Source organism: Xanthomonas sp. DAR 34887 (genome assembly GCF_041245805.1).
GTDB lineage: Bacteria > Pseudomonadota > Gammaproteobacteria > Xanthomonadales > Xanthomonadaceae > Xanthomonas_A > Xanthomonas_A tesorieronis.
Genome location: NZ_CP162490.1, coordinates 2483268 through 2540402 on the forward strand (window position 1 = coordinate 2483268; position 57135 = coordinate 2540402).

The 57135-nt window shown below is 68.3% G+C and carries 49 protein-coding genes (2 of these 49 running past the window's edge); 36 read left to right on the forward strand and 13 right to left on the reverse strand.

Annotation, left to right across the window (positions count from 1 at the left end; translation table 11 throughout):
• The 3 genes from AB3X08_RS10565 to AB3X08_RS10575 all read right to left on the reverse strand — a co-directional run.
• Positions 1–1050: the 5' portion of an acetyl-CoA C-acyltransferase gene (locus tag AB3X08_RS10565; protein ID WP_369938123.1), read on the reverse strand. It extends 156 nt beyond the left edge of the window; 1050 of the gene's 1206 nt are visible here — the first part of the coding sequence; the start codon lies at positions 1048–1050; its stop codon lies off the left edge, out of view.
• Between the two features lie 164 nt (positions 1051–1214).
• The gene (locus tag AB3X08_RS10570) at positions 1215–3602 is read right to left on the reverse strand and encodes a 3-hydroxyacyl-CoA dehydrogenase/enoyl-CoA hydratase family protein (RefSeq protein ID WP_369938125.1); all 2388 of its coding nucleotides are present in this window, start codon (positions 3600–3602) and stop codon (positions 1215–1217) included.
• 59 nt (positions 3603–3661) lie between these two features.
• Positions 3662–4294 carry a TetR/AcrR family transcriptional regulator gene (locus AB3X08_RS10575; RefSeq protein WP_369938126.1) on the reverse strand — a complete coding sequence of 211 codons (633 nt, stop codon included), beginning with the start codon at positions 4292–4294 and terminating at the stop codon, positions 3662–3664.
• 222 nt (positions 4295–4516) lie between these two features.
• On the opposite strand from AB3X08_RS10575, the gene ndk reads away from it, so the two are divergent.
• The 11 genes from ndk to AB3X08_RS10630 all read left to right on the forward strand — a co-directional run bounded on the left by ndk (position 4517) and on the right by AB3X08_RS10630 (position 16682).
• Positions 4517–4942 carry a nucleoside-diphosphate kinase gene (gene ndk, locus AB3X08_RS10580; protein WP_002812972.1) on the forward strand — a complete coding sequence of 142 codons (426 nt, stop codon included), beginning with the start codon at positions 4517–4519 and terminating at the stop codon, positions 4940–4942.
• A gap of 9 nt (positions 4943–4951) precedes the next feature.
• Positions 4952–6157, forward strand: a complete 1206-nt coding sequence (rlmN, locus tag AB3X08_RS10585; protein WP_369938128.1) for a 23S rRNA (adenine(2503)-C(2))-methyltransferase RlmN — start codon at positions 4952–4954, stop codon at positions 6155–6157.
• Between the two features lie 31 nt (positions 6158–6188).
• Positions 6189–6959, forward strand: a complete 771-nt coding sequence (locus AB3X08_RS10590; protein ID WP_369938130.1) for a type IV pilus biogenesis/stability protein PilW — start codon at positions 6189–6191, stop codon at positions 6957–6959.
• Positions 6956–7822, forward strand: a complete 867-nt coding sequence (locus tag AB3X08_RS10595) for a helix-turn-helix domain-containing protein (RefSeq protein WP_369938132.1) — start codon at positions 6956–6958, stop codon at positions 7820–7822. Before AB3X08_RS10590 ends, AB3X08_RS10595 begins: the two co-directional genes overlap by 4 nt.
• Before the next feature lie 64 nt (positions 7823–7886).
• Positions 7887–8525 carry a YfgM family protein gene (locus tag AB3X08_RS10600; RefSeq protein WP_369938133.1) on the forward strand — a complete coding sequence of 213 codons (639 nt, stop codon included), beginning with the start codon at positions 7887–7889 and terminating at the stop codon, positions 8523–8525.
• Positions 8525–9880, forward strand: a complete 1356-nt coding sequence (gene bamB / locus AB3X08_RS10605) for an outer membrane protein assembly factor BamB (RefSeq protein WP_369938135.1) — start codon at positions 8525–8527, stop codon at positions 9878–9880. Before AB3X08_RS10600 ends, bamB begins: the two co-directional genes overlap by 1 nt.
• 15 nt (positions 9881–9895) lie before the next feature.
• Positions 9896–11293, forward strand: coding sequence for a ribosome biogenesis GTPase Der (gene der, locus AB3X08_RS10610; protein ID WP_369938136.1), 1398 nt, complete (start codon positions 9896–9898; stop codon positions 11291–11293).
• A 3-nt stretch (positions 11294–11296) separates the two neighbouring features.
• Positions 11297–11902: a molybdenum cofactor guanylyltransferase gene (gene mobA, locus AB3X08_RS10615; protein ID WP_369938137.1), complete on the forward strand. Its 606-nt coding sequence runs from the start codon at positions 11297–11299 to the stop codon at positions 11900–11902.
• Entirely contained in the window at positions 11899–13116 is a 1218-nt protein-coding gene (gene glp / locus AB3X08_RS10620) for a gephyrin-like molybdotransferase Glp (RefSeq protein ID WP_369938139.1), read from the forward strand. The genes mobA and glp overlap by 4 nt, the downstream gene beginning before the upstream one ends.
• 62 nt (positions 13117–13178) lie before the next feature.
• A complete protein-coding gene (gene moeB / locus AB3X08_RS10625; RefSeq protein ID WP_369938141.1) occupies positions 13179–14318 on the forward strand; it encodes a molybdopterin-synthase adenylyltransferase MoeB in 1140 nt (379 codons plus the stop codon).
• Between the two features lie 513 nt (positions 14319–14831).
• Positions 14832–16682: a monovalent cation:proton antiporter-2 (CPA2) family protein gene (locus AB3X08_RS10630; protein ID WP_369938143.1), complete on the forward strand. Its 1851-nt coding sequence runs from the start codon at positions 14832–14834 to the stop codon at positions 16680–16682.
• A gap of 107 nt (positions 16683–16789) precedes the next feature.
• On the opposite strand, the gene AB3X08_RS10635 is transcribed toward AB3X08_RS10630, so the two are convergent.
• Both AB3X08_RS10635 and AB3X08_RS10640 read right to left on the reverse strand, forming a co-directional pair.
• Positions 16790–17563, reverse strand: a complete 774-nt coding sequence (locus AB3X08_RS10635) for an alpha/beta hydrolase (RefSeq protein ID WP_369938145.1) — start codon at positions 17561–17563, stop codon at positions 16790–16792.
• Positions 17564–17860, reverse strand: a complete 297-nt coding sequence (locus tag AB3X08_RS10640; RefSeq protein ID WP_369938147.1) for a DUF1244 domain-containing protein — start codon at positions 17858–17860, stop codon at positions 17564–17566.
• Positions 17861–17911: 51 nt separating this feature from the next.
• On the opposite strand from AB3X08_RS10640, the gene folD reads away from it, so the two are divergent.
• The 3 genes from folD to guaA all read left to right on the forward strand — a co-directional run bounded on the left by folD (position 17912) and on the right by guaA (position 22212).
• Positions 17912–18823, forward strand: a complete 912-nt coding sequence (folD, locus tag AB3X08_RS10645) for a bifunctional methylenetetrahydrofolate dehydrogenase/methenyltetrahydrofolate cyclohydrolase FolD (protein ID WP_369938150.1) — start codon at positions 17912–17914, stop codon at positions 18821–18823.
• Positions 18824–19058: 235 nt separating this feature from the next.
• Positions 19059–20516 (forward strand): IMP dehydrogenase, encoded by a 1458-nt coding sequence (gene guaB / locus AB3X08_RS10650; protein WP_369938151.1) that lies wholly within the window; start codon positions 19059–19061, stop codon positions 20514–20516.
• A 130-nt stretch (positions 20517–20646) separates the two neighbouring features.
• Positions 20647–22212 carry a glutamine-hydrolyzing GMP synthase gene (gene guaA / locus AB3X08_RS10655; RefSeq protein WP_369938152.1) on the forward strand — a complete coding sequence of 522 codons (1566 nt, stop codon included), beginning with the start codon at positions 20647–20649 and terminating at the stop codon, positions 22210–22212.
• A gap of 382 nt (positions 22213–22594) precedes the next feature.
• Here guaA and AB3X08_RS10660 read toward each other — a convergent pair whose 3' ends face one another.
• Together AB3X08_RS10660 and AB3X08_RS10665 are read right to left on the reverse strand one after the other, a co-directional pair.
• Positions 22595–25030, reverse strand: a complete 2436-nt coding sequence (locus tag AB3X08_RS10660; protein WP_369938153.1) for a YbcC family protein — start codon at positions 25028–25030, stop codon at positions 22595–22597.
• Between the two features lie 23 nt (positions 25031–25053).
• Entirely contained in the window at positions 25054–26625 is a 1572-nt protein-coding gene (locus AB3X08_RS10665; RefSeq protein ID WP_369938155.1) for a proton-conducting transporter membrane subunit, read from the reverse strand.
• Positions 26626–26734: 109 nt separating this feature from the next.
• On the opposite strand from AB3X08_RS10665, the gene AB3X08_RS10670 reads away from it, so the two are divergent.
• From AB3X08_RS10670 to AB3X08_RS10680, 3 genes are all read left to right on the forward strand, one after another.
• Positions 26735–27625 carry a LysR family transcriptional regulator gene (locus tag AB3X08_RS10670; RefSeq protein WP_369938156.1) on the forward strand — a complete coding sequence of 297 codons (891 nt, stop codon included), beginning with the start codon at positions 26735–26737 and terminating at the stop codon, positions 27623–27625.
• 187 nt (positions 27626–27812) lie between these two features.
• Positions 27813–28268 carry a MarR family winged helix-turn-helix transcriptional regulator gene (locus tag AB3X08_RS10675; protein WP_369938157.1) on the forward strand — a complete coding sequence of 152 codons (456 nt, stop codon included), beginning with the start codon at positions 27813–27815 and terminating at the stop codon, positions 28266–28268.
• Between the two features lie 46 nt (positions 28269–28314).
• Entirely contained in the window at positions 28315–30000 is a 1686-nt protein-coding gene (locus AB3X08_RS10680; RefSeq protein WP_369938158.1) for an FAD-dependent monooxygenase, read from the forward strand.
• Positions 30001–30087: 87 nt separating this feature from the next.
• On the opposite strand, the gene AB3X08_RS10685 is transcribed toward AB3X08_RS10680, so the two are convergent.
• Complete coding sequence (locus tag AB3X08_RS10685; protein WP_369938160.1) at positions 30088–30528, reverse strand: LysR substrate-binding domain-containing protein; 441 nt, start codon at positions 30526–30528, stop codon at positions 30088–30090.
• Between the two features lie 117 nt (positions 30529–30645).
• On the opposite strand from AB3X08_RS10685, the gene AB3X08_RS10690 reads away from it, so the two are divergent.
• The 4 genes from AB3X08_RS10690 (at position 30646) to AB3X08_RS10705 (ending at position 35730) form a co-directional block, all read left to right on the forward strand.
• Complete coding sequence (locus AB3X08_RS10690) at positions 30646–31767, forward strand: PAS domain-containing sensor histidine kinase (RefSeq protein WP_369938162.1); 1122 nt, start codon at positions 30646–30648, stop codon at positions 31765–31767.
• Positions 31764–32123 (forward strand): response regulator, encoded by a 360-nt coding sequence (locus tag AB3X08_RS10695; RefSeq protein ID WP_369938163.1) that lies wholly within the window; start codon positions 31764–31766, stop codon positions 32121–32123. Before AB3X08_RS10690 ends, AB3X08_RS10695 begins: the two co-directional genes overlap by 4 nt.
• A gap of 380 nt (positions 32124–32503) precedes the next feature.
• Complete coding sequence (locus tag AB3X08_RS10700; RefSeq protein WP_369938165.1) at positions 32504–34018, forward strand: ATPase domain-containing protein; 1515 nt, start codon at positions 32504–32506, stop codon at positions 34016–34018.
• Positions 34015–35730 carry a response regulator gene (locus AB3X08_RS10705; protein WP_369938166.1) on the forward strand — a complete coding sequence of 572 codons (1716 nt, stop codon included), beginning with the start codon at positions 34015–34017 and terminating at the stop codon, positions 35728–35730. The genes AB3X08_RS10700 and AB3X08_RS10705 overlap by 4 nt, the downstream gene beginning before the upstream one ends.
• Before the next feature lie 86 nt (positions 35731–35816).
• On the opposite strand, the gene AB3X08_RS10710 is transcribed toward AB3X08_RS10705, so the two are convergent.
• Positions 35817–37169, reverse strand: coding sequence for an Nramp family divalent metal transporter (locus AB3X08_RS10710; RefSeq protein WP_369938167.1), 1353 nt, complete (start codon positions 37167–37169; stop codon positions 35817–35819).
• A 147-nt stretch (positions 37170–37316) separates the two neighbouring features.
• Here AB3X08_RS10710 and mntR point away from each other — a divergent pair, with 147 nt between their 5' ends.
• The 3 genes from mntR (at position 37317) to orn (ending at position 38968) form a co-directional block, all read left to right on the forward strand.
• Complete coding sequence (mntR, locus tag AB3X08_RS10715) at positions 37317–37781, forward strand: manganese-binding transcriptional regulator MntR (RefSeq protein WP_184409984.1); 465 nt, start codon at positions 37317–37319, stop codon at positions 37779–37781.
• The gene (gene tadA, locus AB3X08_RS10720) at positions 37778–38275 is read left to right on the forward strand and encodes a tRNA adenosine(34) deaminase TadA (protein WP_369938168.1); all 498 of its coding nucleotides are present in this window, start codon (positions 37778–37780) and stop codon (positions 38273–38275) included. Before mntR ends, tadA begins: the two co-directional genes overlap by 4 nt.
• Positions 38276–38389: 114 nt before the next feature.
• Positions 38390–38968 carry an oligoribonuclease gene (orn, locus tag AB3X08_RS10725; RefSeq protein ID WP_369938170.1) on the forward strand — a complete coding sequence of 193 codons (579 nt, stop codon included), beginning with the start codon at positions 38390–38392 and terminating at the stop codon, positions 38966–38968.
• Positions 38969–39026: 58 nt separating this feature from the next.
• Here orn and AB3X08_RS10730 read toward each other — a convergent pair whose 3' ends face one another.
• Both AB3X08_RS10730 and ppsA read right to left on the reverse strand, forming a co-directional pair.
• A complete protein-coding gene (locus AB3X08_RS10730; protein WP_369938172.1) occupies positions 39027–39986 on the reverse strand; it encodes a mechanosensitive ion channel family protein in 960 nt (319 codons plus the stop codon).
• Complete coding sequence (gene ppsA, locus AB3X08_RS10735) at positions 39986–42361, reverse strand: phosphoenolpyruvate synthase (RefSeq protein WP_369938174.1); 2376 nt, start codon at positions 42359–42361, stop codon at positions 39986–39988. Before ppsA ends, AB3X08_RS10730 begins: the two co-directional genes overlap by 1 nt.
• Positions 42362–42507: 146 nt before the next feature.
• Here ppsA and AB3X08_RS10740 point away from each other — a divergent pair, with 146 nt between their 5' ends.
• The 3 genes from AB3X08_RS10740 (at position 42508) to AB3X08_RS10750 (ending at position 44527) form a co-directional block, all read left to right on the forward strand.
• Complete coding sequence (locus AB3X08_RS10740; protein WP_039009881.1) at positions 42508–43329, forward strand: pyruvate, water dikinase regulatory protein; 822 nt, start codon at positions 42508–42510, stop codon at positions 43327–43329.
• Between the two features lie 145 nt (positions 43330–43474).
• A complete protein-coding gene (locus tag AB3X08_RS10745) occupies positions 43475–43981 on the forward strand; it encodes a DUF1249 domain-containing protein (RefSeq protein WP_369938177.1) in 507 nt (168 codons plus the stop codon).
• A 57-nt stretch (positions 43982–44038) separates the two neighbouring features.
• Positions 44039–44527 (forward strand): NUDIX hydrolase, encoded by a 489-nt coding sequence (locus AB3X08_RS10750; protein WP_369938179.1) that lies wholly within the window; start codon positions 44039–44041, stop codon positions 44525–44527.
• Between the two features lie 465 nt (positions 44528–44992).
• Here AB3X08_RS10750 and AB3X08_RS10755 read toward each other — a convergent pair whose 3' ends face one another.
• On the reverse strand, positions 44993–45751 hold the full coding sequence (locus tag AB3X08_RS10755) for a 3-hydroxybutyrate dehydrogenase (protein WP_369938180.1): 759 nt from the start codon (positions 45749–45751) through the stop codon (positions 44993–44995).
• Between the two features lie 144 nt (positions 45752–45895).
• Here AB3X08_RS10755 and AB3X08_RS10760 point away from each other — a divergent pair, with 144 nt between their 5' ends.
• From AB3X08_RS10760 to AB3X08_RS10800, 9 genes are all read left to right on the forward strand, one after another.
• On the forward strand, positions 45896–46510 hold the full coding sequence (locus AB3X08_RS10760) for a CDP-alcohol phosphatidyltransferase family protein (RefSeq protein WP_369938182.1): 615 nt from the start codon (positions 45896–45898) through the stop codon (positions 46508–46510).
• A 46-nt stretch (positions 46511–46556) separates the two neighbouring features.
• A complete protein-coding gene (gene phaE, locus AB3X08_RS10765) occupies positions 46557–47759 on the forward strand; it encodes a class III poly(R)-hydroxyalkanoic acid synthase subunit PhaE (protein WP_369938183.1) in 1203 nt (400 codons plus the stop codon).
• On the forward strand, positions 47756–48832 hold the full coding sequence (locus tag AB3X08_RS10770; RefSeq protein WP_369938184.1) for a class III poly(R)-hydroxyalkanoic acid synthase subunit PhaC: 1077 nt from the start codon (positions 47756–47758) through the stop codon (positions 48830–48832). Before phaE ends, AB3X08_RS10770 begins: the two co-directional genes overlap by 4 nt.
• Positions 48833–48881: 49 nt before the next feature.
• Positions 48882–49259, forward strand: a complete 378-nt coding sequence (locus AB3X08_RS10775) for a DUF5329 family protein (RefSeq protein WP_369938185.1) — start codon at positions 48882–48884, stop codon at positions 49257–49259.
• A 28-nt stretch (positions 49260–49287) separates the two neighbouring features.
• Positions 49288–49494, forward strand: a complete 207-nt coding sequence (locus AB3X08_RS10780) for a PspC domain-containing protein (protein WP_369938187.1) — start codon at positions 49288–49290, stop codon at positions 49492–49494.
• Positions 49491–49946 carry a hypothetical protein gene (locus AB3X08_RS10785; RefSeq protein WP_369938514.1) on the forward strand — a complete coding sequence of 152 codons (456 nt, stop codon included), beginning with the start codon at positions 49491–49493 and terminating at the stop codon, positions 49944–49946. The genes AB3X08_RS10780 and AB3X08_RS10785 overlap by 4 nt, the downstream gene beginning before the upstream one ends.
• A gap of 230 nt (positions 49947–50176) precedes the next feature.
• Positions 50177–50392, forward strand: coding sequence for a hypothetical protein (locus AB3X08_RS10790; protein WP_369938189.1), 216 nt, complete (start codon positions 50177–50179; stop codon positions 50390–50392).
• Positions 50393–50467: 75 nt separating this feature from the next.
• Positions 50468–52096 carry a hybrid sensor histidine kinase/response regulator gene (locus tag AB3X08_RS10795; RefSeq protein WP_369938192.1) on the forward strand — a complete coding sequence of 543 codons (1629 nt, stop codon included), beginning with the start codon at positions 50468–50470 and terminating at the stop codon, positions 52094–52096.
• A gap of 95 nt (positions 52097–52191) precedes the next feature.
• Positions 52192–54570, forward strand: coding sequence for a Tex family protein (locus tag AB3X08_RS10800; protein WP_369938193.1), 2379 nt, complete (start codon positions 52192–52194; stop codon positions 54568–54570).
• Positions 54571–54622: 52 nt separating this feature from the next.
• On the opposite strand, the gene AB3X08_RS10805 is transcribed toward AB3X08_RS10800, so the two are convergent.
• Positions 54623–57135 carry the 3' portion of a PAS domain-containing protein gene (locus AB3X08_RS10805; RefSeq protein ID WP_369938195.1) on the reverse strand. It continues 1291 nt past the right edge of the window, so 2513 of the gene's 3804 nt are visible here — the last part of the coding sequence; its start codon lies beyond the right edge, outside the window; it ends in the stop codon at positions 54623–54625.

Sequence of the window (57135 nt, forward strand, 5' to 3'; positions counted from 1 at the left end):
GCCGAGCGGATTGACCTTGGACGGATCCAGGCCGCTGTCGCGAATCACCGCCAGCGACTGCGCGGCGAAGGCTTCGTTGAGCTCGATCCAGTCGATCTGGTCCTTGCTCAGCCCGGCCTGCTTGAGCGCCTTCGGGATCGCCGCGATCGGGCCGATGCCCATCACTTCCGGGCGCACGCCGGCGACCGAGAAGCTGACGAAGCGGGCGAGGGGAGTCAAGCCGTAGTCCTTGATCGCCTGCTCGGAGGCCAGCAGCACCGCGCCGGCGCCGTCGCTCATCTGCGAGGAATTGCCGGCGGTGACGCTGCCGCCGAACTGGCCGTTGCGGAACACCGGGCGCAGTTTGGCCAGGCCTTCGATCGAGCTGTCCGGGCGCGGGCCTTCGTCGGTATCGACCAGGCGCTTGCGCAGCGCGATGACGTTGCCGGCCAGGTCGGGCTGATGCGACAGGATTTCGTAGGGGGTGATCTCGTCGCGGAACTCGCCGGCGGCGATCGCGGCGATCGCCTTCTGGTGCGAGGCGAGCGCGAACGCGTCCTGGTCCTCGCGCGACACCTTCCACTCTTCGGCCACCTTCTCGGCGGTGATGCCCATGCCGTAGGCGATGGCGACGTGGTCGTCGGCGAACACGCTCGGCGACAGCGCGACCTTGTTGCCCATCATCGGCACCATCGACATCGACTCGGTGCCGCCGGCCAGCATCAGGTCGGCGTTGCCCAGGCGGATCTGGTCCGCGGCCAGCGCCACGGCCTGGATGCCGGAGGAGCAGAAGCGGTTGATGGTCTGGCCGGCGACCGAATTCGGCAGTCCGGCCAGCAGCACGCCGATGCGCGCCACGTTCATTCCTTGCTCGCCCTCGGGCATCGCGCAGCCGATGATCGCATCGTCGATGCGCGAGGTGTCGATGCCCGGCGCCTGCGCAACCACCGCGCGCAGCACGTGCGCCAGCATGTCGTCCGGACGGGTATTGCGGAACACGCCCTTGGGCGCCTTGCCGACCGGGGTACGGGTGGCTGCGACGATGTAGGCTTCCTGGATCTGTTTGCTCATTTGGCTATCTCCGATAGCCGGGATTGGAGATTCGGGATTCGGGATTCGTCAGAGCGGATCCCGGTGCCCAAATGTTTCCTGCCCGGCGGATGAATTTGTGGGAGGCGAGAATCGTTGGCAGTGGGGATCCGCTGTTGCGAATCCCCAATCCCGAATCCCGAATCTCAGTTCCTCAACGGCTTGCCCGTCTTGAGCATGTGCCCAATCCGCGCCTGGGTCTTTTCCTGCTGGGCCAGCTCGACGAAGTGCTTGCGCTCGAGCTTGAGCAGCCATTCCTCGTCCACCAGCGCGCCGCGATCGACTTCGCCGCCGCACAGCACAGTGGCGATGCGGGTGGCGATCTCGTAGTCGTACTCGCTGATGAAACGGCCTTCCAGCATGTTGACCAGCAGCATCTTGAAGGTGGCGATGCCGACGTCGCCGGCGACCTGGATGCGGCGTGCCGGCAACGGCGGACGGTAGCCGCTCTCGGCCAGCGCGCGCGCTTCGGCCTTGGCGATGTACAGCGCCTCGTAGCTGTTGAACACCACCTTGTCGGTGCCGCGCAGCAGGCCCAGTTCCTTGGCGTTGACCGCCGAGGTGGACACCTTGGCCATCGCCACGGTCTCGAAGGTCTTCTTCAGCTCGGCGAACACGTCGCCGCCGGGACCGGCCGCCTGCGAGGCGCGCACCGCGATCTCCTTCAAGCCGCCACCGGCCGGCAGCAGGCCGACGCCGGCCTCGACCAGCCCGATGTAGCTCTCCAGCGCGGCAACGGTCTTGGCGCTGTGCATCTGGAATTCGCAGCCGCCGCCCAGGGCCAGGCCGCGCACTGCCGCGACCACCGGCACCAGCGAGTACTTGATGCGCTGGCTGGTGGCCTGGAAGTTGGCCACCATCGCCTCGAACGCGTCGACCTTGCCGGCCTGCAGCAGGCCCAGCGCACCGGCCAGGTCGGCACCGGCGGAGAAGGGTTCCTTGTGCTGCCAGATCACCAGGCCCTTGAAGTCCTTCTCGGCGCGGCCGACCGCTTCCTGCAGACCGTCGAGCACCTGGTCGGAGACGGTGTTCATCTTGGTCTTGAAGCTGACCACGGCGATGTCGTCGCCGTCGTGCCACAGGCGCAGGCCGTCGTTCTCGAACACGGTCTCGCCCGGTGCGAACTTCTCGCCCAGCAGCGGATCCGGGAAGCGCTGGCGCTGGTACACCGGCAGCGCCGAGCGCGGCAGCTTGGCGTTGCGCGCCGGGCTGTAGCTGCCCTCGGCGGCATGCACGCCGTCGCGGCCGTCGAACACCCAGTCCGGCAGCGGCGCGCTGGACATGGCCTTGCCGGCCACGATGTCGTTGGCGATCCACTGCGCCACCTGCTTCCAGCCGGCCGCCTGCCAAGTCTCGAACGGGCCCAGCGACCAGCCGTAGCCCCAGCGGATCGCCAGATCCACGTCGCGCGCGGTTTCGGCGATGTCGGCCAGATGGTAGGCGCTGTAGTGGAACAGGTCGCGGAACGTCGCCCACAGGAACTGCGCCTGCGGATGCTGGCTTTCGCGCAGCTTGGCGAACTTCTCCGCCGGATTCTTGATCTTCAGGATCTCGACCACTTCCGGCGCCGCGCTGCGGTCGGCCGGGCGGTAGTCCTGCTTCTCCAGGTCCAGCACCACGATGTCCTTGCCGACCTTGCGGAAGATGCCGGCGCCGACCTTCTGCCCGAGCGCGCCCTTGGCGATCAGCGCGTCCAGCCACTTCGGCGAGGCGAAGTACTGGTGCCACGGATCGTTGGGCAGGGTGTCGGCCATGGTCTTGATGACGTGGGCCATGGTGTCCAGGCCGACCACGTCGGAGGTGCGGTAGGTCGCCGACTTCGGCCGTCCGACCAGCGGGCCGGTCAGCGCGTCCACTTCGTCGAAGCCCAGGCCGGACTGCGCGGTGTGGTGGATGGTGGACAGAATCGAGAATACGCCGATGCGGTTGCCGATGAAGTTCGGGGTGTCCTTGGCGTAGACCACGCCCTTGCCCAGGGTGGTGACCAGGAACGCCTCCAGGCCTTCCAGCACCGCCGCATCGGTCCCCTTGGCCGGGATCAGCTCGGCCAGGTGCATGTAGCGCGGCGGGTTGAAGAAATGCACGCCGCAGAAGCGGTGGCGCAGCTGCTCGGGCAGCACGTCGGACAGCGCATTGATGCCCAGGCCGGAGGTGTTGGAGGCCAGGACCGCGTGATCGGCCACGAACGGGGCGATCTTCTTGTACAGGTCCTGTTTCCAGTCCATGCGCTCGGCGATGGCTTCGATGATCAGGTCGCAGCCGCGCAGCTGCTCCAGGCCGCTGCTGTCATCGGGCGTGCCGTAGTTGGCCGGGGTGATCGCCTCGGCCAGCGTGGCGCTGGCGAGCGGGGCGGGGCTGAGCTTGGTCAGGTTGGCGATGGCCTTGAGCACGATGCCGTCGGGATGGCCATCCTTGGCGGGAAGGTCGAACAGGACGGTGTCGACGCCGGCGTTGGTCAGGTGCGCAGCGATCTGCGCGCCCATCACGCCCGCGCCCAGGACGGCGGCACGGCGGACTAGCAGGGGGTTGGACATAGCGATCAGCCTCTGTGGGTCAACGATTGCGGGATGTGGGAAAAAGGGGTGTTGCGGAATTACGGCGCGGCGCGGGCCAGAAAGCCCGCCTCGGCGAAACGGATGAGTTCGCGCGCGGCGTGGGCGCGATGCGCGCCTTCGCTGACGCCGGCGGGGCGCTTGATCAGGCCGAAGTCGGCCATGGCATAGGTCAGGGCGCCGGCCAGGAAGTCCAGGCGCCAGTAGAGTTCTTCCTTGCTCAGGTCGGGCACGCAGACGGCGATGGCCTTGCCGAACTCGCGCAGCACGTGGCCATAGTGGTCGGACAGGAACTGACGCAGGCTGTCGTTCTTCTCCGCATAGGCGCGGGCGATCACGCGCACGAAGGCACCGCCGCTCTGGCGGTCCTGGGCCATCGCCAGCGCCGGCTCCACGAATGCGGCCAGCACCGGTCCGAGCTGGCCCGGATGCTGGCGCTGCGCGGCTTCCAGTTGTGCCAGGCGCGCGGCGGTCATCTCGTCCATGCGCCGCCGAAATACCTCGTTGACGAGGTTTTCCTTGGAACCGAAGTGGTAGTTCACCGCGGCGATGTTGACGTCGGCCTGGCTGGTGACCTGGCGCAGCGACGTGCCGGAAAAGCCATGCTGGGCGAACAGTTCCTCGGCCGCGCTGAGGATGCGGTCCTTGGTCGAGAAGTGCGCTTGCTTTGCCATGCGGCCGCCAGAATCAATCAAACGATTGTTTGAGTCTAGGCCTGGCGTCCGGGCGCGTCATGTTGCGATGCAGCACGATTCAGCCGGCGGCCGTGCAAAGCCCGCTGCGATTGGATAGAATTGTCCATCGCAATTCTGGCTAAGCCCGCGTTTTGACGCGGGTTTTTTTCATGCTAACCTCGGGCCGTCTCGTCTAGTGGCCCGCCCAACGGAGAAATCCCCATGGCGCTGGAGCGCACCCTGTCCATCATCAAGCCCGATGCCGTCGCCAAGAACGTCATCGGCGAGATCTATTCCCGTTTCGAGAAGGCCGGCCTGAAGGTCGTGGCCGCCAAGTACAAGCAGCTGTCGCGCCGCGAGGCCGAGGGCTTCTACGCCGTGCACCGCGAGCGTCCGTTCTTCAACGCGCTGGTCGAGTTCATGATCTCCGGCCCGGTGATGATCCAGGCGCTGGAAGGCGAGAACGCCGTGGCGGCGCACCGCGACCTGCTCGGCGCCACCAATCCGAAGGACGCCGCGCCGGGCACCATCCGCGCCGATTTCGCCGACTCGATCGACGCCAACGCCGCGCACGGTTCCGACTCGGTCGAGAACGCCGCCAACGAAGTGGCGTATTTCTTCGCCGCCACCGAAGTGGTTTCGCGCTAAGAGGTCATCGTGAACGAGGTCGTCCACACTCCGTTGGCGCTTGCCGATCCGGTCCGGACCGGCGGCGCGACCAAACAGAATCTGCTCGACCTCGATCGCGAGGGTCTGGAGCGTTTCTTCGCCGACACGCTCGGCGAAGCACGCTACCGCGCCCACCAGGTGATGAAGTGGATCCACCATCGCTACGTCACCGACTTCGACCAGATGACCGACCTCGGCAAGGCGCTGCGCGCCAAGCTGCAGCAGCATGCCGAGGTCGTCGTCCCCAACATCGTGTTCGACAAGCCTTCCGCCGACGGCACCCACAAGTGGCTGCTGGCCATGGGCAGCGACGGCAAGAACGCGATCGAGGCCGTCTACATTCCCGACAAGGGCCGCGGCACGCTGTGCGTGTCCTCGCAGGTCGGCTGCGGGTTGAACTGCACGTTCTGTTCGACCGCCACCCAGGGCTTCAACCGCAACCTGTCCACCGCCGAGATCGTCGGCCAGGTATGGGTCGCGGCGCGGCATCTGGGCAACGTGCCGCACCAGCAGCGCCGTCTCACCAACGTGGTGATGATGGGCATGGGCGAGCCGCTGATGAATTTCGACAACGTCGTGCGCGCGATGAGCGTGATGCGCGACGACCTGGGCTACGGACTGGCCAACAAGCGGGTCACGCTGTCGACCTCCGGCCTGGTGCCGATGATCGATCGCCTATCCACCGAGAGCGACGTGTCGCTCGCGGTCTCCTTGCATGCGGCCGACGATGCGCTGCGCGAGACGCTGGTGCCGCTGAACAAGAAATACCCGGTCGCCGAGCTGATGGCCGCATGCGCGCGCTATCTGCGTGCCAACAAGCGGCGCGAATCGGTGACCTTCGAATACACGCTGATGAAGGGCATCAACGACCAGCCCGAACATGCGCGGCAGCTGGCGCGGCTGATGCGCCAGTTCGACAACGCGGTGCAGGCCTCGAACGCCGGCAAGGTCAATCTGATCCCGTTCAATCCGTTCCCGGGCACGCGCTACGAGCGTTCCGGCGAGACGGAGATCCGCGCTTTCCAGAAGATCCTGCTCGATGCGCAGGTGCTGACCATGGTGCGGCGCACGCGCGGCGACGACATCGACGCGGCCTGCGGCCAGCTCAAGGGGCAGGTGCTGGATCGCACCCGGCGCCAGGCCGATTTCCAGCGCCAGCTGCAGACCCGGGCGGATCGGGATGCGGCCGCCTAAGCATCCTCTGGCCATCGTTGCGTTGGCCGCGATGCTGCTGGTGTTGGCGGCGTGCGCCGGCCACGGCACCAAGGTGGGCAAGCTGCGCAACGTCGAGCAGGTGGCGCCGGATTACGATTTCCGCGACAGCGGCGAGGTCAAGGCGCGCTACGCGTTGCAGGAGCAGCTCGGCCTGGCCGGCAACCGGCTCAACGGCGGCGATCTTGCCGGCGCCGAGGAACATGCGCGCAAGGCGCTGGCGATGGCCCCGGATTCGGTGCAGGCGCACACGCTGCTGGCGGTGGCCGCTGGCCGCCGCGGCGATACGGCCACTGCCGGCGAGCATTACCGCAAGGCCGCGGAGCTGGCACCGACCCGCGGCGATGTCTTGAACAACTACGGCGCCTGGCTGTGCGCGAACGGCGCTGGTAGCGAATCGTTGCAGTGGTTCGATCGCGCGCTGGCGGCGCCGGGTTATGCCACGCCGGCGTCGGCCTTGGCCAATGCCGGCGGTTGCGCATTGCAGGTCGGTCAGCGCGAGCGCGGCGAACGCGATCTGCGCAAGGCGCTGGCGCTGGAGCCGGGCAATGCCTACGCGCTGGAAGCGATGGCGCGCAACGAAGCGGCGCATGCGCGCTTTTTCGAGGCGCGGGCCTTCTCGGAACGGCGTCTGGCGGCTGCGCCGGCCACTGTATCCGTGTTACAACTTGCTATTCAGATTGAACAAGGGCTGGGCGACATGGCTGCTGCCGGCCGTTACCAACAGCGGTTGCGCAAGGAGTTTCCCGATGCGACCACGACTCCCGGGGCTAGTGCATTGTGAGCAGTGATTCCAATCCGAACGCTTTCGACGGCGCCAAAGGTTGCGGGCAACAACTCCGCGAAGCGCGCGAAGCGGCGGGCCTGAGCATCGACGAAGTCGGCAGTCGCTTGCGCATGCCGGTGCACGTGATCGCTGCGCTGGAAGCGGAAGAGTGGCAGCGCCTGGGCGCGCCGGTGTTCGTGCGCGGTCAGCTGCGCAGCTATGCGCGCCTGCTTGGAGTGGACCTGGAACCGCTGCTGGCCAGTGCGCAGATCGCGCCGGTGCAACCGGTGGAGCTGATCAGCCATACGCATACACCGCCGCTGCGGCGCATGCTCGAGAGCGCGACCCGGCGCATGGTGTACGTGGTGATCACGGCCGGCCTAGCGGTCCCGGTCTGGTACGCGACCCGCACCCATTTCGCCGACGACGGCCCGAACACCGCGTCGCTGGACGTGGTGCCGGCGTCTCCTGGCGATGCCGCGCAGTCCGCGCCCGCCGGCGGTGGCGGCACCCCGGCACCGGCCGCCGCGTCGGGCAATCGCCCGGCGCCGCCCGCGGCGCCGTACATCGCTTCGCTGACGCCGCTGCCGCGCACCGCCTCCAGCGAGCCGGAAAAGCCTAGCCTGAGCCTGTCGTTCCAGGGCGACAGCTGGGTCCAGATCATCGCCCCGGACGGCACCCCGCTGGAAAAAGCGTTGCTGAAAGCCGGCGAAAAGCGCGACTACGCGCCGGGTCAGGTGGGCCGCATCGTGCTCGGCAATGCGTCGGCGGTCCAGGTTCAGCAATCCGGTAGTACCGTGGATCTGACACCGTACAAGCGCGCGAACGTGGCCCGCTTTGCGGTATCCTCTGACGGTTCCGTGGTGCCAGCGTCCGAGTGACGGCGGCGCGGTTCCTCAATCTCAACATTCCATGTCCCGTCGTTGCGGCGGGGCGAGAGTACGCATGGCGATCGACGACCTGCTCGACGAGCACGAACAAAGCGAACGCGTCCGCACTTGGCTCAGGAAAAACGGCGCCGGCCTGATCGGCGGCATTGCCCTGGGCATCGGCGCGATCATTGGCTGGCAGTGGTGGACCAAGCAGCATTCCAACGACCTGGCGTTGGCCAATTCCCGCTACGACGCCGTGCTCAAGAGCATCCAGGCCAAGCAACTGGAAAAGGCCAGCAAGGACATGGCGGCGCTGCAGCAGGGTCCGGCCAACATCTATGCCGAGCTGGCCGCGCTGCGCCTGGCCAAGGCGCAAGCCGATGACGGCAAGTACGATCAGGCCCTGGCGACCCTGCGCGGCCTCAAGGCCGAGGGCGAGCTGAAGCTGCTGATCGACCAGCGCGTGGCGCGGTTGCTGATCCAGACCGGGAAGAGCGAGGAAGCGCTGAAGCTGCTGGCCTCGGCCGACGACAACCAGAGCCTGGAGATCCGTGGCGATGCGCTGATCGCGCAGGGCAAGCGCGACGCGGCACGCGAGGCCTATGCCAAGTCGTTGACCACCCTAGACGTGGCGGCGCCGCAACGGCGACTGCTGGAAACGAAATTGATGGATGCGGGCGGCACCGTGCCGAATCCTGCGGAGCCGATCTGATGAAGGTAGTCATGTTCAAGCGCATCGCGACCGTCGCGCTGCTGGGTCTGGCGCTGTCCGGTTGCAGCACCGTCAAGGGCTGGTTCGCGGGTAAGGATGCGGCTGCCAAGAAGGCCGCCGAGCCGGCCGAGCTGGTCGATTTCAAGCCGTCGGTGAAGGTCGTCAAGCTGTGGTCCACCGACGCCGGCAAGGGCGAAAAGCGGATCGGCGTGCGCCAGCATCCGGCCGTGGCCGACGGCAAGGTGTACCTGGCCGCCGCCTCCGGTTCGGTCTACGCGCTGGACCTGCAGACCGGCAAGACGCTGTGGGAATACGACGCCAAGAGGGCGCGCAAAGAGCGCCTGTCGCAGGTGCAGGAACAACCGGAGAGCCAGGTCGAGGGCGAATCCAGCAAGGGCCTGACCAAGGACGAGCGCGCCGCCTACAAGCAGCGCCTGCGCAACGAGAAGCAGCAGGCCAAGGAGCGCAAGCGGCTGGAGAAGAACCGTCCGCTGCCGCGCTTCGCCGGCGGTCCTGGCGTGGGCGACGGGCTGGTCGTCGTCGGCGGCCTGAATGGCGAAGTGGTCGCGCTCGACGCCGCCAACGGCACCGAGAAGTGGCGCGCCAAGGTGCCCAACGAAGTGATCGCCGCGCCGGTGGTGGCGCAGAACCTGGTGTTCGTGCGCAGCAACGACGGTCGTGTCACCGCGTTCGACGCCGGCACCGGCCAGCAGCGCTGGTTCCACTCGCAGGAACTGCCGACCCTGACCGTGCGCGGCAATGCGCCGTTGGTGGCCGGACCGGGCGTGCTGTTCATCGGCAACGACGACGGCACCCTGTCGGCGTTGGCGATGGCCGACGGGCGCGAGCTGTGGCAGCAGACCATCGGCGTGCCGGAAGGCCGCACCGAACTGGAGCGCATGGCCGACGTGGACGGCGCGCCGGTGCTCGAAGGCACCACCCTGTACGCGACCAGCTTCAAGAACCAGACCCTGGCCCTGGAAGGCCCCAGCGGGCGTCCGCTGTGGACCCGCGATCATGGCGGCGCCGGCGGCGTGGGCGTCAGCTCCAGCAGCGTGGTGGTGGCCGACAACGCCGGTTCGGTGTGGGCCTTGGACAAGGCCTCCGGTTCGGCGACCTGGTCGCAGCCGGCGCTGGCGCGGCGTTCGCTGACCGGCGTGGCGATCCAGGGCGACTACGCCGTGGTCGGCGACTACAAGGGGTATCTGCATTGGTTGAAGCTCGACAACGGCGAGATCGCCGCACGCGAGCGGGTGGGACGCAAGGCGCTGGTAGCGCAGCCGGTGGTGGCCGATGGCATCCTGCTGGTCCAGAACACGAAAGGCGACCTGACCGCGTTCCGGTTGGGTCAATAAGGGAAGGAATTCGCGATGCTGCCGCTGGTCGCCCTGGTTGGACGGCCGAATGTCGGCAAGTCCACGCTGTTCAACGCGCTCACGCGCAGCCGCGACGCGCTGGTCCATGACCAGCCCGGCGTCACCCGCGATCGCCACTACGGGGTGTGCCGGCTGGAGCCGGAAACCCCGTTCGTGATCGTCGACACCGGCGGCATTTCCGGCGAGGAAGAAGGCCTGGCCGGCGCCACCGCCGACCAGGCGCGCTCCGCTGCCGGCGAGGCCGACCTTGTGCTGTTCGTGGTCGATGGCCGCGAAGGGTCGTCCTCGCTCGATGACGAGATCCTGGCCTGGCTGCGCAAGCTGGCGCGGCCCACGCTGCTGCTGATCAACAAGATCGACGGCACCGACGAGGACCAGGTGCGCGCCGAGTTCGCGCGCTACGGCCTGGGCGAGGCCATCACGGTGTCCGCGGCGCATCGCCACGGCATCGACGACCTGCTCGAGGAAGTGCTGTCGCGCTTGCCGGAAGAGGGCGCCGGCGAGACGCTGGACACCGATCCCAAGCGCATGCGCATCGCCTTCGTCGGTCGCCCCAACGTCGGCAAGTCGACGCTGGTCAACCGCCTGCTGGGCGAGGAGCGGATGATCGCGTCCGAGGTGCCGGGCACCACCCGCGATTCGATCGCGGTCGATCTGCAACGCGACGAACGCCTGTACCGGCTGATCGACACCGCCGGCCTGCGCCGTCGCGGCCGGGTCGAGGAGGCGGTGGAGAAATTCAGCGTGTTCAAGACGCTGCAGGCGATCGAGCAATGCGAGGTCGCGGTGCTGCTGCTCGACGCCACCGAAGGCGTCACCGACCAGGACGCCAGCGTGCTCGGCGCGATCCTGGACGCCGGCCGCGCCCTGGTGGTGGCGGTCAACAAGTGGGACGGACTCACCGATTACCAACGCGAACAGGCCGAGGCGCTGCTGGCGCGCAAGCTCGGCTTCGTGCCGTGGGCCGAAGCGGTGCGGATCTCGGCCAAGCACGGCTCCGGCCTGCGCGAGCTGTTCCGTGCAATCCACAACGCGCACGCCTCGGCGATCCGCGAATTCAGCACCAGCGAAGTCAACCAGGCGCTGGAAGTGGCCTACGAGACCAATCCGCCGCCGAGCATCCGCGGCCATGTCTCCAAGCTGCGCTACGTGCATCCGGGCGGCAGCAATCCACCGACCTTCATCGTCCACGGCACGCGCCTGAAGGTGCTGCCGGAGTCGTACAAGCGTTATCTGGAAAACTTCTTCCGCAAGCGCTTCAAGCTGGTCGGCACGCCGGTGCGCTTCATGTTCCGCGAAGGCGCCAACCCGTACGAAGGCAAGAAGAACGTGCTGACCGAGCGCCAGATCGCCAAGAAGCGGCGCTTGATGAAGCACGTCCGCGGCAAATAGCCGATGGACGCGCGGCGCGAGGTCACGCTGGGCATCCTTGCCGGCGGCCGCGCGCAACGCCTGGGCGGTTGCGACAAGGCCTGGCTGCAACGCGACGGACAAGCGTTGGTGCAGCGCCTGGCGCAGGCCTTGGCGCCCTCGGTCGCCGCCGTGCTGGTCAGCGCCAACCGCGACCTGCCGCGCTACGCTGCCGCTGGACTGCACGCGCTGCCCGACCGCATCGCCGCGCCGCCCGGCGCCGAGCGCTCGCTGGGGCCGATCGCCGGCCTGGATGCGCTGGCCGCGGCCTGCGCCACGCCGTGGCTGCTGACCTTGCCGGTGGACCTGTGCCGGCTTCCGCCGGCCTTGCTGGACAGGTTGATCGCCGCCAGTGGCGATGGGGATGGCGCCTATGCCGAGGACGGCGACGGCGTGCAGCCGCTGGTGGCACTGTACCGCGTCGCCGCACTGCGGCCTGCGTTGGCTTCGGCGCTGGATGACGGTCGCTACGCGCCGCGCGCCTTGCAGCAGCAGTTGGCGATGGTCCGCGCACGCGTGCCCGGGGAGACCTTCGGCAACCTCAACACGCCGCAGGACCTGCGCGCAGCGGGTATCCTGCCGGCGCCATGAACGACTATCCCTCCCGTATCGCCTATTCCGACGCGCTGGCCATCGTCGCCGCCGTCGCCCAGTCGCGTCCATTGCCGGCCGAACGCCTGGCGTTGCCGCGCGCCGACGGCCGCATCCTGCTCGAGCCGCTGGACGCACCGATCGACCTGCCGCCGTTCGCCAACAGCGCGATGGACGGCTTCGCGCTGCGCCATGCGGATCTGCATCCGGATGCGCCGACCATGCTGCGCCTGGCCGGCGAGCAGTTCGCCGGCGAGGACCTGCGGCAGGCGATCGGCGTTGGCGAATGCCTGCGCATCACCACCGGTGCGCCGCTGCCGGCGGGTGCCGATACGGTGGTGATCAAGGAAAACGTCATCGAGCGCGACGGCCAGGTGCAGGTGCCGGCCGCGCCGGCCGCTGGCGCGCACGTGCGTGTGCGCGGCGAGGACGTGCGCGCCGGCGAGCGCGTGCTTGAAGCGGGCGTGGCGTTGACGCCGTCGCGGATCGGCCTGGCCGCCGCGCTTGGCGTGGCGCAGCTGGCGGTGGCGGCGCGACCGACCGTGGCGGTGTTCGCCACTGGCGACGAGCTGGTCGAACCCGGCATGCCGCTCAGGCCTGGGCAGATCTACAACAGCAACCGCGACATGCTGATGGCGCAGTTGCGCCTGCTCGGCCTGGAGCCGACCGCATGGCCGACGCTGCCGGACGATCCGCAGCGCATCGACAGCATGCTCAGCGATGCGGCCTCCGCGTTCGACGTGGTGCTGACCTGCGGCGGCGTCTCCGCCGGCGAGAAGGATTACCTGCCGCGGCTGCTGGCCGAGCGCGGCCGCATCCATTTCTGGAAGGTGCGCATGCGCCCGGGCATGCCGCTGCTGTTCGGCGAGCTGGATCGCGCCCTGTTCCTGGGCCTGCCGGGCAATCCGGTGTCGGTGCTGGCCACGTTCATGGCGATCGGGCGGCCGCTGCTGGACGCGCTGCAGCGGCGCGCCGAGCCGCGCCCGCACTGGCGCGCGCGGCTGGCCTCGGGCTGGGACAAGCGCCACGACCGCCTGGAATTCCTGCGCGGGCGCATGCGCTGCGACGCGGACGGACAGCTGTGGGTGGAACCGAACCCGGCCGATGGTTCGCACCGTTTGCGCGGCGCCGCCGACAGCGACGTGCTGCTGCGCCTGGACGAGGGCGCGCGCCGCTTCGATGCCGGCGATGTGGTCGAAGTGTTCGCGTACTGAGCCGCGCGCCTGCGCGCTCCGTGGCTAAGGACGTGCCGCGGGTTTGCGCCGATAATGCACGCATGAGCATTCGAGAACTGACCCCGCAGCAGGCGCGCGAGCGCATCGCCCAGGGCGCGCGGCTGATCGACGTGCGCGAAGAGCACGAGCGCGCCGCCGGCATGGCCGAAGGCGCGCTCGGCGTGGCCCGCGCGCAGCTGCAGGACGATCCGGCCGCCCATGTCGGCGCAGCCGATGCCGAGACGATCCTGATCTGCCAGAGCGGCAAGCGCTCGCACGAGGCGGCGCTGTTCCTGCAGCAGGCAGGGTACTCCGCGGTCGCCTCGGTGCTGGGCGGCACCACGCGCTGGCAGCGCGACGGATTGCCGTTGCAGCGGCCGGCGCTGGCGCCGGAACAGCAGGAGTTCTTCGAGCGCTATTCGCGCCACTTGCGTCTGCCCGAAGTCGGCATCGACGGCCAGCGGCGGCTGCAGGCCGCACGCGTGCTGCTGGTCGGTGCCGGCGGGCTGGGATCGCCGGCGGGCTTCTACCTCGCCGCGGCCGGGGTCGGCCAGCTGCGCATCGCCGACGACGATGTGGTCGATCGCAGCAACCTGCAGCGGCAGATCCTGCATAGCGAAGCGCGCGTCGGGCAGCCCAAGGTGGCGTCGGCGGCCGCGGCGCTGGCCGCGCTGAATCCGGGGGTGCAGGTCGAGCCGGTGCGCGAACGGGTGACTTCGGCCAATGTCGAACGCCTGTTGCAGGACGTGGATGTGGTGCTCGACGGTTCGGACAATTTCCCCGCGCGTTATCTGCTCAACGACGCCTGCGTAAAGCTGGGCAAGCCGCTGGTGTACGGCGCGGTGCAGCGTTTCGAGGGCCAGGTCAGCGTGTTCGATGCCGGTCGCCGGCGCGGACAGGCGCCGTGCTACCGCTGCCTGTTCCCGGAGCCGCCGCCGCCGGAGTTCGCGCCCAGTTGCGCCGAGGCCGGCGTGCTCGGCGTGCTGCCCGGCATCGTCGGCCTGCTGCAGGCCAATGAAGTGCTGAAGCTGCTGCTGGAGATCGGCGAGCCGTTGCGCGGCCGCCTGCTGTACTTCGACGCGCTGGCGATGCGCTTCCGCGAAACCCGCCTGTCCGCCGACCCGCAGTGCCCGGTATGCGCGCCGGGTCTCGCGTTCCCCGGCTATATCGACTACGCGAAGTTCTGCGGCGCGGCGCCTTAGCCGCCGCCAGGCCTTAAGCCCCTCTCCCGCCGGGAGAGGGGTTGGGGTGAGGGTCCGGCGCGAAGCGTCTCGCGGAATTGAGTGCACGAGGCTACGCCCGTACCCTCATCCGCCCCTGCGGGGCACCTTCCCCCGAAAAGGGGGCTATGGTCCCGATGGGAGAAGGGGACAGCCGAGCCCCTCTCCCGTCGGGAGAGGGGTTGGGGTGAGGGTCCGGCGCGAAGCGTCTCGCGGAATTTGAGTGCACGAGGCTACGCCCGTACCCTCATCCGCCCCTGCGGGGCACCTTCCCCCGAAAAGGGGGCCATGGTCCCAATAGGAGAAGGAATAGCCTGCTGGTGCCGGTGGGAGCAGGGGGCATGTCGCGATTGGGAAGCAGCCTTTGCGCTATCCATCGCCTTGATGTCTATCGTCCAACGGCGCCGCACACATGCGTCACGCCGATCGCCGCGCCGTGTCCCATGCGCACACCGATGCATGGGGCCGCCGCGGCCTTGTGCGTAGAATCGGCGCATGACCAGTGCAGCCGACAGCAATGAATTGATCAAGGTGGTGGCCTTGCTTGGTGCCGCGGTGGTGGCGGTGCCGGTGTTCCGCCGCCTGGGCCTGGGCTCGGTGCTGGGCTATCTGGCCGCGGGCCTGGCGATCGGGCCGTTCGGATTCGGCTGGTTCGCCGATCCGCAGGCGATCCTGCACGTGGCCGAGCTGGGCGTGGTGATGTTCCTGTTCGTGATCGGGCTGGAGATGCGGCCCTCGCACCTGTGGAGCCTGCGCAAGCAGATCTTCGGCCTGGGCACGGCGCAGATCGTGGTGTGCGCGACGGTGCTGACCGGGGTCGGGCTGGCGCTGGGGTTGCCGCTGCCGGTGGCCTTCATCGCCGCGTCCGGCTTCGTGCTCACCTCCACCGCGGTGGTGATGCAATTGCTCGGCGAGCGCGGCGATATCGCGTTGCCGGCGGGGCAGAAGATCGTCGCGATCCTGTTGTTCGAGGACCTGCTGATCGTGCCGCTGCTGGCCGTGGTGGCATGGATGGCGCCGGTGCCGGCCGCCGCCGATGCGCCCTCGCGCTGGATCGGCATCGGCATCGGCGCGGCGGCGATCGTCGGCCTGCTGGTGGCCGGGCGCTGGCTGCTGAACCCGCTGTTCCGGTTGCTGGCCGCGGCCAAGGCGCGTGAGGTGATGACCGCCGCGGCGCTGCTGGTCGTCCTGGGCGCGGCCTTGCTGATGCAGCTCGGCGGGCTGTCGATGGCGATGGGGGCGTTCCTGGCCGGGGTGCTGCTGTCCGAATCCACCTTCCGCCACCAGATCGAGGCCGACATCGAGCCGTTCCGCGGCATCCTGCTTGGGCTGTTCTTCCTCGGCGTGGGCATGGCCCTGAACCTGGCGGTGGTGGCGGCGAACTGGACGCTGATCCTCAGCGGCGTGCTCGCCTTCATGGCGGCCAAGGCTGCGTGCATCTACCTGGTCGCGCGGCTCACCGGCAGCGGCCATGCGCAGGCGCTGGACCGCGGCGTGCTGATGGCGCAGGGCGGCGAGTTCGCGTTCGTGCTGTTCGCTGCCGCAAGCGCGGCCGGTGTCATCGACGCGCAGGTCAATGCCAACCTGACCGCGATCGTGGTGCTGTCGATGGCGCTGACCCCGCTGTTCGTGCTGCTGTACCGGCGCTGGGCGCCGGTGGAGGCGCCGTCGCTGGACGGCGTGGAGGCGGCCGACGGGCTCACCGGCAGCGTGCTGATCATCGGTTTCGGCCGCTTCGGCCAGGTCGCCAGCCAGTCGTTGCTGGCGCGCGACGTGGACGTGACCATCATCGACAACGACATCGAGATGATCCAGAGCGCGGCCGAGTTCGGCTTCAAGATCTACTATGGCGACGGCACCCGGCTGGACGTGCTGCACGCCTCCGGCGCGCACAGCGTGCGCGCCATCGCGGTGTGCATCGACAACCGCGAGGCGGCCAACCGCATCGTCGAACTGGCCACACAGGAGTTCCCGCACGCCAAGTTGTTGGTGCGTTCCTACGACCGCGAGCATGCGTTGAAGCTGATCGCCGCTGGCGTGGACTATCAGATCCGCGAGACCTTCGAATCGGCGGTGGAGTTCGGCCAGGCCGCGCTGATCGAACTGGGCATGGCCGAGGACGAGGCCGCGAGCATCGCCCGCGAGATCCGCCGTCGCGACGCCGAGCGCCTGGAGCTGGAAGTCGCCGCCGGCGACGTGCGCGCGGGCAGAAACCTGATGTACGGAAACGCGGTCCCGACCGTGCCCAAGCCGACCCCGTTCACCACGCCGCGGCGCGAGAGCCGCACGCTCAATCCGGAAGCGGTGCCGGCGGCGGAAGCGGCGGACGAGCGTCGTAACGACTAGGGCGCCTTAGGTCTGTAGGAGCGGCGTCAGCCGCGACCTGGCGTCACCGGAAACGTTCTGTCGCGGCTGAAGCCGCTCCTACAGGGTCTACGGATGGCGAGCGCGTTTCAGCGCAAAAACACCTGCAATGCCTGCGCATAGCGCGGGTCTGCGCTGATGTCGTCGTGCCCGGCGCGCGGTATCGCGACCACGGTGGGCGTTTGCGCCAGGGAATCGAGCAGCCGCTGCGTGCTCGATGCCGGCACCACCTGGTCGCGGCCGGCGCGCAGCACCAGCAACGGCCCGCGGTAGGCGCGCAGCGCGCTGGCCGAGTCGTAGCGGTCGCGCAGCAACCAGCGCACCGGCGCCCATGGATAATGCGCCTGGGCGGCCGAGGCCAGGCTGTCGAACGGGGTCACCAACACCAGGCGCGCCAGCGGCCGCCGTGCCGCCACCTGGCTGGCCACGCCGCTGCCCAGGCTGCGCCCGAGCACCGCGATCTCGGCGTTCGGCTGCGCGGCGCGCACATGGTCGTACAGCGCCAGCGCATCGCCGACCAGCGCCGCTTCGCTGGGTGTGCCGTCGCTGGCGCCGTAGCCGCGGTAGGCCAGCAGGTACACGCTGTAATCGGGCAGCAGCGGCGCCAGCTGCGCGCGCGCCTGGCGCAGATCCTCGGCGTTGCCGCCGAAGTACAGCAACACCTTGTCGCGGCCGGGATTGACCTGCCAGCCGCGCAGGCGCAACGCCGGGCTGCGCTGCAGGGTGAAATCGGTCTGCGCCGCCGCCACGCGTGTGGCTTGCGGGAAATACAGCAGCTCGCGCTGGCCCAGGTAGAGCAGGGCGCAGACCACCAGGTAGGCGGCGACCGCGATCGCCGCGACGATGCCCAGGTACCGCAGCATCTAGCCGTGCCGGCGTTGCGCGTCGGCGAAGGCCGCCAGTTGTTCCGGCGTGGCCTCGGCCTGGAACTGCGCCTTCCAGTCGGCGAACGGCATGCCGTAGACGCGTTCGCGCGCCTGCTCCTTGCTCAGCGTTTCGCCTTCGGCGGCGGCGGCCTCGCGGTACCAGTCGGCCAGGCAGTTGCGGCAGAAGCCGGCCAGGATCATCAGGTCGATGTTCTGCACGTCGCTGCGGTCCTGGTTGAGGTGCTGCAGCAGCCGCCGGAACGCGGCGGCCTCGATGCGGGTGGTGTCGGTCATGGCGGAATCGGGGACAATAGGGGTCCCCAGACTCTACACCCGCTCGCCTCGATGACCGATTCCGCGCCCGTCTCCCCCGTTCCGGCCCGCATCCTCGACGGGCGGCGCATCGCCGACGAACTGCTCGACCAGCTCAAGCTGCGGGTCGATGCGCGGCTGGCGGCCGGGCAGCCGCGGCCGGGCCTGGCGGTGGTGCTGGTCGGCGGCGATCCGGCGTCCACGGTGTACGTGCGCAACAAGCGCCGCGCGGCGGAAAAGGTCGGTATCGAGGCGTTCGACCACGATCTTCCGGCCGGTACCGGCGAAGCCGAACTGCTGGCGCTGATCGACCGCCTCAACGCCGATCCCAAGGTGCACGGCATCCTGGTGCAGCTGCCGCTGCCGGGCATTCCCGACGCCAGCCGGCTGATCCACCGCATCGACCCGCGCAAGGACGTGGACGGTTTCCATCCGGAGAACGTCGGCCACCTGGCGCTGCGCGAATTCGGCCTGCGCCCATGCACCCCGCGCGGCATCGTCACCCTGCTCGGACACACGGACCAGCCGGTGCGCGGCCGCAACGCCACCATCGTCGGGGTCAGCAACCATGTCGGCCGGCCGATGGCGCTGGAACTGCTGATCGCCGGCTGCACGGTCAGCTGCTGCCACAAGTTCACTCCGGCCGACGTGCTGCAGGCGCGGGTGCGCGACGCCGACATCCTGGTGGTGGCGGTGGGCCGCCCCGGCCTGATCCCCGGCGAGTGGGTCAAGCCCGGTGCGGTGGTGATCGACGTGGGCATCAACCGCCTCGACGACGGCCGCCTGGTCGGCGACGTCGGCTTCGACGCGGCCGCGCAGCGCGCCAGCTGGATCACCCCGGTCCCGGGCGGGGTCGGGCCGATGACCGTGGCCACGCTGATGCAGAACACCATTGAGGCCGCTGAGGCGGCCGGCGTTCGGGATGCGGGATTCGGGATTCGTTAAAGGCAGTGGCCGGGATTCGGGAGTCGGGATTGGGGAATTCGTTAAAGGCAACAGGAAAAGCGCATGCACGGCCTATCCGGGTTGCATCCGGGATCGGCCGGCAATCGGCATCCTGACAAACAGGCAAACGGCAGGCCGGTGCAAGGCTTCGCCGTTGCGAATCCCCAATCCCGAATCCCCAATCCCGGCCCCAAATGCGTTAAAATGCCGCGCTTCCCCACATTCGGGTCCGCCGATGCTGCGCATCCAGGCTGAAGCTTTAACGTACGACGACGTTTCGCTCGTCCCCGCCCACTCGATCGTCCTGCCGAAGGACGTCAGCCTGGAAACCCGGCTGACCCGCGACCTGCGCCTGAAATTGCCGATCCTGTCGGCGGCGATGGACACGGTGACCGAACACCGCCTCGCGGTGGCCATGGCCCAGCTCGGCGGCATCGGCATCATCCACAAGAACCTGACCCCTGCGCAACAGGCGGCCGAAGTGGCCAAGGTCAAGAAGTTCGAAGCCGGCGTGATCACCGAGCCGTTCACCGTCGGTCCGGAAACGACCATCGGCGAAGTGCTGAAACTCACGCGCGCGCGCAACATCTCCGGCGTGCCGGTGGTCGACGGCAGCGAGCTGGTCGGCATCGTCACCAGCCGCGACATGCGCTTCGAGAAGAAGCTCGACGATCCGGTCCGCCACATCATGACCAAGAAGGATCGCCTGATCACCGTGCGCGAAGGCGCCAGCGACGAGGAAGTGCTGCAGCTGCTGCATCGCAACCGCATCGAGAAGATCCTGGTGGTCAACGACAGCTTCGAGCTGCGCGGCCTGATCACGGTCAAGGACATCCAGAAGAAGACCGACAATCCCAACGCCGCCAAGGATGTCTCCACGCGCCTGCTGGTGGGCGCGGCGGTCGGCGTCGGCGGCGATACCGAACAGCGCATCGAGCTGCTGGCCGCGGCAGGCGTGGACGTGGTCATCGTCGATACCGCGCACGGCCATTCGCAGGGCGTGATCGACCGCGTGGCCTGGGTCAAGAAGACCTATCCGCAGCTGCAGGTGATCGGCGGCAACATCGTCACCGGCGATGCCGCGCTGGCGCTGATGGATGCCGGCGCCGATGCGGTCAAGGTCGGCGTGGGCCCCGGCTCGATCTGCACCACGCGCGTGGTCGCCGGCGTGGGCGTGCCGCAGATCACCGCGGTGGACATGGTCGCCGAGGCGCTGCAGGACCGCATTCCGCTGATCGCCGACGGCGGCATCCGCTACTCCGGCGACATCGGCAAGGCGCTGGTCGCCGGCGCCTCCACGGTGATGGTCGGCGGCCTGTTCGCCGGCACCGAGGAAGCGCCGGGCGAGGTCGAACTGTTCCAGGGCCGCAGCTACAAGAGCTACCGCGGCATGGGCTCGCTGGGCGCGATGGAGAAGGGCAGCAAGGACCGTTACTTCCAGGACGCCTCCGACGCCGACAAGCTGGTGCCGGAAGGCATCGAAGGCCGCGTGCCGTACCGCGGCCCGCTCAGCGGCATCATCCACCAGCTGATCGGCGGCCTGCGCGCCACGATGGGCTACGTGGGCTGCGCGACCATCGAGGAAATGCGCACCAAGCCGAAGTTCGTCACCATCACCGGTGCCGGCCAGCGCGAGAGCCACGTCCACGACGTGCAGATCACCAAGGAACCGCCGAACTACCGCATGGGCTGATGCCCATGCGCGGGAGTGGGGATTCGGGATTGGGGATTCGTAGGAGCCCGCCGCGTTTCCACCGGCAGTGCACATCGCCGCTCTCCCGCTGTTGCGAATCCCTAATCCCGTATCCCCAATCCCGGCCCCAATGACCAATATCCACAGCGACAAGATCCTCATCCTCGATTTCGGCGCGCAGTACACGCAGCTGATCGCGCGCCGCATCCGTGAGTTGGGGGTGTACTGCGAGATCTGGGCCTGGGACCACGATCCTTCCGAGATCGCCGGCTTCGGCGCCAAGGGCATCATCCTGTCCGGCGGCCCCGAATCGACCACGCTGCCGGGCGCGCCGGCCGCGCCGCAGGAAGTGTTCGACAGCGGCCTGCCGGTGTTCGGCATCTGCTACGGAATGCAGACCATGGCCGCGCAGCTGGGCGGCGCCACCGAGGCCGCCGACCAGCGCGAGTTCGGCCATGCCGAAGTGGACGTGGTGGCGGCCGATGCCTTGTTCTCCGGGTTGACCGACCATGCCGGCGCATCGCGCCTGAACGTGTGGATGAGCCACGGCGACCACGTCTCGCAGGTGCCGCCGGGCTTCACCATCAGCGCCGTCACCGACCGCATCCCGGTCGCGGCGATGGCCAACGAAGCCAAGCGCTGGTACGGCGTGCAGTTCCATCCGGAAGTCACCCACACCCTGCAGGGCCAGACCCTGCTGCGCCGTTTCGTGGTCGATGTGTGCGGCTGCGCCACGCTGTGGACCGCGGCCAACATCATCGACGACCAGATCGCGCGGGTGCGCGCCCAGGTCGGCGACGACGACGTGATCCTGGGGCTGTCCGGCGGTGTCGATTCGTCGGTGGTCGCCGCGCTGCTGCACAAGGCGATCGGCGACAGGCTGACCTGCGTGTTCGTCGATACCGGCCTGCTGCGCTGGCAGGAAGGCGACCAGGTGATGGCGATGTTCGCCGAGCACATGGGCGTCAAGGTGATCCGGGTCAACGCCGCCGACCGCTATTTCGCCGCATTGGCCGGGGTCAGCGATCCGGAAGCCAAGCGCAAGATCATCGGCAACCTGTTCGTGGAGATCTTCGACGAAGAGTCGAACAAGCTGGCCAACGCCAAGTGGCTGGCGCAGGGCACGATCTATCCGGACGTGATCGAGTCGGCCGGCAGCAAGACCGGCAAGGCGCATGTGATCAAGAGCCACCACAACGTCGGCGGCCTGCCCGAACACATGAAGCTGGGCCTGGTCGAGCCGCTGCGCGAGCTGTTCAAGGACGAAGTACGGCGCCTGGGAGTGGAGCTCGGCCTGCCGCGCACGATGGTCTACCGCCATCCGTTCCCCGGTCCCGGCCTGGGCGTGCGCATCCTCGGCGAAGTGAAGCGCGAGTACGCCGAACTGCTGGCCAAGGCCGACGCGATCTTCATCGACGAACTGCGCAAGGCCGACCTGTACGACAAGACCAGCCAGGCCTTCGCGGTGTTCCTGCCGGTCAAGTCGGTCGGCGTGGTCGGCGACGCGCGCGCCTACGAATGGGTGATCGCGCTGCGCGCGGTGGAGACCATCGACTTCATGACCGCGCACTGGGCGCATCTGCCGTACGATTTCCTCGGCACGGTGAGCAACCGCATCATCAACGAACTGCGTGGCGTCTCGCGGGTGGTCTACGACATCTCAGGGAAGCCGCCGGCGACGATCGAGTGGGAGTGAATTTGCGTCCTTGACGCATGGACGTCGGAGGGAGCGCATCTGGGGATCGGCCGAGCAGTTGCGCGTCGTCACGTCGCGGGACTGAAGGTGCCAGGAGTTTGTGGGAGAACACGGGCATCCGCTCAGTGCATTGGTGCCATCCTGATTGGGGGCGGCGATGACCGCGCCGGGCCCGATGGGCAGGGCGGGGGGGCAAAAGCGTTGCCACGGTCGTCGTGCCTGGGTGCATGAACTCAGGTCCTTTCGGGGGGCGATCGCCAGTGGCCAAAGCATCGCCGCAATGGGCTGATCCGATCCGACCGGTGTTCGCTGGCCTGGAAGAAACCCCAATCCCGCTCTCCCGCCTCCGTTCGGGGGCGGCAGGGCAGGCAAGAGGGATGCTTTATGCAAGCACTGGCAGGGGATTGTCGCCGGCGCGGGCATCGCTGACGTTGTGCTCCCAGCATAGATCGCCGTTGTAGCGCCACGCCATTTGGCCCTCGTCGTCCAGCGCGAAAAGATGCAGCCACCGGTTGTCGAACAGCGCGCAGACCTGCGGGTGACGTTCGAGGACGCTGGCGATCGCGTCAGGCGGTGCCTCGATCAGCACCGAGAGCCGCAGCGGTTCGTGGATCAGCCGTTCGCCGTCGTGCACCGACTGCCACGGCAGTCCGCCGCGCAGCAGGCCGCCATTGCCCTCGACCACGCCGATGCCGCCGGTGACGTTGTGCAGCAGCTTGTTGCCCGCGCCGAAGGTGTCGGGTGCGACGGTCGATCCGTAGTACTGCAGGCTGATCCAGCTGGCGACGACGACCGGCGCGGTCAGGATCAGCTCCAGCACGCCGAAACCTTCGTCGCGCCGCCAAGCGTAGTCGTGGAGGAAGGCGCGTCCGGCCAGGTCGCGCCCGGCCGTGCGCGAGCGTGGCGCGGCGATGAAGGCCTGGCAACCGGCCAGCGCCCACTCCGGGCGCAGTTCGGCCCAGTCGCGGGCGCGATGCGCGATGTCCTGGCTGCGCTGCGCGCGCGACAGGCGCAGCGCCCGCTCGCCGCGCGCGAGTGCGCCGGCGGAATGCAGCCAGCGCGCCGCCTGGTCGATATCGGCATCGTGGCCGGGCGAGGGACGGTCTGCGCTGTAGAGCGTGACCGTATCGGTCGTGGTGTCGTGCAGCGCGGCCAGGAACAGCGTGTCTGCGGGAATCGCGATGCCGCGCTCGGCGAGACCGGCGCGCACCTCGCGATCGTTGAGCAGCGCGGCGAGCAGCCGCGCGTTCACTTCGCCCGAATAGCCACCGCAGGCGCCGCACTGCAATGCGCTGGCATGCGGATTGTTGACCACGTTGGCGCCGTGGCCTGCGAGCACGACGAGCCGGGCGAAGTCGGTGGTCAGCGACATCGCCTTGAGCACGCGCGTGGCCATGCTCAGCCGCGTGTCGAGGTCGAGGCCGTCGACCGGGCGTGGCGCGGGGTCGTTCGGCGCGCGATGCCGCTTCAGCGCCAGCCCATCGCGTAGGAGCTTGGCGACATAGATCGGGCCCATGGCCTCGACGAAGGCGAGCGAGGAAATGGCGGCCAGCTTGAAGCGGCCCCAGGCACGCTTGGCCCGCGCCGTGATCCGCGCGCTCAGGTCCGAGGCCGCCACCGATGGCGTTGCCGCTCCCGCGCATGTGGCAACACCCGGGGTCAGCAGCACGGGAAGGCGCGCCTCGACCACGTCGGAGGCGAAGCGCCGATGGCCGATGCCCAGGCCGAAGAACCCGGCGAATCCCAGTGTCTGGATGCCGGAGTCGAGGCTTTCCAATGCGCGGCGGAACACTTCCGAACGCACGTCGATGCAGAAGGCCATTTGCAGCGTCGGGCCGCCAGGCGCGGCCGGGGACGAAGAGGGTGCCGCAAGCAAGGTATCGAGCCGCCGCTGCGCCGCCCGTTCGGCGGCCTCCTGCAGGATGCTGTCGACGACGTCCTCCGATGTCGCGACGACCGGAATGGCGTAGGCCGCGATGGCGGTTCGCCATTGAGGCGCGAGTGCCGAACCGAACTTCTCCAGCAGCGCCGCTTCCCAGGTCATGCGGATGATGAGCAGGTCGGTGACGGAAGCGTCGGTCGCGCCGCTCAACTCCGCTTGCCAGAGCCGATAGCGGGCGAGTTGCGCCCAGCCGCCGAGCGTCGTGAGTAGCCGATGGAAGTAGCTTTCCAGCGCCTCCGACGGGAGTCCAAGCTGGGCGACGCAATCGACGATCATGGCCTCGGCGTTCGCCGGCGCATCCGCCACGCGCTGTGCGAACCCTGCGAGGCCTGCGATCTCCGGTGTCAGGTCGTGGGTCGCGATGAGGCGCCAGGTGGCGTAAGCACCGCCGGATTGGCCAGCGACCCACAGCGCCTGGCCCTGATCGAAATAGCCGGACGCCCAATGCCCGATGCGCTCGGTGACGATGCCCGGCCAGTCGATCGCAGCGGCCTCGCATGCCAGATCGGCGACGGTCGGGATCGCCTGCGGAGCAGGGCGCGCGGCTTCAGCGGCGTGCTTGAGCGCGGACAACGTCGGCGGTCGCAGCGCTGCCGGCGCGTTCTGCAAGGCCGCCTGCAGATCCTCCTCGGCGATCTCGCCGGAATGCAGCCGCTCCGCATACCAGGAGCGAGGCATGGTCAGGGCGATGCCTGCCGCGCGCCGCAGCCGTGCTGCCGCGATCGCCAGCGGCTCGCCGGTCTGGCCGAGGAAGGGGTTGACTGCAACGCTCGAGGCGAGCGGCCAAAGCGGGGGAATAGCGCGCGCCGCACGCTGCGCGGCGGCGATGATCGCAGCGTGGGATAGGGGCGGTGCGTCGGTCGCGGTCATCGGCATGGGCGGGTCCTGGAGGTTGTGGGTCACGGCGTCTTGCGGACAGACCAGCCGTCAAGCAGGCGATCGATCGTGGCGTTGGCATACAGGCCGTTGGAGAGATGGACGCGGAGTCCGGCGGCAGCGGGATGCGACGCCCACAGCGGGAACAGCGCCTGCGCCACCGCCACCAATCCGAAGCTCAGCACCGCGAGCGCCATCAGCGTCCACTCCAGCCGTCCCGGCGCGGGCGTCGCCGGCAAGACCCCGGCGGTCGCCCATTCGGCGGCGGTCTGCAGGGCGAAGTAGCCGATCGCCGCGGCGCTGGCGTAGAGCGCGGTCCTGCGGGAGAGCGGTCGCGGCGCCGCATCGGCAAGGCCCTGGGCCAGCAGATACGCGACACCGAAGATCAGGATGGCGCCCAGTGCCAGCGCCTGCGGCGACTTGTGCTCGAACCCGACCGCGAACCCGAAGGCCGCGCCGATCCCGACATAGATCGCCACTGCGATCAGGAAGGCGCGGCCGACCGCCGATCCGTTGGGAACGGCCACCGGCCCGGGCCGGCGAATGGCCGCCACCTGCTCGACCGCGCCGCCGGAGGCGAGGAACGCATGCGCCTTGTACAGCGAGTGCGCGACGATGTGCAGCAGGGCCAGCGGGAACAGCGCAAGACCGCACTGGAGCATCATGAATCCCATTTGCGCGACCGTCGACCAGGCCAGCGAGGTCTTGACCGCGGGCTGGGTCAGCATCACCAACGCACCGAACAGCGCGGTGAACCCGCCCAGCATGGCCAGCACGGCGAGCACGCCGGGTGCCGACAGCATCAGGTCCGCAAAGCGGATCAGCAGGAAGCCGCCGCCATTGACCACCCCCGCGTGCAGCAACGCCGACACCGGCGTGGGCGCCTCCATCATCTCGGTGAGCCAGCCATGGGTCGGGAACTGCGCCGATTTCAGCATCGCGGCCAGCGCAAGCAGGGCGGCCGCCGCCACCAGCGACCAGGAGTGCTGTCCGCTCGCGGCCAGCGCATTGATCGTGGCGATATCGGTCGTGCCCATATTTTTCCAGAGAAGCACCGCTGCGCAGGTCAGGGCGATACCGCCGGTCGTGGAAAACAGACGCTTCTTGCGCGCTGCACGCTGCGCCGCCACGCGTTCGGGATAGAACAGCAGCAGGCGATGCAGCGCGACGCTGGTCGCGATCCAGGCGAGGACGAGCTGGACGAGATTGCCTGCCTGGACGAGCAGCAGCACCGCTGCGAGCGCACTGCACAGCCAGCCGGTGAAATAGCCCTGGCGCGCCTCGCCATCCAGATAGGTGCGGGTGTAACGCACCACGATCCAGCCGACGAACGCGACCAGGAGCAGCATCGTGGCGCTCACCGCATCGAGCCGTACCGACAGGCCGACGCCGCTCCAGCCGGCCAGGCCGCTGTCGCCGGCGCCTCGGGCGATCAGCAGTACCAGCGAGGCGATCGCGATGAGCAGCGCGCCGAGTGCGGCACCTTCGGCGAAGACGGGCAGCAGATTGGGACGTCGGCCGCTGCGGACAAAGCCGAACACGGCGGCAACCAGCAGCAGGAACGGCGCGGAAAGCGGCAGCAGATAGAGCGACAAGGCAATTCCCTCGGATCGGGCGCGGCGGCGGGCGGCGCCACGATAGCGATCGGTGGGGACGAAAAAAAATTCATTCTTTTCACTGATCCGTTCGTTAATATCGAACGATATGGCCGCCCTCAACTACAATCACCTGCGCTACTTCTGGGCCGTTGCCCACGACGGCAACCTGACCCGCACCGCGGAGCGGCTCAACCTCACCCAGTCGGCCTTGTCGGTGCAGATCCGCAAGCTCGAGGAACGGCTCGGCCACGCGCTGTTCGAACGGCGCGGGCGGCAGCTGCATCTGACCGAGGCGGGGCAGATCGCGCTCGATCATGCCGACGCGATCTTCGCCACCGGCGACGAGTTGCTGGGCACGCTGCGGCAGACCGGCGCAGCGCGGCAGGCGCTGCGGGTCGGTTCGCTCGCCACGCTGTCGCGCAACTTCCAGATGGAGTTCCTGCGACCGCTGCTGGGCCGTACCGACATCGATCTCATTCTGCGATCGGGCAGCGCCGGCGAACTGCTGCGCGCGCTCGAGGCGCTCAACCTCGACGTGGTGCTGTTGAACCAGGCCCCGGCCGGCGATGCGCTCACCCCGTTCGTCACTCATCGGCTCGCGCAGCACCCGGTCAGCCTGGTGGGAACGCCGGACCGGTTGCGCCGCGCCGCCAGCATCGCCGATCGCCTGCGCAGCCATCCCATCATCCTGCCGACGGTGGACAGCAGCGTGCGTATCGGCTTCGACGCCCTGGCCGATCGCCTGGGCGTGCGGCCGCAGATCGTGGCGGAAGTGGAGGACATGGCGATGATGCGACTGCTGGCGCGCGAGGACCTCGGCCTGGCCGTGCTCCCGCCGATCGTCGTCAAGGACGAGATTGCCGCCGGCGTGCTGATGGAAGGGGATCAATTGCCGGACATCGTGGAGGCCTTCCACGCCGTCACCATGGCGCGGCGCTTCCCGAATCCGCTGCTGCGGCTGCTGCTGCAACCCACCGCCGCGCCAGCAGACCCGTAACGCCACCGACGGACGAAGCAGCGCCGATCCGTCGCCGGGGTGTCAAGCGGGCTGGCCGGCGCGTCAGGGCAAGCGAGGGCCCGTGTCGAAGCTCGGCAGCCTGCCGTGGGCAGCACTTGGCGCTAGGCAAGGAGCAAGCTGGGTATCTGTTATTTGACAGCATGCTGTCAAATGGACAGGATGATGCATGGCTTCCGACCAACTTCGATTGCTGATCCGCGAATTGGTTCTCGCGGTGTTCGCCACCAACGGCCGCCTGGTCGACATGGGCAACCAGTTGGTGCGGCCGATCGGGCTGACCACTGCCTGGTGGCAGGTTCTCGGCGCGCTGGGCTATTCGGCTGTGCCGCTTCCGGTTGCGCATATCGCCCGCAACATGGGGTTGACCCGGCAGGCGGTGCAACGCGTCGTGGAATTGCTGGCCGAACACGGGTTCGTCGTGTTCCAGACTAATCCGCACCACGCGCGCGCGAAGCTGGTCGTGTTGACGCCTGAGGGGCATGCCACCTTGCGCGCCGCCGAGGCCGCGGTCGCGGCGCTCGACGCGCACCTGATCGAGCGGCTGGGCGCCGAGCGCGTCAGCAACGCCATCGCGGTGCTCGTGGAAATGCGCGACGCCCTCGACCAGTCGCTGGCCGACTGAGGCGCACACGCCTGCGCCCCACACGATCCATCACCCAGGAGAAAGCATGGCCCTTGCCCCACACGCAGACGGCTGCGATACGGACGTCATCATCATCGGCGGCGGGCCGGTCGGCCTGACCACCGCCTGCGCGCTGGCGCACCATGGGGTGCGCTTCCGGATCTTCGAGCAACGCACGCAGCCCGAGCCGCATTCGCGCGCCAACAACTTGTGGGCGCGCCCGCAGGAGTTGCTGGCGAGCATCGGCATTCGCGATGCCCTGGCCGAGCAGGCGTACCGGATCACCCACATCAACACCCTGTTGATCGGCAAGACGGTGGACCCGATCGCGATTGCGCAGGTCGCCAGTCCGTATCCGGAGGTGTTGTACAGCGGCCAGGACGTCATCGAGAAGGTGTTGACGCGGCAGATCGAGGCCGGCGGTGCGGCGCTCGAACGCGGCCGCAAGGTGATCGGCTTTGAGCAGGATGCCGAGGGCGTCAGCGTGACGATCGCGACGGTGAACGACGACGGCGAGCAGGTCGAAGGGCGCCCGGTCGAGCGCCTGCGCTGCCGCTACCTGGTTGGGGCGGACGGCGCCGAGGGCTTCGTACGCAAGCAGATCGGTGCGGACTTCGCGACGGAGAAGCTGCCCCACTGCATCAATCGGCAACTGGACGCGAAGCTACGCTGGCGCCGCTCCACCGCATTCGACCACCTCTGGTTCTTCTATTACCCCAAGGGCTTCTGCGGCGTGCTGCCGGTGTGGGAGGGCTATCACCGGCTGTTCTTCCTGTCCGACGACGAGGGCATTCCCGATCGCGATCCGACGCTGGAAGAGTTGCAAGCCATCGCGCGCGAGGTCACCGAGGACCAGACGCTGGAGCTGAGCGATCCGATCTGGATCACCCACAGCCGGTTCCAGCATGGCGTGACGTCACGCTATGCCGAGGGGCGCGTGTTCCTGGTGGGCGATGCCGGCCATCTCACGCTGCCCGCCGGCGGCCAGGGCATGAACGCCGGGCTGCAGGATGCGATCGGTCTGGCCTGGCGGCTGGCGATGGCGCTGGGCGGCAAGGCGGCCCCGGTGCTGCTGGAGTCCTATGCCCTGGAGCGCGGCTGCGAGCACAGCCGGCTGGACGCGCAGCAGGAAAAGGGCTTCCGGAACAGCGTCTATCGGGGTGTCATCAAGGATGCCGCCATGGGCATCGCCGCCAGCTTTTTGCCCAACATCGGTGCGCTGATCCAGGGCACCGACGACCTGCAGCAACTCTCCGTCGCCTATCCCGACAGCCCCTTGAACGAGAACCATCTCGATGGATTGCGGGACGTCGTGCGTCGGCGCGCACCGCATCCGGGCGAGCGCGCGCCGGATGTGGCGGTCATCGCGCACGACGGTGCGGGCACGACGCTGTTCGCGCACCTCTACAACCCCGATGGCGTCACCTGGGGATGGACCTTGTTGCTGTTCGACGCACGGCGCCAGGACGCCCTGGACGCGATGCGGCGTGCGCTGGCGCAGGTCCGCGATTGGGAGTGGGTGCGTCCGCGGCTGATCCTGGGCAAGTCGGTGCCGGAGGCAGGCGATGCCACGGCACTGTTCGATCTGGATGGCGTCGCGCATGGCGCCTACGGCATCGAGGACGTCCCGGCGCTGGTGTTGGTCAGGCCCGATGGCCACATCGCGTTTCGTGGTCCGTGCGACAGGCCGGAATTGCTGCGCGCGTACTGCAGCCGGATGTTTGGCGCGTAAGGTGTCCGAGCGCATTGCGCCGTTGCGCAAAACTATCGCGCGATCGTGTTGCGACGTGCCGGAGAATCGACACCTCAGCGTTCGGGCTTAGAGCCGATCGAACGGTTTGCGATCCAGCAGACAGTCGATGAACGCACCCAGCAGGGCGGGGCGATGCTGCCTGCTCGGGTAGTATAGGAACAGCCCCGGGCGCGAAATCGACCAGTCCGGCAGGACCTGGACTAGTCGCCCCTGGGCCAGGAGCTCGCCCACCGCCACTTCGAGGCGTTGCCCGCGCTTCTTGAACTCCCAGCGGTAGTGCCTGCCGTCCATCTGCAGCCGCCAGTTGATGCATGCATGGTCGTGCAGCTCGGCAGGCGACTCGGGTGTTCCTCGACGCGCGAGGTAGTCCGGGGAAGCCACGGCCACCATGTTCAGGTCTGGCGTGAGGCGGACGGCCGCCATGATGTCCTTCTCGAGCTGCCCACCCACGCGGATGCGTGCATCGAAGCGGCCAGCGACGATGTCGGCAAGCGCGTCGTCGACCACGATGTCCGGGACGCAGCGCACTGCCCGGCGCCACGGAACGGAAGTAACACGTTCCACAAAAAATTAACAAATAGCTGGCTATTTTTGAGGTCGATTTCACCGCCCAGTCTGGCTTGAATGCTTACTCCGCTCGCAGCCGAAGCAGACCGACTGCTATTGCAGAGCGTGACCGACTACGCCATCTACATGCTCGATCCGGAAGGCTACATCCTCAGCTGGAACACTGGCGGCCGCCACATCAAGGGCTACGAAGAAGCCGAGATCGTCGGCCAGCATTTTTCCAAGTTCTACACGCCGCAGGACGCCGCCGCGGGCCTGCCGCGCAAGGGGCTGGACGCGGCCAGGCGCGAAGGCCGCTACGAGGCCGAAGGCTGGCGGGTGAGGAAGGACGGTTCGCAGTTCCGGGCCAGCGTGGTCATCGATCCGGTCTGGAAGGACGGCGCGCTGGTCGGCTACGCCAAGGTCACCCGCGACGTCACCGAGAAGTTCAATGCCACCGAAGACCTGCGCAAGGCCGAACGCGCCCTGGCGCAAGCGCAGAAGGTGCAGGCCATCGGCCGCCTGACGCTGGGCATCGCCCACGATTTCAACAATCTGCTGGCGGTCATCGTCGGCAGCCTGGACTTGCTGGCCAAGACCCGGGACGACGCGCGCAGTCAGCTGCTGATCGGGGCGGCCACCGATGCGGCGGAGCGGGGCAGCCGGTTGTCGCAGCAGATGCTCGCCTTCGCCCGCGGCCAGGACCTGACACCCGAGCCCAACGACGTCAACGCACTGATCGTCGAGGCCGCCGAGCTGTACCGGCGCGTGGCCGGCGATGCCGTGACCTGCGAGTTCGCCTTCGCCGAGACGTTGCCGACCGTGGTGGTCGACGCCAGCCAGTTCGAAGCGGCGCTGATGAATCTGGTCGCGAACGCACGCGACGCGATGCAGCAGGGCCGGATCGTGATCTCCACGCGGCTGTGCCGCTCCGACCTGTCCCTGCATGCGGAAGCCAGGCCCGGGCAGGACTACGTATGCGTGGCGGTGCAGGACGACGGCCCCGGCATGTCCGAGGAGGTGCGGCTGCGCGCCATGGAACCGTTCTTCACCACCAAGGATGTCGGCAGCGGCAGCGGCCTGGGGTTGAGCCAGGTGTTCGGGTTCGCCGGCCAGTCCGGCGGGTTCGCCGGCATCGAAAGCGGGCAGGGGCAGGGAACCCTGGTCACCATGTACATTCCAGTTGCGCCGACGCCATGACCGCCAGGAAGATCCTTTATGTCGAGGACGATGCGCTGTTGCGGATGGTGACGGTCATCGCCCTGCAGGACGCCGGCTTCGATGTCCTCGAAGCGGTCAACGGCCTCCAGGCGCAGGCGGAACTGGCCAGCGGGCAGTTCGACTGCGTGATCAGCGACATCAGCATGCCCGGCGGCGTCAGCGGCATCGAGGTCGTGCGCACCGCGCAGGCGAGGAATCCGGCCTGCGTGACGATCCTGTTATCCGGCTATGCGCTGTCGCAGTTGCCGCCGCTGCCGCCCACCGCGCGTTTCCTGGCCAAGCCGTATCGCATGCACGAACTGTTGGAGACGCTGGATCCAGAAGGCCGCGCATGAGCGTCGCCGACGCGTGGGGCCGCGCTCGCCGGACGTTCCAGGTCCTGGCGGATCGCAGGCGGCTCGGGCAGATGGTTTCGGCGCCAGGCAACGCGTTCGTACCATCCCGGCCCGCCTCGTCGATCGCCGCGGTTCGCTGCCTGTTGCTCCACGTTGCGCGGACGCGGGCGATGCCTACACAAAAACATCACTTTGCCGAACGTAGTGTGTTTTGGCCTCACGAACCGTGAGCGTTGCGACACGTCCAGGTGAGCGGGCGGTCGCGGCAATGCAGCAAGGCGTGCTGGCGAGAGCGAATTGATGCGGGTTGCCGTGCACGGCCCTTACGAGAAAGCGGCAACACGTTACGTTCACTCCACACGCAATCTTCAAGGACACCTATGACCCCTCACCGGCAGCCCGATCACGCGAACGGCGACGATCCGCCGCGCATCTCGACCGGCAGTGCGGGCCTGGACAATATCCTTGGCGGCGGGGTGGACCCCAATCGCCTGTATCTCTACGAAGGCCGCCCCGGCACCGGCAAGACCACGATCGCCCTGCAATTCCTGCTGGAGGGCGCGCGGCATGGCGAACGGGTGCTCTACATCACCCTGTCCGAAACCCAGCGCGAACTGCGCTTGGTCGCCAGCCGCCACGGCTGGAGCATGAACGAGGTCGACGTGTTCGAACTGGTGCCGCCGGAGACGGCGCTGGACCCGGACCGCGAACTCACCGTGTTCCACCCGGCGGAACTGGAACTGACCGAGACCACCAAGCTGATCTTCGACAAGGTCGAGCAGCTCAATCCCTCGCGCGTGGTGCTGGACAGCCTTTCCGAACTGCGCCTGCTCGCGCAGAGCCCGCTGCGCTACCGCCGCCAGGTGCTGGCGCTGAAGCATTTCTTCGCCAGCCGGCAGTGCACGGTCATCATGCTCGACGACCTGTCCTCGCAGGAAAACGACCTGCAGCTGCATTCCATCACCCATGGCGTGGTGTTGCTGGAACAGCTGGCCATCGACTACGGCGCCGAACGCCGGCGCCTGCGCGTGGTCAAGATGCGCGGCATCCAGTTCCGCGGCGGCTACCACGATTTCACCATCGAGAAGGGCGGCCTGGAGATCTATCCGCGCCTGGTCGCGGCCGAGTACAAGCACCACAACATCGCCGAAGTGGCCCCCAGCGGCAACGACGAACTGGACCGGCTGCTCGGCGGCGGGCTGGAGCGCGGCACCAACGCCTTGCTGCTGGGCGCGGCCGGCGTGGGCAAGTCTTCACTGGCGCTGTCCTACACCATCGCCGCAGCCGAGCGCGGCGAGCACAGCGTCTTCTTCGCCTTCGACGAAGGCCGCAGCACGGTCGAGGCCCGCGCACGCACGCTGGGTATGCCGCTGGCGGAAAAGCTCGACAACGGCATGATCCGCTTCCAGCAGATCGATCCCGCGGAGATGTCGCCGGGCCAGTTCGCGGCGATCGTGCGCCGCAGCGTGGAACTGGAGGGGGCGCGGGTGATCGTCATCGACAGCCTCAACGGCTATCTCAACGCGATGCCGGACGAGCGCTTCCTGATCCTGCAGATGCACGAATTGCTCAGCTATCTGGGGCAGCAGGGCGTGCTGACCATCCTGGTGCTGGCCCAGCACGGTTTGATGGGTCCCATGGAAACGCCGCTGGACCTGAGCTACCTGAGCGATTCGGTGCTGATGCTGCGCTATTTCGAGGTGGACGGCGCGGTGCATCGCGCGCTGTCGGTGGTGAAGAAGCGCAGCGGCAAGCACGAGAACGCGATCCGCGAATTTCGCCTCAGCAGCAACGGCATCGACGTCGGCCAGCCGTTGAAGGGATTCAGCGGCATCTTCTCAGGAACCCCGAGCTACAGTGGAGGAGAGCAGCCGCTGCTCGACACCGGCGCATGAGCAGCAGCGATGCGAGCGAGAGCCGGGTCCTGGTCCATGCGCCGATCGGGCGCGACGGCGGGGCGTCGGTGGAACTGCTGCGGCGCGGTGGCGTGGTGGCGTGTCACTGCCCGGACCTGGACACGCTGGTGCGCGAACTGCAAATCGGCGCCGCCGCGGTGTTCGTCGCCGAGGAAGGCCTGTTCGGCAAGGACACCGCCGCGCTGTTCGCCTGGGCCGACGCGCAGCCGGCCTGGTCGGACCTGCCGTTTGTGGTGCTGACCAGCCACCAGGAGCAGCCGACCGTGGTGACCTGGCGCCGCAACCTGGTGGCGGCGCTGCGCAACGTGGCGCTGCTCGAGCGGCCGGTGCAGGCCATCACCTTCACCAGCACCATCAAGGCCGCGCTGCGCGCGCGCGCGCGCCAGTACGAGGTGCGCTCGCTGTTGCGCGCGCAGGCGTCGGCGGCGCAACAGCTGGAGGCGCAGGTGGTGGCGCGCACCCGCGAACTGGAAGAGGCCAATCGCCTGCTGCGCACGCAGATGGAAGAGCGCGCGCGGGTCGAGGAAACCCTGCGCCACGCGCAGAAGATCGAGGCCATCGGGCAGTTGACCGGTGGCGTCGCGCACGATTTCAACAATTTGCTGATGGTGATCTCCGGCGGCCTGGCGATGCTCGACACCCAGGCCGATCCGGGCGTGCGCAAGCGGCTGATGGATGGCATGCAGAAGGCCGCCCAGCGCGGCGCCGGGCTGACCCGGCAGTTGCTGGCGTTCTCGCGGCGGCAGGAACTCAAGCCGGAACCGGTCGATCTGACCCGGCAGATCGGCGGCATGCGCGAGCTGCTCGACCGCAGCCTGCGCGGCGACGTGCACGTGGATTTCGATTTCGCCGACGGCCTGTGGCCGATCGAAGTGGATCCGGGCGAGCTGGAACTGGTGGTGCTCAATCTGGCGGTCAACGCCCGCGATGCGATGCCCAGTGGCGGCACCATCGTGGTCCGGGCGGAGAACGTGCCGGGCGCGAGCAAGACCGAGCCGGATTTCATCCGCCTGTCGATCGTCGATACCGGCGTCGGCATGGCGCCGGAAGTGAAGGCGCGGGTGTTCGAACCGTTCTACACCACCAAGGACATCGGCAAGGGCTCGGGCCTGGGCCTGGCGCAGGTGCACGGATTCGTGCAGCAATCCGGCGGCTCCATCCACATCGACAGCGAACTCGGACAGGGCACCGCGATCCATCTGCTGCTGCCGCGCTCGTTTCGCGCGCCGGTGCCGGAGGAACGGCACCTGTTGGACCTGCAGCAAGTGGCGCGCCGCGCCCCGGGCGACGCTGGCTACGTGCTGCTGGTCGAGGACGACGACGAAGTCGCGGCCCTGGTCGGCGAAATGCTGCGCCAGCTGGGCTACCAGGTCACCCGCGTGGCCAGCGCGGCTGCCGCGCTGGGCGCGTTGGCCAACGAGCGGGTGGTGGACATCGTGTTCTCCGACATCATGATGCCCGGCGGCATGAACGGCCTGGAGCTGGTCCACGAGATCCGCATGCGCCGCGAGGCGCTGCCGATCCTGTTGACCAGCGGCTATGCGGAAGCGGCGAGATCCGCCGCCGAGGCGGAAGGCGTGCAGATCCTGTCCAAGCCCTACCGGCTGGACGAACTGGCAACCGCGCTGCAGCAGGTGCGGGCCAATCCCGGCGCCCAGGACAGACCGGAAGCGGCGCCCCTGTATTCGTGAGCGAAGGCGCCGTTGGCGCGCGGCCAGCGCCTCGCCGATTCGCGCCGTCCGCGATGTCAGCGTGGCGCCCCGGTTCTTGCGCCGGCTCAGTGCAGGAAAGTGTCGCCGAGCAGCTTCACGTTCAGCACCACGATCAGCGCGGCGATGACCCACGAAAGCCGGACCAGCCAGCGCGGCGCCACCAGGGCGCCCATCTTGCGTTTGTCGGCGACGAAGCGCACCAGCGGAATCACCGCGAACGGCAGCTGCATCGACAGCAGGACCTGGCTCAGCACCAGCAGCTTGGCGGTGCCTTGCTCGCCGTACAGCCAGGTCACCACCACCACCGGCACGATCGCCAGACCGCGGGTCAGCAGGCGCCGCGCCCAGGCCGGGATACGCAGGTGCAGGAAGCCTTCCATCACGATCTGCCCGGCCAGCGTCGCGGTCACCGTGGAGTTGATGCCCGAGGCCAGCAGCGCCACCGCGAACAGGGTCGAGGCCAGGCCGACGCCGAGCATCGGCGCCAGCAGTTCGTAGGCCTGCTCGATCTCCTGCACGTAGGTGCGGCCGTGCGCATGGAACACCGCCGCGGCCAGCACCAGGATCGCGGCGTTGACGAACAGCGCCAGGCTCAGCGCGATGGTGCTGTCGGCCAGCGCCCAGCGCAGCGCCGAGCGGCGGCCGGCGTCGCTGCGCTCGTAGGCGCGGGTCTGCACGATCGACGAATGCAGGTACAGGTTGTGCGGCATCACCGTCGCGCCGATAATGCCGATCGCCAGGTACAGCGCGGCCGGATTGGTCACCACCTCGGCGCGCGGGACGAAGCCGGCCAGCACCGCGTGCAGCGGCGGCGCGGCCATCGCGATCTGCACCACGAAGCAGGCGAAGATCACCAGCAGCAGCGCGATCACGAATGCCTCCAGCGTGCGGAAGCCGCGCCGCATCAGGTACAGCACCAGCAGCGCATCGATCGCGGTGATGATCGCGCCCAGGGTCAACGGGATGCCGAACAGCAGTTTCAGCGCGATCGCGGTGCCGATCACCTCGGCCAGGTCGCAGGCCACGATCGCCGCCTCGCAGGCAAGCCACAGCAGGACGTTGACCGGCTTGGAATAGTGTTCGCGGCAGGCCTGCGCCAGATCGCGGCCGGTGGCGATGCCCAGCCGCGCGGCCAGCCCCTGCAGCACGATCGCCATCAGGTTCGACAGCAGGATCACCGACAGCAACAGATAGCCGAAGTGCGAGCCGCCGGCGAGGTCGGTGGCCCAGTTGCCCGGATCCATGTAGCCCACCGAGACCATGTAGCCCGGCCCGAGGAAGGCCAGGAAGCGACGCCAGCCCCACCCGCGACTGGGCACGGCGACGCTGCCGTTCATATCACCGAGGCTGCGCCGTGGCGCGTCGTCGGCTTGCGGCCAGGCGGCCTTGGATTCGGGCAGTGGCAGGGGATCGGCCATGGCGGACACGCAGGTGGAGGGTGCATGGCGAGTATATAGCACCTGCTATTTTCTTTAGCATTGGCGAATCGAATCGCTGCGATAGGCGCGATTTCGGCCAGAATAGGCAGCGGCTGGCGTTCGCCGGCACCGGACAAGGGCGTTGCGATGCACAAAAGCGGGAAGTCGACGGCGCCGGGGGCGGCGCTGCTCGACGCGCGGGTACAGGTCGAGAGCTTCCGCCAGGTGCGCGAGGCGCACCGCCTGGAGCTGATCGAGGACTACGTGGAGCTGATCTCCGACCTGCTGGCCGACGGCGGCGAGGCGCGGCAGGTGGATATCGCCGCGCGCCTGGGCGTGGCCCAACCGACCGTGGCGAAGATGCTCAAGCGGCTGGTCAAGGGCGGCTGGGTGATCCAGCGCCCGTATCGCGGCGTGTTCCTGACCCCGGATGGCGAGGCCCTGGCGGCCGCCAGCCGGCAGCGCCACCAGACCGTGGAGCAGTTCCTGCTGGCGCTGGGCATCGACGAGGACATCGCGCGGCGCGATGCCGAGGGCATCGAGCACCACGTCAGCGAAGCCACGCTGGCGGTGTTCGCCGAGTTCGTGCGCAAGCACGCCGCGGCGCGATGAACGCCGACAGCGAGACCGCCGCGCGCGACGAGCGCTGGATGCTGCACGCGCTGGCCCTGGCCGACCGCGCCGAGCGCGAGTTCGACGAGATCCCCGTCGGCGCGGTGCTGGTCTCGGCCCAGGACGAGGTGCTGGGCGAGGGCTGGAATCTCAACATCGCCGAGCACGATCCCAGCGCGCACGCCGAGATCGTAGCGCTGCGCCAGGCCGGGCGCCGGCGCGGCAACCACCGCCTGGTCGGCAGCACCCTGTACGTGACCCTGGAGCCGTGCGCGATGTGCGCGATGGCGGTGGTGCATGCGCGCGTGGCGCAGTTGGTGTTCGCGGCCGCCGATCCGAAGACCGGCGCCTGCGGCAGCGTGTTCGACCTGCTGGCCGATCCACGCCACAACCACCGCGTGCAGGTGCGCGGCGGGGTGCTGGCGGCGCCGGCCGGATTGCGCCTGACCAACTATTTCCGCGCCAAACGCGGCAAGCCGCCGCTCGGCGGTTGAGTCCCGCGGCGCGGCGCTGGCGGACGTGAAGCCGCCGCGTGACGCGCGGTATCATGCACGACCGATACTAAACCCCCGCGCCGGCAGCGCCGCCGCGAACGACTGGATGGTGATATGGCGGAACCGCACGTGGACAACGATCGTCTGATCTGGATCGATCTGGAAATGACCGGATTGGATACCGACAATGATTCGATCATCGAGATCGCCACGGTGGTCACCGACGGCCAGCTCAACGTGCTGGCCGAGGGCCCGGAATTCGCCATCGCGCATCCGCTGCAGACGCTGCAGGCGATGGACGAGTGGAACCGCAACCAGCATCGCCATTCCGGGCTGTGGCAGCGCGTGCTCGACAGCCAGGTCACCCTGGGCCAGGCCGAGGCGCAGACCGTGGCGTTCCTGGCGCAGTGGTGCAAGCCGGGCGCGTCGCCGATGTGCGGCAACTCGATCTGCCAGGACCGGCGCTTCCTGCACCGGCAGATGCCGCGGCTGGAGCGCTTCTTCCACTACCGCAACCTGGACGTGTCCACGCTGAAGGAACTGGCGCGGCGCTGGGCGCCGGGGATCGCCTCGGGGCTCAACAAGACGTCCTCGCACACCGCGCTCAGCGACGTGCACGATTCGATCGACGAGCTGCGCTACTACCGCCCGTTCATGGGCACCCTGGGCGGGCAGGGCAGCGGCGCGCGCTGAGCCACGCGGCGACGCGAAGGCCGCGCCCGTCCGGCGCGGCATGAAGCAGGGGCCCGACTCAACGGGCCAGCGGCGGGCCCGGCTTGGTGTCGCCGTCGTCGGTGATGCCCTTCAGCAGCAACTCTGCGATCGGGCGGCCGTCGGCATCGTGGTGGTACACGTGCAGATCGCGCTGCGGGTAGGGAATGCTGAGCCCGTTCTCCAGCAACTGGTTGCGGATGTTCTCCAGCGTGCTGCTCTTGGCCGCGCCGAAGTCGCCGTTCCTGGCATAGGCGAACAGCATCAGGTCCACCGTGCTCTCACCCAGGTTGGTGACCTGCACGAACGGCGCCGGCGTCTCCAGGATGTTCGGATTGTCCTTGGCGATCTGCAGCAGCAGTTGCTGCGCTTTCTTCAGATCGTCGCCGTAGCCGACGCCGACGGTGATCTCCAGGCGCCGGTTGGGCAGGGTGCTGTAATTGACGATCGGCGCGGTGGTGATGGTGCTGTTGGGCAGGGTGATCATGCGCTCGTCGAAGGAACGGATGCGGGTCTGGAAGATCCGGATCTCGTCGACGATGCCTTCCTGGCCCGCCACCACCACGTGGTCGCCGTCGCGCATCGGCCGCAGCACGATCAGCATCACCCCCGAGGCGATGTTGGACAGCGAATCCTTCAGCGCCAGGCCCACCGCCAGGCCGGCCGCACCGAGCACCGCGAACAGCGAGGTCGGCGGCACGCCGATCTTCTGCAGCGCGGTGACGAATACCAGCACCAGCAGCAACGCATAGGCGACGTTGCGCAGGAAATTGCTGAGCGTGGTCTCCACCCGCGCGCGCAGCAGCGCACGCTGCAGCCACAGGCTCAGGCGCTTGGCCAGCCACATCCCCAGGACCAGGATGACCAGCGCCACGCCCCAGTTGAGCGCGTACTGCGCCCAATCGAGGTCTCTCCAGTTGAACGGCTGCTGGGTCCGCGCCGCCGGGGCGGCGGACGTGGCCGCCGTGACCGCCGCCAGCAACGTGGTGGCCGTACCCATCAGCTGGCGGCTTTCAGCTTGGCCAGGCGCAGCCAGGTGTCGACTACGGTGTCGGGATTGAGCGATACCGACTCGATGCCTTCCTGCATCAGCCACTCGGCCAGCTCCGGATGGTCCGACGGCCCCTGGCCGCAGATGCCGACGTACTTGCCCTTGGCGCGCGCGGCCTTGATCGCCATCGACAGCAGCTTCTTGACCGCGGCGTTGCGCTCGTCGAACAGGTGCGCGACGATCGACGAATCGCGATCCAGGCCCAGGGTCAGCTGGGTCAGGTCGTTGGAACCGATCGAGAAGCCGTCGAAGATCTCCAGGAACTCGTCGGCCAGCAGCGCATTGGACGGCAGCTCGCACATCATGATGATCTTCAGGCCGTTCTCGCCCTGCTTGAGTCCGTTCTTCTCCAGCACCTCGACGACCTTGCGGCCTTCTTCCAGGGTGCGCACGAACGGGATCATCACCCACATGTTGTCCAGGCCCATCTCGTTGCGGACCTTGAGCACGGCCTTGCATTCCAGCGCGAACGCGGCCGAGAAGCTCGGATCGACGTAGCGGCTGGCGCCGCGGAAGCCGATCATCGGGTTCTCTTCGTGCGGCTCGTAATTGCTGCCGCCGATCAGGTTGGCGTACTCGTTGGACTTGAAGTCGGACAGGCGCACGATCACCGGGTTCGGCGCCACCGACGCGGTCAGCGTGGCGATGCCTTCGGCCAGGCGGTTGACGTAGAAACTGACCGGGTCGGCGTAGCCGGCGATCTTCTCGTCGATCTTCTTCTTGGTCGCCGCGTCCTGCTTGGCGTAGTCCAGCAGCGCATTCGGATGCACGCCGATGTGCGCGGCGATGATCATTTCCAGCCGCGCCAGGCCGATGCCGGCGTTGGGCAACTGGCCGAAGTCGAACGCGCGCTCCGGGTTGGCCACGTTCATCATGATCTTCAGCGGCGCCGGCGGCATGTTGCCCAGATCGGTGGTGGTGCGCTCGAACGGCAGCACGTCGGCGTAGATGAAACCGGTGTCGCCTTCGGCGCAACTCACCGTCACTTCGCGGCCGTCCTCGATCAGCTCCATCGCATTACCGGTCCCGACCACCGCCGGCACGCCCAGCTCGCGGGCGATGATCGCGGCGTGGCAGGTGCGGCCGCCGCGGTTGGTGACGATCGCCGAGGCGCGCTTCATCACCGGCTCCCAATCCGGATCGGTCATGTCCGCGACCAATACGTCGCCGGGCTGCACCCGGCTCATGTCGTCCAGGCTGCGGACCACGCGGGCGACACCGGCGCCGATCTTCTGGCCGATGGCGCGGCCTTCGGCGATCACCGTGCCGCGCTGTTCCAGCGCGAAACGCTCGATCTGGGTGGCGTGGCCGCGCGACTTCACCGTCTCCGGGCGCGCCTGCACGATGAACAGCTTGCCGCTGACGCCATCCTTCGCCCATTCGATGTCCATCGGCCGCTGGTAGTGCTTTTCGATCACCAGCGCCTGCTTGGACAGTTCCTGCACGTCTTCGTCGCTGATCGAGAAAGTGTTGCGCAGCGCGGCGGGGGTGTCTTCGATGCGCACGCGCTCGCCCGGCACATCCGAATACACCATGCGGATCAGCTTGCTGCCCAGCGAACGGCGCAGGATCGCCGGCTTGCCGGCATTGAGGGTGGGCTTGTAGACGTAGAACTCGTCGGGATTGACCGCGCCCTGCACGACCATTTCGCCGAGGCCGAAGCTTGAGGTAACGAACACCACGTCGCGGAAACCGGATTCGGTGTCGAGCGTGAACAGCACGCCGGAGGCGCCGACGCCGGAGCGCACCATCAACTGCACGCCGGCCGACAGGAACACGTCCTCGTGCTTGAAGCCGTGGTGCACGCGATAGGCGATGGCGCGGTCGTTGTACAGGCTGGCGAAGACTTCCTTGACCTTGTGCAGCACGTCGTCGGCGCCGGTCACGTTGAGGAAGGTCTCCTGCTGGCCGGCGAAGCTGGCGTCGGGCAGGTCTTCGGCGGTGGCCGAGGAGCGCACCGCGACCGCCACTTCACCGCCGCCGTTTTCGGCGCACAGCTGAGCGTAGGCCTCGCGGATCGCCTGGTCCAGCTCCGGCTGCAGCGGCGCATCGGTGACCCAGCCGCGGATTTCCTTGCCGGCCAGGGTCAGCGCGCCGACATCTTCCACGTCCAGCGTGGCCAGCTTGTCGAAGATGCGCTGATAGAGATTGTTGTGGGCGACGAACGCCTTGAACGCTTCGGCGGTGGTGGCGAAGCCGCCGGGTACCGAGACTCCCAAACCTGCGAGGTTGCCGATCATTTCGCCGAGGGAGGAGTTCTTGCCGCCGACACGGGCCAGGTCGGTCAGGCGCAACTCGTGCAACCAAAGGATGTTCTCGTTCAAGCGCGATGCTCCGTAGGGCCATCGCCCGAGGCGGGCAGAATGGCCGCGTCCGTAGGGGAAGAAGCCGATATCATGCAGTGCGCACCCGAGTCGGCACAAGCGCGGCCGGGCGCATCCGTTGGGTTTCAGCAAGGAGAATCCAGGCAATGTCGACGATCCGACCGGTGTTCTACGTGTCCGATGGAACCGGTATCACCGCTGAAACCATTGGGCATAGCCTGCTCACCCAGTTCAGCGGTTTCAGCTTCGTCACCGACCGCATGTCGTTCGTAGACGATCCGGAAAAAGCGCGCGAGGCGGCGCAGCGCATCCATGCCGCCGGCGAGCGCTATCAGGTGCGGCCGATCGTGGTCAACTCCTGCGTCGATCCGCAACTGAGCATGCTGCTGTCGGAGAGCGGGGCCTTGATGCTCGACGTGTTCGCGCCGTTCATCGAGCCGCTGGAGCGCGAATTGAACGCGCCGCGGCATTCGCGGGTAGGGCAGGCGCATGGCCTGGTCGATTTCGAGACCTACCACCGCCGCATCAACGCGATGAACTTCGCGCTGACCCACGACGACGGCATCGCGATCAACTACGACGAAGCCGATCTGATCCTGGTGGCCGTCTCGCGCGCCGGCAAGACGCCCACCTGCATCTACCTGGCGCTGCATTACGGCGTGCGTGCGGCCAACTATCCGTTGACCGAGGAAGACCTGGAGCACGACCGGTTGCCGCCGCGCTTGCGTCCGTACCGCAGCAAGCTGTTCGGGCTGACCATCGATCCGGACCGGCTGCAGCAGATCCGCCAGGAGCGGCGGCCGAATTCGCGCTATTCCAACCTGGAGACCTGCCGGCGCGAAGTGTCCGCGGCCGAGACCATGTTCAGGATGGAGCGGATCCCGACCCTGAGCACCACGCATACCTCGATCGAGGAGATTTCCAGCAAGGTGCTGGCGACGCTGGGGCTGCAGCGCGAGATGTTCTGAGCGCGGCGGCGCGGATCGGGGCGGCTGCGCGAAATCGGCATTTCGGCGAGGCGGTCTGCCTTCGTGCCGAGACTTCCAAGGTAGGCCTGCGCGGGCGATCCGTCAATGCTGCCGCGCCGGCCTTGCAGCGTGTAGCATCGGCTCCATGCAGCACGCCCTGACCCGCAGCGAACGCATCCCCCGGCTGAGCCGATTCGGCTGGCTGATGGGGCTGTACGCCGAGAACTTCGTCCACCTGAACCGGCTGTTCGTGCCGTCCGATCTGGCCGAGGGCAGCTACCTGTCCTCGGTCGGCGACGGCCTGGACCTGCGCCTGGACGTGATCGAGCACCACCGCTACACCGTGGAACTGCGCATCACCTACGACCTGTGCGACCCGCTCACCGGCGAGCCGGATCCGTCGGCCTACGTGCGCCTGTACCGCGACGCGCGCCAGGCCGAGACCACGCATTGCTATGTCGGCCGCCGCTGGCAGGACGTGATGGGGCTGTATCCGCCGCCGGCGGAACTGATCAGCCACCGCATGCGCATGAACACCTTCCTCAGCAAGTGGCTGGAATACCTGGCCGAGCGCGGCCATGGCGTGGCCACGCTGAAGCCGGCCGGGCCGCTGCGGCGCCCGGCCGAGGACGCGGCGACGCCGGCACTCTGATCGGCCCCGCTGGCGGATGCGGCATACTGCGCGCCCGCCGACTCGCCCGCCTGCCGCATGCCTTACACCCCGATCGTCGCCACGCTGGGCTACGTACTGTCGCCCGACCGCTCCAAGGTGCTGCTGATCCATCGCAACGCGCGGCCCGGCGACCATCACCTGGGCAAGTACAACGGCCTGGGCGGCAAGGTCGAGGCGGACGAGGACGTGCTGGACGGCATGCGCCGCGAAATCCGCGAAGAAGCCGGCATCGAATGCGACGCGCTGCAACTGCGCGGCACGATCAGCTGGCCCGGTTTCGGCAAGCATGGCGAGGACTGGCTGGGCTTTTTGTTCCTGATCAGCGCGTACAGCGGCGAACCGTTTACCGAGAACGCCGAGGGCAGCTTGGCTTGGGTGCCGGTGGCGGAGATGGAAACGCTGCCGCTGTGGGAGGGCGACCGCCACTTCCTGCCGCTGGTGTTCGACGCCGATCCGCGCCCGTTCCACGGCGTGATGCCGTACCGCGACGGGCGCATGCTGTCGTGGCGCTACTCACGGGTCTGAGCGCTCGCGCTGAGCCGCAAGCCCCTCTCCCGTCGGGAAGGGTTGCGGTGAGGGTCCGGCGCGAAAGCGACTCGCAGCGTTTGGGTGCGCGAGGGCTTCGCCCGTACCCTCATCCGCCCCTTCGGGGCACCTTCTCCCGGTGGGAGAAGGGAACGGCGCCGCCCAGTCGAACACCTGCGCGACGCCGCGTCCGGCTTGTCCACAGCGGCTGTGGATCGATCCTGCACAAGCCTGTGGGCAAGCGTGGCAAGTCGCTGAAACTGCTGACCGATTTTGACGACTGGTGAAAAATTCGCCATTGCCGGCTGCGCTTCTCCACAACGTATGTGGATGGAATCGGCCAAACGCTGTGGATAAGGCCTCGATCGCGTTGCAGGGCAACGCCTGGCACCAGGCTGGCGAAAAATTCGCCAGCCTCGCTCGCGCTACCGGCCTGCGCACGTCCTGCCGGAACGCCTCGCGTCGCTACTGCGCCGTCCAGCCACCGTCGATGGCGATGGTCTGCGCGGTGATGTTGCGCGCCGCCGGCGAGGCCAGGAACGCGACGCAGCCGGCCAGTTCGTCGTAGTCGATGAACACGCCCTTGGGCATCGGCTTGAGCATCACCTGCGCGACCACGTCGGCTTCGGAAATGCCGCGGGTACGCGCCTGATCGGCGATCTGCTTGTCCACCAGCGGCGTTTTCACGTAGCTGGGGCACAGCGTGTTGATGGTGATGTCGGTATCGGCGGTTTCCAGCGCCACGGCCTTGGAGAACCCGACCAGGCCGTGCTTGGCGGCGACGTAGGCGCTCTTGTACGGGCTGGCGACCAGCGAATGGATGCTGCCGATGTTGACGATGCGGCCGAAGCCGCGCTCGCGCATGCCCGGCAACAACGCCTGGGTCAGGCGCGCCACGCCGGTCAGCATCACTTCGATCAGCAGGCTCCACTTGGCCATCGGGAAGTCCTGCAGCGGCGCCACGTGCTGCAGCCCGGCGTTGTTGACCAGCACGTCCACGGGCCGCGAGATCGCCGCCAGCGCCGCGCCGATGCTGGCCTCGCTGGCCACGTCCAGCGCCACCGCCTCGGCTGAGCCGCCGGCCTCGCGCAGGTGCGCGGCCACCGCGGCGGCGGCTGCCGCATCCAGGTCGCTGACGACGATGTGGCGGCCGCCGGCGGCCAGTTCGTGGGCGATGCCGGCGCCGATGCCGCTGGCGGCGCCGGTGATCAGGACGGTCTGCATGGGAAGCACCTGTCGGGAAGGAAGACGCGCAGCGTAGCAGCGCAGGGTGGCGGCGCCATGGCGCCGGTCCTCGCCAGTGCGGTGGCGCCACGCTACCCTGTGCCGGTCGCACCCTTCTCACGCCGGATCCGCCACGCTATGCCGATGAAACGCCACTTTTCGATGCTGCGCGAATTCCAGTTGGCCGACTGGTTCACCCTGGCCAATGCCTTCTGCGGCACCGGCGCGGTGTTCGCGGCGATGCGCTTCCTGCAGGAGGGCCGGCGCAGCGACCTGCTGATCGGCATGGCGCTGATCCCGCTGGCGTTCGTGTTCGATGCGCTGGACGGACGCGTGGCGCGCTGGCGCAAGTCCTCGTCCACGCTCGGGCGCGAACTGGATTCGCTGGCCGACGTGATCTCCTTCGGCGTCGCTCCGGCGGCGCTGGCCTATGCCTGCGGCATGCAGGGCGGCTGGGACTGGCTGGTGCTGAGCTTCTTCGTGTGCTGCGGGGTCAGCCGCCTGGCGCGCTACAACGTCACCGCCGAGCAGCTGGCCGGCGAGGGCGACAAGGTGCCGTATTTCGAAGGCACGCCGATCCCGAGCAGCCTGGCGCTGGTGATCGTGCTGGCGGTGGCCGCGCACCTGGGCCATCTCGGCGATGCGCTGTGGTGGGGCGAATGGCGGCTGGGACCGTGGCTGCTGCACCCGCTGGTGCTGCTGTTCGCGCTGTCCGGTTCGCTGATGATCAGCAAGACCCTGCGCATTCCCAAGCCTTGAGCGGCGGCAGGTTGCTATCATCCCGCTCTGACCTGGGAGGGTGGCGATGAAGGCTAGCGGCGGCGGTGCCGGCGATTTCGAAGCGTTGGCGCGGCAGTACTGCGGCGCGTGGAGCGATGCGCTGCGCCAGGGCGGCGGCGCAGCCGCGCAAGCGCCCGCCGACGGCGCCGGCCACGGTTCGTGGCGCGAGGCGATCGAGAGCTGGGCGCAGTGGTTGCCGCGCGGCACCGGGGCGCAGGCCGAAGATGCGGTGTCGCAGTTGCAGCAGCAGGCCGGCGAGTGGTTCGGCGCGATGCAGCAGGTGGCGGCGCAGTTCGCCGGGCGCGATGCCAGCAGTGCCGACGTGGCCGAGGCCTGGAAGCAGCAGGTGCAGGGCCAACGCGAGCAGATGCTGCAATGGCTGCTCGGCACCGCGCGCGGCGCCGGCCAGGCCGGCGTAGATCCGTGGCTGCAGCAGGCGGCGCAGTGGCTGCAGGGCTGGCAGCGCGACAGCGGGCCATGGCTGCAGATGCCGGGCTTCGGTCCGGGCCGCAACCACCATGCGCGCTGGCGGGCGCTGGCCAAGGCGCAGCAGGACTATCAGGCGCAGTTGCAGGCCTACCTGAGCCAGCTACAGGGGGCGATCGACCGCGCCTTCGGCGTGTTCGAGGCCAAGCTGCGCGAGCACGAGGATCCGGGCCGACAGCTGACCAACGCACGGGCGATGTTCGACCTGTGGATCGATGCTGCCGAAGAGGCCTACGCGGCGTCGGCGCTGTCGGAAGAATTCCGCGAGGTCTATGCCGGCTTCGCCAATGCGCAGATGCGCCTGCGTGCGCTGCTGCAACGCGAGACCGAGCAGCTGTGCGAACAATTGGGCCTGCCCACCCGCACCGAGCTGGACGCCGCGCATCGGCATATCGCCGATCTGGAACGGCGGTTGCGCCGGTTGGAGCGCGGCGCTGCGCCGGCTGCTGCGGCGGAACCGGCCGCGAGCGGCAGGGGTGCGCCGCGACCGCCGCCGCGATCCAGGCCAACGAGTGCTGCAGCATCCAAGGCAGCGCCAGCTGGTGCGACGGCAAAGACTTCTGCCAGGCAGTCCGGCGCGCGCGCCGCTTCGACGCCCAAGTCGCCGGCCAAATCCAAACCTGCCGCGAAGCCGGTATCCAGCACGCGCTTGAAGTCCAAGCCTGCTGCGAAACCCAAGCCCGCTGTCGCCAAGCCGGCACGTGGCAAGGCGGGCGCGGCGCCACGCCGGAGCCGCGCATGAAAGGGCCGTTGAGCTTCAGCAGCGACGACCTGCTGCAGGAAACGCTGGAACTGCAGCGCAAGCTCATGGAAGGGCTGCGCGTGCTGCCGGGGCTGGACGACGTGCAGTACGGCGTCACCGAGCGGCAGGAGGTGTGGCGCGACGGCAAGGTGGTGCTGTACCGCTTCATTGGCGAACGGCCGCCCACCGCGAAGGTGCCGCTGCTGATCGTCTATGCGCTGGTCAACCGCCCGTACATGGTCGATCTGCAGGCCGACCGCTCGCTGGTCAAGGGCCTGCTGGCGCTGGGCGAGGACGTCTATGTGCTGGACTGGGGCTATCCCGACCGTTCCGAGCGCTACCTGACCCTGGAAGACTATCTGCTGCGCTACATCGACGGCGCGGTCGATCACCTGCGCGACGCCGCAGGAGGCTCGCCGGTCAACGTGCTCGGCATCTGCCAGGGCGGCACCTTCTCGCTGTGCTATGCGGCACTGCAGCCGCACAAGGTGCGCAACCTGGTGACGATGGTGACGCCGGTGGATTTCCATACGCCGGACAACATGCTGTCCAACTGGGCGCGGCAGGTGGACGTGGATCTGTTCGTGGACACGCTGGGCAACGTGCCGGCGGACCTGATGAACGCCAGTTACCTGATGCTCAAGCCGTTCCGTCTGAATCTGCAGAAGTACGTGGGGCTGCTGGACATCCTCGACGATCCGCGCGCCCTGGAAGATTTCCTGCGCATGGAAAAATGGATCTTCGATTCGCCCGACCTGGCCGGCGAAACCTTCCGCGAATTCGTCAAGCAGTTCTACCAGGACAACGCGCTGGTGCATGGCCGCGCGCGCATCGGCGAGCATGCGGTGGACCTGGCCAAGGTCGCCATGCCGGTGCTCAACATCTATGCCGAACAGGACCACCTGGTGCCACCGGATGCCTCGCGCGCGTTGCGCGGCCTGGTCGGCAGCGACGACTATGCCGAGCTCAGTTTCCGCGGCGGCCATATCGGCATCTACGTGTCCGGCCGCGCGCAGCGCGAAGTGCCGGCGGCGCTGCACCGCTGGCTGGCCGAGCGCGATGGCGGCGAGTGAAGGCATGACGCGGCGCGCTGCGCCATCACTGCGCCGGCGCGGTGCGCGCGTGCTTGCGTTCGTCCTGGCCTGCGTGTGCACGGTCGCCGCGGCAGCTGCGCCACCGCCGGTCGCCGAGCGCGAAATCGCTGCGTTGCTGGCGGCCTTGCAGGCGTCGCCGTGCCGGTTCCAGCGCAACGGCAGCTGGTATCCGGCGGCGGAGGCCAGGGCGCATCTGCAGCGCAAGTACGACTACCTGCGCAAGCGCGACCTGGTCGCCAGCGCCGAGCAATTCATCGCGCGTGGCGCCAGCCGCAGCAGTAGCAGCGGCAAGGCCTACCGGGTGGCCTGTCCGGGCCAGCCGGAGCAGGATGCGGCGACCTGGTTCGCCCAGCAGTTGGCCGCGCTGCGCCGTCACGCAGCGTCCGCGGCGCCGCGCCCAGACTGAGCGCGCCTTCGCCGCAGGAACCGCCGCCATGTCCCAGTCCACCACTCCTACGCTGTCGCGCTCGCTCAACGACCGCATGCTCGCCGGCGTGATGGGCGGCATCGCACATCGCTTCGGCTGGAACGCGACGCTGCTGCGGGTGGTCTATGTGGTCGGTTCGATCGCCTCGGCCGCGTTTCCCGGCATCCTGGTCTATCTGATCCTGTGGCTGCTGATTCCCAACGAAGCCGACTGACCCGGCCGGCGCTGGCCGCATTGCGCTCGGCCGGTTTCGCGCTCGGCGCGCTGTGGACCTCGCCCAATACGCTGCTCGGCCTGGTCGCCGGATGCGCCGGCATGCCGTTCGGCGCGCGCGCGCGGATCAGCCGGCGCGAACTGGCCCTGGTGTTCGACCGTTTCCCGTGGGGCCCGCGCGGGGCATTGACGCTCGGCAACGTGATCCTGGTCAGTGCCGACCATCTGGACGTGGCGTGCGCCACCTACGAACATGCCGCCGGCCGCTGTCGGCAGCCGAGCGTGCGCCTGGGCGACCACGAGCGCGCCCACGTGCTGCAATACCTGCTGCTCGGCCCCTTGTTCCTGCCGGTGTACTTCGCCTGCGGCGGGGTCGACGTGCGCAACCCGCTGGAGCGCGCGGCCGACCGCTATGCCTTGCACGGCCACGGATGGTGGCCGTGGCGGCGGTGACGCTTAATCCAGCTGCGCCAAATCGAACGGGTGCTTCGATGGGGAGCGCGGCGCTGGGCCGCCGTCGCCGTAGAAGCGCTCGGCCATAGCTGGATTCGGTTAAACCAACGTGAGGCAAACGTAAGTCATTCGCAGGCAAACAGCCGCGATTAACCTGCGTGGAGAAAACCCTCACGACGCGCTGTGTAGGCTGCGCGCCAGTTCCACGAATTCCCAGCAGAGGAAACGTCATGTCGGTCGTTCTGTATATCGGTGGCAGCAAGGATGGCCAGAAGGGCGTGATGCCCTACGGCTTCAGCAAATCGATGAAGGAGACCGAGCAGGGGCCGGAGATCTACGTCGAGCGCGTGCTCGCGCTGTCCGATCGCCGGGTCCGGATCATGGCGTTGGAGTCGCTGCAGGACGAGATCGTGGTGGAGCGCCTGCACCAGTATTATTCGCGTTGACACCGGCATGCGGACCCCGGTGTGGTCGCCCGCCTAGACGGGCCAGCAGCGGTTCGCATCGATCTTTCCTCGACCATGCCCGCACCAGACCCCAGCAATCCGTCGCGCGTCACCGTCCACGAGAGCACCACCGCCGATCTGTCCGAGCACCGCAGCGACATCTTCTTCGCCGCAGTGGAAACCACGCGGATGCCGATGATCGTCACCGACCCGCGGCAGGCGGACAACCCCATCGTGTTCGTCAACCGCGCGTTCCTGGAAATGACCGGCTACAGCAGCGAAGAACTGATTGGCACCAACTGCCGTTTCCTGCAGGGCCCGGACACGGATCGCGATACCGTGGCCAGCGTGCGCGAGGCGATCGCCGCGCGCGACGAAGTGGCGGTGGAGATCCTCAACTACCGCAAGGACGGTTCCAGTTTCTGGAATGCGCTGTTCATCTCGCCGGTCTACAACGAGCATGGCGAGCTGGTCTATTACTTCGGCTCGCAGCTGGACGTCAGCCGCCGCCGCGATACCGAAGACGCCTTGCGCCAGGCGCAGAAGATGGAAGCGCTGGGCCAGCTGACCGGTGGCATCGCGCACGACTTCAACAATCTGCTGCAGGTCATGTCCGGCTACCTGGAATTGATCGAGCATGGCCTGGAGCGCGAGCCGCTGGATCCGGCGCGATTGCGCAAGAGCGTGGAGCGCGCGCGCGACGCGTCCGGCCAGGCCGCGCGGCTGACCCAGCAGCTGCTGGCCTTCGCCCGCAAGCAGAAACTGGAAGGGCGCGTACTCAACCTCAACGCGCTGGTGGCCGGCATGAGCGATGTGGCCGAGCGTACGTTGGGCGACGGCATCGCGTTCTCGCTGGACCTGGCGCCGGACCTGCGCAACTGCCGGATCGACCCGACCCAGGCCGAAGTGGCGCTGTTGAACATCCTGATCAACGCGCGCGACGCGATGGCCGAGCAGCCAGCGCGGCGGCTGGTGATCCAGACCCGCAACGTCTCGATCCGCGCCGACGAACCCACCACCTACGACAACCTGCTGCCCGGCCACTACGTCTGCGTGTCGATCACCGACAACGGCAGCGGCATGTCCCCGGACGTGCTGGCCCACGTGCTGGACCCGTTCTTCACCACCAAGGAAGAGGGCAAAGGCACCGGCCTGGGCCTGTCGATGGTCTACGGTTTCGCCAAGCAATCCGGCGGTGCCGTGCGCCTGTATTCGGAGGAAGGCCATGGCACCACGGTGCGGCTGTACTTCCCGATCGACGACAACGTCGAGAACGCGGCGCCGCGCGACTCGCGCGCCCGCCGCGCCTCCGACCGGCAAGGCGACGAGACGATCCTGATCGTGGAGGACCGCCCGGACATCGCCGAGCTGGCGCGGCTGTTCCTGGAAGACCAGGGCTACACCACCCACGTGGTGCACAACGCGCGCGAAGCGCTGGAACTGGTCGACCAGGGCCTGCAGGTGGATCTGCTGTATTCGGACCTGATCATGCCCGGCGGCCTCAACGGGGTGATGCTGGCGCGCGAAGTGCGGCGGCGTCGGCCCAAGATCAAGGTACTGCTGACCACCGGCTACGCCGAAACGTCGATCGAGCGCACCGATGCCGGCGGCACCGAGTTCGATGTGCTGTCCAAGCCCTACAACCGCCAGGAGCTGGTCCGCAAGGTGCGCATCGTGCTGGACGGCCCCACCGGCGTGAGCTGACGCCGACAGGTCGGCGCGCCCCTGTCAACGGGTTCCCCGACGGCGCCGGCGCTGCGAAAATGGCGTTTTCCGCAAGGCGGCTTCGGCCGGATGCAATGCACGACACTCAGCTCGCCCAGCAGATCGCCAACACCATCGCCGCCGAGATCGGCGCGCAGCCGGCCCAGGCACGCGCCGCCATCGCCCTGCTCGACGAAGGCGCCAGCGTTCCGTTCATCGCGCGCTACCGCAAGGAAGTCACTGGCGGCCTCGACGACACCCAGCTGCGCAACCTGGAAACCCGCCTGATCTATCTGCGCGAGCTGGAAGACCGCCGCGCCGCGGTGCTGGCCAGCATCGACGAGCAGGGCAAGCTCAGCGCCGAATTGCGCGCGGAGATCGTCGCCGCCGATACCAAGTCGCGGCTGGAAGATCTGTATCTGCCATACAAGCCCAAGCGCCGCACCCGTGCGCAGATCGCGCGCGAAGCCGGCCTGGAACCGCTGGCCGACGGCCTGTTGGCCGATCCGTCGCTGACCCCCGAGAGTTTCGCCGCCGGCTTCGTCGACGCCGACAAGGGCGTGGCCGACGTCAAGGCCGCGCTGGAAGGCGCGCGCGCGATCCTGATGGAGCGCTGGGGCGAGGACGCGGCGCTGGTCGGCGAACTGCGTGGCTGGCTGGCCGAGGTCGGCGTGATCCGCGCGCGCGTGGCCGAAGGCAAGGAGCAGGAGGGCGCCAAGTACCGCGACTATTTCGATCACGCCGAAGCATTGGCCAAGATTCCCTCGCACCGGCTGCTGGCGCTGTTCCGCGCGCGCCGCGAGGAAATCGTCTATCTGGAGCTGGACCCGGGCAGCGATGCCGAGGCGGGCCACCAGTACGCCGAAGGCCGCGTCGCCGTGCGCGCCGGCATCGCCAACCAGGGCCGTCCCGGCGACCGCTGGCTGCTCGATGCGTGCCGCCTGACCTGGCGCGCCAAGCTGCACATGCACCTGCTGCTGGACCTGTTCAACCAGGCGCGCGAGAAGGCCGAGGCCGAGGCGATCGCGGTGTTCGGCGACAACCTGCAGGACCTGATGCTGGCCGCGCCGGCCGGCGCACGGGTGACCCTTGGCCTGGATCCGGGCATCCGCACCGGCTGCAAGATCGCGGTGGTCGATGCCACCGGCAAGCTGCTCGCCACCGACACCATCTATCCGCACGAGCCGCGCAAGCAGTGGGACCAGTCGCTGCACACGCTGCGGCAGCTGTGCACGCAGCACGGCGTGGAGTTGATCGCGATCGGCAACGGCACCGCCAGCCGCGAGACCGACAAGCTCGCCGCCGACCTGATCAAGCAGAATCCGCAGCTGAAGCTGGAGAAGATCGTGGTCAGCGAAGCCGGCGCGTCGGTGTATTCGGCGTCCGAGTTCGCGGCCAAGGAATTCCCGCAACTGGACGTGTCGCTGCGCGGCGCGGTGTCGATCGCGCGACGCCTGCAGGACCCGCTGGCCGAACTGGTCAAGATCGAGCCGAAGGCGATCGGTGTGGGCCAATACCAGCACGACGTCGACCAGTACCGCCTGGCGCGGGCGCTGGATGCGCGGGTGGAGGACTGCGTCAACGCGGTCGGCGTCCACGTCAACACCGCTTCGGCGGCGCTGCTGTCGCGCGTGTCCGGGCTGTCGGCCAGCGTGGCCGAGAACATCGTGCGCCACCGCGACGACAACGGCCCGTTCAAGCGCCGCAAGGACCTGCTGAAGGTGCCGCGGCTGGGCGACAAGACCTTCGAGCAATGCGCCGGCTTCCTGCGCATCGCCGATGGCGACGAGCCGCTGGACGCCTCGTCGGTGCATCCGGAAGCGTATCCGGTGGTGGAGCGCATCGTCGGCGCCACCGGCAAGCCGATCAAGGCGCTGATCGGTGATGGCGGATTCCTGCGTTCGCTCAAGCCGGACCAGTTCACCGACGAGAAGTTCGGCGTGCCGACCGTGCGCGACATCCTCAAGGAACTGGAGAAGCCCGGCCGCGATCCGCGCCCGGAGTTCAAGGCCGCGCGCTTCGCCGATGGCGTGGAGGACATCAAGGACCTCAAGCCGGGCATGGTGCTGGAAGGCGTGGTCAGCAATGTGGCCGCATTCGGCGCCTTCGTCGATATCGGCGTACACCAGGACGGCCTGGTGCACATCTCCGCGCTGTCGGACAGCTACGTCAAGGATCCGCGCGATGTGGTCAAGGCCGGCGATATCGTCAAGGTAAAGGTGCTGGAAGTGGATGTCGCGCGCAAACGCATCGCGCTGACCCGGCGCCTGGACGATACGCCGGCGGCGGCCTCGGCGCGCAACGGCGAGCGCGATGGCGGCGCGCGTCCGGCGCCGGGCGCGCCGCGGCGCGAGCGCGATGCGCGCGGCGGCAATGGTGGCGGCGGCGGTGGCAACGGCAAGCCGCGCGCACCCGCGGCGCCGCCGTTGAACAGCGCCTTGGCCGATGCGTTCGCCCGCGCCAAGCGCAACTGAGTAGCGGCGTGCCGCGGCGCGCGTTCGGTGCCGCGGCGGGCGCCGCGCCGGCTCAGGCCGGTTCGGCTTGCGCGTTCGGGTCCTGTTCGGTGGCGCTCAGCGGCTGCGTCAGCGAGGCGGCCAGCGCGATCAGTTTGACCGGGTCCACCGGCTTGCCCAGATGCGCGTTGAAGCCGGCATCCAGCGCCAGCGAACGATCCTCGCCGCGCACGTAGGCGGTCAGCGCGATCGCCGGAATGCGGCTGGCCGCGCCGGCGCCGCGCGCGCGCACGCTGCGGATCAGGCTGTGGCCGTCGCGTCGCGGCATGCCCACGTCGCTGACCAGTAGATCGTAAGGACGCTCGCGCAGCAGCGACTCGGCGTCGTCGGCGGACACCGCGGCCTCGACCACGGCACCGGCTTCCTGCAGAAAACGCTGGGTGACACCACGCGAGTCCATGTCGTCGTCGACGACCAGCACGCGCATGCCGTCCAAGCGGATCGCGCCGCGCTGCAACGAGGCAACGGCGTTCGCGGCGCCACCGGTGCGCCGTGCCGGGTCGAGGCGCTGCGGATCGTTGCGCGGCAGCAGCAGGGTGAAGGTAGTGCCCATGCCGACGCCTTCGCTGCTCACCGACAGCTGGCCATGGTGCATTTCGGTCAATTGCTTGGCGATCGCCAGGCCCAGGCCCAGGCCGCCGGCGCTGCGCGTGCTGCTGGCGTCGGCCTGGCGGAAGCGGTCGAACACATGCGGCAAGAACAACGGATCGATGCCGACGCCGCTGTCGCTGACGGTGACCCGCAGATGGGTGGCGCTGGTGTCGAGCGTCACGGCGATCTTGCCCCCGCTGGGGGTGAACTTGATCGCATTGCCGATCAGATTGGTCAGCACCTGATGCAGACGCACCGCGTCGCCGACATAGGGCAGCACGGGCGCGTCGCTGCATGGGGTCAGGGCGATATCGATGCCTTTGCTCTCGGCACTGGGCCGCGCCGCATCGATCGCCTGGCCAAGCAGCGCGCACAGATCCAGTTCGGTGGCTTCCAGCCGCACCTTGCCGGACAGGATGGCGCTCATGTCCAGCAGGTCGTCGATGATCTGCGCCTGCGCATGGGCGCTGCGTTCGATCACTTCCAGGCCCCGGTTCAGGTCCTTCTCGCGCACCGCATCGCCCTGCATCAGCCGCGACCAACCCAGGATCGCATTGAGCGGGGTGCGCAGTTCGTGGCTCAGCGTGGCCAGGAATTCGTCCTTCATGCGGCTGGCGCGCTCGGCCTCGCCGCGCGCGCTCTGCTCGGCGGCGAGCAACTGTTGCAGGCGCTGATCGGTTTCGCGGCGCTCGATGATGATCCCGGCCAGGTGCGAGGCCGAGCGCGCCAGCTCCTGCTCGTGCACGGTGGGGTAGTGCACGAACGGGTGGTACAGCGCGACCACGCCCAGCACCTGGCCGTCGCTGGCCAGGATCGGCGTGGAGCAGCAGGCCACGATGTCCGCTTCGGCGGCCGCCACCAGATAGTCCTGCCAGCTCGCGTCCACGCGCACGTCGCTGCACAGCACCTGCCGGCGCAGGAACGCGGCGCGACCGCAACAGCCGCTGCGTTCGCCGATCGGCAAGCGATGCACCATCTTGCGGAACACCGCGGGCATGCTCGGCGCGGCGCCTTCCAGCAGGCACTGGCGGTGTTCGTCGACCAGCATGATGGTGCAACGCAGGCCCGCGTCGCTCTGCGCCTCGATGCCGCGCGCGATCGCTTCGAGCACCGCACTCAGCGGCTTGCCGGTGGTGATCATCTCCAACGCCGCACGCTCGGCGGCGGTGGCGTTCTCGATGCGCTTGCGCTCGGCGATGTCCAGCAGCGAGCCGATGAAGCCCAGGAACTGGCCCGACGAGCTGAAGCGCGGCGAGGCGGTGTCCACGCACCAGCGGTACTCGCCGTCGTGGCGGCGCAGCCGGTATTCGATGGTGAAGGCGCGGCGGTCGGCGGCGGCGCGGGCCAGCGTGCGTCCGACCGCCGCGGCGTCGTCGGGGTGGATCTTCTCCATCCGGCCCGACCCCAGCGCCTCCTGTTCGGTCTGCCCGGTGAACAGATACCACTGGCGGCTGACGTATTCGCAATCGCCATCGGCGTTGGCCATCCAGATCAGCACCGGCGCGTTGTCGCACAGGTTGCGGAAGCGCAGTTCGCTTTCCTGCAGGCGTTGCTCGACCACGCGACGATCGTGGATGTCGGTATTGGTGCCGATCCAGCGCACGATCCGGCCGCCGTCGTCGCGGATCGGCAGCGCGCGGCCCAGATGCCAGCGATAGCTGCCGTCGTGGCGGCGCAGCGGGTATTCGATTTCGTAGGGCTGGCCGGTGCGCACGGCCTCCGGCCAGGCCTGCATCGCCCGGGCCAGGCCGTCCTCGGTATGCACCCTGCGCCAGCTGTCGTAGCTGGAGTCACCGATCGGCAGGCCGGTGTATTCGTACCAGCGCCGGTTGAAATAGTCGACGTCGCCCTCGGGCGTGGCGGTGAACACGATCTGCGGCATCGCATCGGCCAGTTCGCGCAGGCGCGCCTCGCTGCGCGCCAGGTCGGACTGCG

Coding starts and splice junctions, on each gene's coding strand:
- AB3X08_RS10570 (WP_369938125.1), bottom strand. CDS start 3,602: ATGTCCAACCCCCTGCTAGTCCGCCGTGCCGCCGTCCTGGGCGCGGGC.
- AB3X08_RS10575 (WP_369938126.1), bottom strand. CDS start 4,294: ATGGCAAAGCAAGCGCACTTCTCGACCAAGGACCGCATCCTCAGCGCG.
- ndk (WP_002812972.1), top strand. CDS start 4,517: ATGGCGCTGGAGCGCACCCTGTCCATCATCAAGCCCGATGCCGTCGCC.
- AB3X08_RS10590 (WP_369938130.1), top strand. CDS start 6,189: ATGCTGCTGGTGTTGGCGGCGTGCGCCGGCCACGGCACCAAGGTGGGC.
- AB3X08_RS10600 (WP_369938133.1), top strand. CDS start 7,887: ATGGCGATCGACGACCTGCTCGACGAGCACGAACAAAGCGAACGCGTC.
- bamB (WP_369938135.1), top strand. CDS start 8,525: ATGAAGGTAGTCATGTTCAAGCGCATCGCGACCGTCGCGCTGCTGGGT.
- der (WP_369938136.1), top strand. CDS start 9,896: ATGCTGCCGCTGGTCGCCCTGGTTGGACGGCCGAATGTCGGCAAGTCC.
- mobA (WP_369938137.1), top strand. CDS start 11,297: ATGGACGCGCGGCGCGAGGTCACGCTGGGCATCCTTGCCGGCGGCCGC.
- glp (WP_369938139.1), top strand. CDS start 11,899: ATGAACGACTATCCCTCCCGTATCGCCTATTCCGACGCGCTGGCCATC.
- moeB (WP_369938141.1), top strand. CDS start 13,179: ATGAGCATTCGAGAACTGACCCCGCAGCAGGCGCGCGAGCGCATCGCC.
- AB3X08_RS10630 (WP_369938143.1), top strand. CDS start 14,832: ATGACCAGTGCAGCCGACAGCAATGAATTGATCAAGGTGGTGGCCTTG.
- AB3X08_RS10635 (WP_369938145.1), bottom strand. CDS start 17,563: ATGCTGCGGTACCTGGGCATCGTCGCGGCGATCGCGGTCGCCGCCTAC.
- AB3X08_RS10640 (WP_369938147.1), bottom strand. CDS start 17,860: ATGACCGACACCACCCGCATCGAGGCCGCCGCGTTCCGGCGGCTGCTG.
- folD (WP_369938150.1), top strand. CDS start 17,912: ATGACCGATTCCGCGCCCGTCTCCCCCGTTCCGGCCCGCATCCTCGAC.
- guaB (WP_369938151.1), top strand. CDS start 19,059: ATGCTGCGCATCCAGGCTGAAGCTTTAACGTACGACGACGTTTCGCTC.
- guaA (WP_369938152.1), top strand. CDS start 20,647: ATGACCAATATCCACAGCGACAAGATCCTCATCCTCGATTTCGGCGCG.
- AB3X08_RS10660 (WP_369938153.1), bottom strand. CDS start 25,030: ATGCCGATGACCGCGACCGACGCACCGCCCCTATCCCACGCTGCGATC.
- AB3X08_RS10670 (WP_369938156.1), top strand. CDS start 26,735: ATGGCCGCCCTCAACTACAATCACCTGCGCTACTTCTGGGCCGTTGCC.
- AB3X08_RS10675 (WP_369938157.1), top strand. CDS start 27,813: ATGGCTTCCGACCAACTTCGATTGCTGATCCGCGAATTGGTTCTCGCG.
- AB3X08_RS10680 (WP_369938158.1), top strand. CDS start 28,315: ATGGCCCTTGCCCCACACGCAGACGGCTGCGATACGGACGTCATCATC.
- AB3X08_RS10690 (WP_369938162.1), top strand. CDS start 30,646: ATGCTTACTCCGCTCGCAGCCGAAGCAGACCGACTGCTATTGCAGAGC.
- AB3X08_RS10695 (WP_369938163.1), top strand. CDS start 31,764: ATGACCGCCAGGAAGATCCTTTATGTCGAGGACGATGCGCTGTTGCGG.
- AB3X08_RS10700 (WP_369938165.1), top strand. CDS start 32,504: ATGACCCCTCACCGGCAGCCCGATCACGCGAACGGCGACGATCCGCCG.
- AB3X08_RS10705 (WP_369938166.1), top strand. CDS start 34,015: ATGAGCAGCAGCGATGCGAGCGAGAGCCGGGTCCTGGTCCATGCGCCG.
- AB3X08_RS10710 (WP_369938167.1), bottom strand. CDS start 37,169: ATGGCCGATCCCCTGCCACTGCCCGAATCCAAGGCCGCCTGGCCGCAA.
- mntR (WP_184409984.1), top strand. CDS start 37,317: ATGCACAAAAGCGGGAAGTCGACGGCGCCGGGGGCGGCGCTGCTCGAC.
- tadA (WP_369938168.1), top strand. CDS start 37,778: ATGAACGCCGACAGCGAGACCGCCGCGCGCGACGAGCGCTGGATGCTG.
- orn (WP_369938170.1), top strand. CDS start 38,390: ATGGCGGAACCGCACGTGGACAACGATCGTCTGATCTGGATCGATCTG.
- AB3X08_RS10730 (WP_369938172.1), bottom strand. CDS start 39,986: ATGGGTACGGCCACCACGTTGCTGGCGGCGGTCACGGCGGCCACGTCC.
- AB3X08_RS10740 (WP_039009881.1), top strand. CDS start 42,508: ATGTCGACGATCCGACCGGTGTTCTACGTGTCCGATGGAACCGGTATC.
- AB3X08_RS10745 (WP_369938177.1), top strand. CDS start 43,475: ATGCAGCACGCCCTGACCCGCAGCGAACGCATCCCCCGGCTGAGCCGA.
- AB3X08_RS10750 (WP_369938179.1), top strand. CDS start 44,039: ATGCCTTACACCCCGATCGTCGCCACGCTGGGCTACGTACTGTCGCCC.
- AB3X08_RS10755 (WP_369938180.1), bottom strand. CDS start 45,751: ATGCAGACCGTCCTGATCACCGGCGCCGCCAGCGGCATCGGCGCCGGC.
- AB3X08_RS10760 (WP_369938182.1), top strand. CDS start 45,896: ATGAAACGCCACTTTTCGATGCTGCGCGAATTCCAGTTGGCCGACTGG.
- phaE (WP_369938183.1), top strand. CDS start 46,557: ATGAAGGCTAGCGGCGGCGGTGCCGGCGATTTCGAAGCGTTGGCGCGG.
- AB3X08_RS10770 (WP_369938184.1), top strand. CDS start 47,756: ATGAAAGGGCCGTTGAGCTTCAGCAGCGACGACCTGCTGCAGGAAACG.
- AB3X08_RS10780 (WP_369938187.1), top strand. CDS start 49,288: ATGTCCCAGTCCACCACTCCTACGCTGTCGCGCTCGCTCAACGACCGC.
- AB3X08_RS10790 (WP_369938189.1), top strand. CDS start 50,177: ATGTCGGTCGTTCTGTATATCGGTGGCAGCAAGGATGGCCAGAAGGGC.
- AB3X08_RS10795 (WP_369938192.1), top strand. CDS start 50,468: ATGCCCGCACCAGACCCCAGCAATCCGTCGCGCGTCACCGTCCACGAG.
- AB3X08_RS10800 (WP_369938193.1), top strand. CDS start 52,192: ATGCACGACACTCAGCTCGCCCAGCAGATCGCCAACACCATCGCCGCC.